30 protein-coding genes, 1 tRNA gene and 2 pseudogenes are annotated in these 47,364 nt (G+C 66.2%); 17 read left to right on the plus strand and 16 right to left on the minus strand.

Annotated features, from left to right (window positions below; genetic code table 11):
- Window positions 1–353, minus strand: a pseudogene (locus tag AVL48_RS39845) (hypothetical protein); the annotation flags it as partial.
- A gap of 420 nt (window positions 354–773) precedes the next feature.
- Complete coding sequence (locus tag AVL48_RS23550; protein ID WP_143105054.1) at window positions 774–1,256, minus strand: hypothetical protein; 483 nt, start codon at window positions 1,254–1,256, stop codon at window positions 774–776.
- A 121-nt stretch (window positions 1,257–1,377) separates the two neighbouring features.
- Here AVL48_RS23550 and AVL48_RS23555 point away from each other — a divergent pair, with 121 nt between their 5' ends.
- Window positions 1,378–2,793, plus strand: coding sequence for a recombinase family protein (locus AVL48_RS23555; protein ID WP_061989640.1), 1,416 nt, complete (start codon window positions 1,378–1,380; stop codon window positions 2,791–2,793).
- Window positions 2,794–3,822: 1,029 nt separating this feature from the next.
- Here AVL48_RS23555 and AVL48_RS23560 read toward each other — a convergent pair.
- The 4 genes from AVL48_RS23560 to AVL48_RS23570 all read right to left on the minus strand — a co-directional run bounded on the left by AVL48_RS23560 (window position 3,823) and on the right by AVL48_RS23570 (window position 17,398).
- Complete coding sequence (locus tag AVL48_RS23560) at window positions 3,823–4,329, minus strand: hypothetical protein (RefSeq protein ID WP_143105055.1); 507 nt, start codon at window positions 4,327–4,329, stop codon at window positions 3,823–3,825.
- Window positions 4,330–4,454: 125 nt separating this feature from the next.
- Window positions 4,455–4,823, minus strand: coding sequence for a hypothetical protein (locus AVL48_RS39130; protein ID WP_143105056.1), 369 nt, complete (start codon window positions 4,821–4,823; stop codon window positions 4,455–4,457).
- Entirely contained in the window at window positions 4,820–10,555 is a 5,736-nt protein-coding gene (locus tag AVL48_RS23565) for an RHS repeat-associated core domain-containing protein (RefSeq protein WP_061989644.1), read from the minus strand. The genes AVL48_RS39130 and AVL48_RS23565 overlap by 4 nt, the downstream gene beginning before the upstream one ends.
- A gap of 141 nt (window positions 10,556–10,696) precedes the next feature.
- Complete coding sequence (locus tag AVL48_RS23570; RefSeq protein WP_169812904.1) at window positions 10,697–17,398, minus strand: LamG domain-containing protein; 6,702 nt, start codon at window positions 17,396–17,398, stop codon at window positions 10,697–10,699.
- Between the two features lie 749 nt (window positions 17,399–18,147).
- Here AVL48_RS23570 and AVL48_RS39135 point away from each other — a divergent pair.
- Window positions 18,148–18,222: transfer RNA gene (locus tag AVL48_RS39135), tRNA-Ala, on the plus strand.
- 240 nt (window positions 18,223–18,462) lie between these two features.
- Window positions 18,463–18,753, plus strand: coding sequence for a hypothetical protein (locus tag AVL48_RS23575; protein WP_143105057.1), 291 nt, complete (start codon window positions 18,463–18,465; stop codon window positions 18,751–18,753).
- Between the two features lie 358 nt (window positions 18,754–19,111).
- Here the strand turns inward: AVL48_RS23575 and AVL48_RS23580 are convergent, their stop codons facing one another.
- The 4 genes from AVL48_RS23580 to AVL48_RS39640 all read right to left on the minus strand — a co-directional run bounded on the left by AVL48_RS23580 (window position 19,112) and on the right by AVL48_RS39640 (window position 22,834).
- Window positions 19,112–21,712, minus strand: coding sequence for a DEAD/DEAH box helicase family protein (locus tag AVL48_RS23580; RefSeq protein ID WP_061989650.1), 2,601 nt, complete (start codon window positions 21,710–21,712; stop codon window positions 19,112–19,114).
- A gap of 59 nt (window positions 21,713–21,771) precedes the next feature.
- Entirely contained in the window at window positions 21,772–21,951 is a 180-nt protein-coding gene (locus tag AVL48_RS23585) for a hypothetical protein (RefSeq protein WP_143105058.1), read from the minus strand.
- 113 nt (window positions 21,952–22,064) lie between these two features.
- Complete coding sequence (locus AVL48_RS23590; RefSeq protein ID WP_061989653.1) at window positions 22,065–22,682, minus strand: hypothetical protein; 618 nt, start codon at window positions 22,680–22,682, stop codon at window positions 22,065–22,067.
- Window positions 22,679–22,834 (minus strand): hypothetical protein, encoded by a 156-nt coding sequence (locus AVL48_RS39640; protein ID WP_244162627.1) that lies wholly within the window; start codon window positions 22,832–22,834, stop codon window positions 22,679–22,681. The genes AVL48_RS23590 and AVL48_RS39640 overlap by 4 nt, the downstream gene beginning before the upstream one ends.
- 172 nt (window positions 22,835–23,006) lie before the next feature.
- Between AVL48_RS39640 and AVL48_RS38525 the strand changes: the two genes are divergently transcribed.
- Both AVL48_RS38525 and AVL48_RS23600 read left to right on the plus strand, forming a co-directional pair.
- The gene (locus tag AVL48_RS38525) at window positions 23,007–24,416 is read left to right on the plus strand and encodes a tyrosine-type recombinase/integrase (RefSeq protein ID WP_208616282.1); all 1,410 of its coding nucleotides are present in this window, start codon (window positions 23,007–23,009) and stop codon (window positions 24,414–24,416) included.
- A complete protein-coding gene (locus AVL48_RS23600) occupies window positions 24,334–26,694 on the plus strand; it encodes a site-specific integrase (RefSeq protein WP_082857752.1) in 2,361 nt (786 codons plus the stop codon). Before AVL48_RS38525 ends, AVL48_RS23600 begins: the two co-directional genes overlap by 83 nt.
- Before the next feature lie 120 nt (window positions 26,695–26,814).
- On the opposite strand, the gene AVL48_RS40225 is transcribed toward AVL48_RS23600, so the two are convergent.
- From AVL48_RS40225 to AVL48_RS23610, 3 genes and pseudogenes are all read right to left on the minus strand, one after another.
- Window positions 26,815–27,528 carry an NAD(P)/FAD-dependent oxidoreductase gene (locus AVL48_RS40225; protein ID WP_244162628.1) on the minus strand — a complete coding sequence of 238 codons (714 nt, stop codon included), beginning with the start codon at window positions 27,526–27,528 and terminating at the stop codon, window positions 26,815–26,817.
- Between the two features lie 74 nt (window positions 27,529–27,602).
- Window positions 27,603–28,217: pseudogene (locus AVL48_RS40230) on the minus strand (NAD(P)/FAD-dependent oxidoreductase); the annotation flags it as partial.
- Complete coding sequence (locus AVL48_RS23610; RefSeq protein WP_061989657.1) at window positions 28,214–28,918, minus strand: hypothetical protein; 705 nt, start codon at window positions 28,916–28,918, stop codon at window positions 28,214–28,216. The pseudogene AVL48_RS40230 and the gene AVL48_RS23610, both read right to left, overlap by 4 nt.
- A 272-nt stretch (window positions 28,919–29,190) precedes the next feature.
- Here AVL48_RS23610 and AVL48_RS23615 point away from each other — a divergent pair, with 272 nt between their 5' ends.
- The 11 genes from AVL48_RS23615 to AVL48_RS23665 all read left to right on the plus strand — a co-directional run bounded on the left by AVL48_RS23615 (window position 29,191) and on the right by AVL48_RS23665 (window position 43,498).
- Window positions 29,191–30,702 (plus strand): flavin-containing monooxygenase, encoded by a 1,512-nt coding sequence (locus tag AVL48_RS23615; protein ID WP_061989659.1) that lies wholly within the window; start codon window positions 29,191–29,193, stop codon window positions 30,700–30,702.
- Window positions 30,695–31,594, plus strand: coding sequence for an alpha/beta fold hydrolase (locus AVL48_RS23620; protein ID WP_061989661.1), 900 nt, complete (start codon window positions 30,695–30,697; stop codon window positions 31,592–31,594). Before AVL48_RS23615 ends, AVL48_RS23620 begins: the two co-directional genes overlap by 8 nt.
- A complete protein-coding gene (locus AVL48_RS23625; RefSeq protein WP_061989663.1) occupies window positions 31,591–32,979 on the plus strand; it encodes a flavin monoamine oxidase family protein in 1,389 nt (462 codons plus the stop codon). The genes AVL48_RS23620 and AVL48_RS23625 overlap by 4 nt, the downstream gene beginning before the upstream one ends.
- A gap of 173 nt (window positions 32,980–33,152) precedes the next feature.
- Window positions 33,153–34,580 carry an APC family permease gene (locus AVL48_RS23630; RefSeq protein ID WP_061989665.1) on the plus strand — a complete coding sequence of 476 codons (1,428 nt, stop codon included), beginning with the start codon at window positions 33,153–33,155 and terminating at the stop codon, window positions 34,578–34,580.
- Window positions 34,581–34,636: 56 nt separating this feature from the next.
- Window positions 34,637–35,296, plus strand: a complete 660-nt coding sequence (locus tag AVL48_RS23635; protein WP_061989667.1) for a hypothetical protein — start codon at window positions 34,637–34,639, stop codon at window positions 35,294–35,296.
- Window positions 35,289–36,653: a glutamine synthetase family protein gene (locus AVL48_RS23640; RefSeq protein ID WP_061989668.1), complete on the plus strand. Its 1,365-nt coding sequence runs from the start codon at window positions 35,289–35,291 to the stop codon at window positions 36,651–36,653. The genes AVL48_RS23635 and AVL48_RS23640 overlap by 8 nt, the downstream gene beginning before the upstream one ends.
- Window positions 36,650–37,417, plus strand: a complete 768-nt coding sequence (locus AVL48_RS23645; RefSeq protein WP_061989670.1) for a gamma-glutamyl-gamma-aminobutyrate hydrolase family protein — start codon at window positions 36,650–36,652, stop codon at window positions 37,415–37,417. The genes AVL48_RS23640 and AVL48_RS23645 overlap by 4 nt, the downstream gene beginning before the upstream one ends.
- The gene (locus AVL48_RS23650; RefSeq protein ID WP_208616284.1) at window positions 37,407–39,851 is read left to right on the plus strand and encodes an AMP-binding protein; all 2,445 of its coding nucleotides are present in this window, start codon (window positions 37,407–37,409) and stop codon (window positions 39,849–39,851) included. The genes AVL48_RS23645 and AVL48_RS23650 overlap by 11 nt, the downstream gene beginning before the upstream one ends.
- A complete protein-coding gene (locus tag AVL48_RS23655) occupies window positions 39,848–40,978 on the plus strand; it encodes a Zn-dependent alcohol dehydrogenase (RefSeq protein ID WP_061989674.1) in 1,131 nt (376 codons plus the stop codon). Before AVL48_RS23650 ends, AVL48_RS23655 begins: the two co-directional genes overlap by 4 nt.
- Window positions 40,975–42,444, plus strand: a complete 1,470-nt coding sequence (locus AVL48_RS23660; RefSeq protein WP_061989676.1) for an aldehyde dehydrogenase family protein — start codon at window positions 40,975–40,977, stop codon at window positions 42,442–42,444. Before AVL48_RS23655 ends, AVL48_RS23660 begins: the two co-directional genes overlap by 4 nt.
- 175 nt (window positions 42,445–42,619) lie before the next feature.
- Entirely contained in the window at window positions 42,620–43,498 is an 879-nt protein-coding gene (locus AVL48_RS23665; RefSeq protein WP_061989678.1) for an NAD(P)-binding domain-containing protein, read from the plus strand.
- Window positions 43,499–43,565: 67 nt separating this feature from the next.
- On the opposite strand, the gene AVL48_RS39140 is transcribed toward AVL48_RS23665, so the two are convergent.
- Together AVL48_RS39140 and AVL48_RS23670 are read right to left on the minus strand one after the other, a co-directional pair.
- On the minus strand, window positions 43,566–43,715 hold the full coding sequence (locus tag AVL48_RS39140) for a hypothetical protein (RefSeq protein ID WP_156515775.1): 150 nt from the start codon (window positions 43,713–43,715) through the stop codon (window positions 43,566–43,568).
- Between the two features lie 76 nt (window positions 43,716–43,791).
- Window positions 43,792–44,967, minus strand: a complete 1,176-nt coding sequence (locus tag AVL48_RS23670) for a helix-turn-helix domain-containing protein (RefSeq protein WP_061989680.1) — start codon at window positions 44,965–44,967, stop codon at window positions 43,792–43,794.
- 497 nt (window positions 44,968–45,464) lie between these two features.
- On the opposite strand from AVL48_RS23670, the gene AVL48_RS23675 reads away from it, so the two are divergent.
- Complete coding sequence (locus AVL48_RS23675; RefSeq protein WP_061989681.1) at window positions 45,465–46,544, plus strand: Shedu anti-phage system protein SduA domain-containing protein; 1,080 nt, start codon at window positions 45,465–45,467, stop codon at window positions 46,542–46,544.
- A 54-nt stretch (window positions 46,545–46,598) separates the two neighbouring features.
- Here the strand turns inward: AVL48_RS23675 and AVL48_RS39145 are convergent, their stop codons facing one another.
- Window positions 46,599–47,021 carry a hypothetical protein gene (locus AVL48_RS39145; protein ID WP_143105059.1) on the minus strand — a complete coding sequence of 141 codons (423 nt, stop codon included), beginning with the start codon at window positions 47,019–47,021 and terminating at the stop codon, window positions 46,599–46,601.
- Between the last annotated feature and the right edge of the window lie 343 nt (window positions 47,022–47,364).

The following is a 47,364-nucleotide window of genomic DNA, read 5'->3' on the forward strand; positions in this document are numbered from 1 at the left end:
CCGTATTCGTCGACCTGATCCTCACCTATCTGCCTTGACGGAGCCAGCAAGTTGGTCGCGACGATCACTGTCCACGAACCTGGCCGCGGCGACACGACCGACAACGTGCTCGTATCGACCGGGATCTGTGTCCCGACAGCCCGAGTCGACTTCATCCCCGCCGGGTAGAAGGCCTCCATTCCGGTGGAGTCGTCACGGCCGGACGAGAGCCATGATCGGACGTACATCTCAGCCCAGCCCTGCGGCTGCACATCACCGAACGACTCCGCAGCATGTGGAAGTTCGGGGACGTACGCGGCTGCATAACCACCATGCCCACGATCACCGCCAACGGGCTCGCGATGATCACGCACCAACCCAACATCCGGCCGAACCTGCGGGTTAGACCACGAAAGACCGAGTCCAGCCGAGCGTCGGGGATCATCCGCGCGATGGGTTTCGCGGGATGCTTCATGGCCGCGCCTCGATGCCCATCACCTGATGCAGGCGTTTGCGGAGTTCTCGATCATCGGACTCGGCGAGCGAGTCCAGCACTTCGCAAGCCGGGAATCCGACCTCATCCAGGAAGCGCTGGAGCTCCTGGGGCTAGGTCGGGGCGGGGTCCGGTCACGGAGGCTCCCTGGGGTCGGCGGGCTGCGGCGCTCAAGGCACGCCCCGATCTACCGACCCTTGATGCACCCGCCCGACGCGTTAGCGCTGTTGCTGCCATTCGCGACCAGCGGTCGCCAGCGTGTCGAGCGCCCGGTTCCTCCGGCGGGTGGCTGTCGGCTGGCTCACCCCGAACATCGCGCCGAGCTGCCGATCCGTCGCCACGCCGTCCCGGCCATCTGGTCGCCGAAGTACCGCGCGGTGAGGATTGCCGCTTCGTGCTTGTCCAGCCACTGTTGCTCGACCGCCCACGACAGCAGCTCCAACAGCTGTTCAGAAGCATCCTTTTCAGTCTGTGGCTCCGCCAAGGGGCAGTAGACCGCGTCATCGTCAATGTTCACGACGTCGGCGGCGGCTTGGCTGGTGGCGACACCGAGAGCTCGAAGAGCTGACCGTTGGGTATCAAAGACCAGGGTGGCGGCGACGTGGTGACGTCGACGAAGGGGGTAACAACGAATCTGCTCCCACAGATGCCCGATGACAGCGGCTTGGATATCGGCGTTCGTTTCGTTCTGACAGACGCCACCTCCGGTCACCCCACGGCGAGCGCCGAAAGTCCCGACCGCGGCCCGGCTCGCGCGAATGACCCTGGCGACGATGCCGGGCACGGCGGCCACCATGGCGTTCAGTACGAGTTCCGCTGCAACGGCTCCGAGCTCAACGCATCCTGCAACGCCGGATCAACCAGTCGGTCGCCGAGTACTAGGTCCTCAACACCCTCGAACAGTCATGGGGCGGCCTCTGCACCCATGTGCGCGAAGGCTGGAACATCGGCAAGCCGGTCATGGCTACAAAGCGAAAGTCTTCAAACACCCGAACCCAGCGAAGGCGGCCAAGGGCTACACGAAGTCACGACTCGAACCTGACGACCTCAAAGGCGAGACAGTCACTCAGATCGCGTTGTGGCGGTACTACGAGCGCCTCGGCTGCGATACGGTCGCCGACCGGCTGAACGCGGACCTGGACAAGTACCCGCCTCCCGAGCCTCCGGGCAAGCGACGTGCACGCGGCGTCTGGGGCAGATCAAGCGGGTACGACATCCTGCGGAACCCCAAGTACACCGGCTACCAGGTCTTCAATCGACGCGCCACGCGATCGCGCCGAGGCAAGCACAACGACCCGATCAAGTGGGTCTGGTCGCCGGCCCCGGTGCACGAGCCACTGATCCCGAAGTGGATGTACGACGCGATCAACGCGGGCTGGAAGACCAAACAGGGGTCACGCGGCGCAGAAGCGCCGAACACACATCCAGCCGCCGCCAGGACCTATCTGTTCCGTGGGCGGCTGTTTCATGGTTGTGGCAGGCGTTTGGTCGGTGTACCGCGGCACGAACGGGCGTACTACCTCTGCAGGCCCAGCAACAACAACCGCGGCCGCTCGGACAGGTTCACCGACCACGAGAACGCTCTCTACCTTCGAGAAGACGCCCTTCTAGACGCGGTCGGCAGATTCTTCGCCGACCGCGTGTTCGGTCCTGACCGTCGCACGGTCCTCGAAGCCGACCTGGCCGGTGCCGACGATCACGTCACAACCGAACGCAAGGGAGAACGAGCGCGGATCCAGCGACAGCTCGCCGAGATCGCCAAGAAGCAATCATCGATCCTGAAGCAAGCGCAGCAAGGGGACCCGGACGACCCCTTTACGGCCGCATTGCGGGGCAGCTACAACGAACTAGCCAAGGACGAGAAACAACTCCAGGCGAAGATCGCCGCCCTGGACGAGGCGGACTCTTCAACACCTCGGGGGATGACAGCCGATGAAGTGCCTCTGATCGACGCGCTTCCCTATCTCGCGACAAATCTCGCAAAGGCGCCAGAACCGTACCTGCGGGCGCTGTTCGAAGCCGTCCAGCTCGCCATCGTGGTTCACGATGACGGCGAACATGCGACAATCACGATCAAGCTCCCGGCAGACAAGCTGCCGGAGATCGCTCAGGTAGCGGAAAGGATCACCGAACCCATGAACCCTCAAGACCTCCCGGCGCAGCGCGCCGGATCGGCTTGTGAGGTTCCTGTTGGTGCCCCCGGACAGGCTCCTCCGGGATGCACAGCGGGCGGCACTCTATCCGCGAAGACCGGGCGACACTTTCAGGATGCACATCGATCGACCAGAAGCCACTGGTCATCAGCGCCATCGTGCCGCTGATCATGCAGCGCCGGAAGCCTCTACCTACCGAAACGTGATGCTCCCACCAACCTGGACACGCCAAGCCAGCCAGCTTGAACCCAGGCGGGCGCCATTAACCGACCGTGGGATCAACCTGAGGATTACTGCCGCTCCGGCAGGCACCACCTCGGCTCCGCCGACGACATTACGTTCGAGTGCTACGCCGCACTGATCCCCATCTACCGCAGGTCGACAACAGCGTCTCGCGGTCGACCTGCGGACTGGCCTCAAGCACGGTTGAGTGATGGACCGGATGGCACCCGTCCTGTCTATATCGACAACGTGGCCACATGACGTTCGCCGGAACGAATGGCCGGTTCGTGTCTCCGCCATGGCCCAACGGCCGCCACGAGGACATCTACAAGTAGCGACGGCCGAAGGCACACCCACCGGAGTGGAGCGCGCCGTCGCAACCACGCCAACTGGGTCGCATGTTCCGCTCCAGCGACGTAGCCCGACCAGGCCGTTCTACACTGGAGTGCTTCAGACGCGGACCCACTGATGAGCTGCAGGTTCCTTCGGATTAAGTGTCCGCTCCGCCACTGTGCCAGACAGTGCCGCGAGGTGTTAGATTTCGACCATTCGTGCAGGTCAACGCGGACATCGTAGCCGAACCGAGTGTCAGCCCGTATCAGGCCGTGCCGGGCTCTACGTCAGCAACGGAGCCCAATCGGAGACGACGTGATCCCCCGACGCTCCACTCTCTCAACACTAAAGTCGACTAACGAGCAGATTCGCCAGCTCGCCTGATACGCGGAGAACCGAGGCATCATTCGCCTGGTGGACTGAACAAACGTTGCCGGCAGCGCTCGGAAGCCGATCCGCGTCGGCTGCGGTGGGTCAGCGCTGCCGTTCACGGCATGTCCGTGTCCTTGCTCCCGTCTTGTGCTGCCTCAGACACGTTGTTCCCATCAGGCCAATGCGTCTCGCAGCCTTGCCTGCAGGCATTTGAGCGCCATGCCGTGCTCGGGTCTGATGAGATCGGATGACTCGCTTACGCTTCAGGCGCTACAGTCTGCCGCCGAGAAGTCGCGCCAGCGAGGCATATCCGGGGATATTGGCAGCCATTGGACTACCGGCAAGCGTCAAGTGAGCGATCCGGACTTCGCCGTGGCTTCGCTTCACGGTCACGACCAGCGTGTCGAGGTCCTCGTTCCGACACCACATCGCCGCTTCCCCGGCGCCCGCCAACGGCTGGGCCTGTCCCTCACTCAGACAGTTCTGCTCGGCAACCGCGAGGGCGCTCCCCGGTGCCACTTCGCCCTTGATAGCGGTCACCATCAAGCTGCCGACGCCAGACCCATCATCTACACGACTGAACTCGCATCCATAGGCAATGCTCCGCTGCCCCTCAAGCGGCTTCTCCTCGACTGACCGGTAAGCAGCCTTCGACTCCAGGATCCTTTGAAGCTCATCGGCGCCAAGGAAGCCGCAGGCCGCAGAGATCAGCTCTGGTGATATCACTGGAGTCCAGGTCGACGACGGGACCGAAGCCAGACCGGCTGGATTCGCCACCACGTTCCCCGACTCACTCGAGCACGCGCCGCACACAGTCAGCACCAATAGCCACGCCTTAAGCACTCGTTTCGAAAACAAAGCTCACCACCAACCGAAGTTGAAAGTATCTGCGATTTAAATCATCAAATAAACTCGCGCAGACTATCCCGCCATCGGCACGCCATTTCATTCGAAATAGGCCCGCATATTTCCGGCGATGAAAGCTGGAACAGAAATTCTTTTAGAATATTTCCATTCTCAGCCTGAAAGCCCAGATCGTCGCGCCCTTCAAGGGTTTCAGCCCATAATTGAACACCTGCAACATCCAGCCCGCCCGAAAGATAGGACTGCAGGACATTCACAGCGTCCTTAGGCTCAAACACGACCAACTCGCTATCACTATCCCAACCAAACGACACCAGCCGATCGACCGCTTGTCGCAGAGGTGCACGAAGTTCGACAACGTCACGCAGCGCTTCTTCTCGCTCGCCATCCCGCAGATCGTTAATCATGGGCCCATCTTATCCTTCACGTGGGCCACCGATCCGTCCGGCAGCACCGTCGTCTTGAGATAGCCGGTCGTCTTACCGTCAAAGCTCACAGTTTTTTCATAAACTGCATAAGAATTTGGAACTCTTCCCGGCACGCGCGTCTGAAATGTAACGGATCCTCCAGGCAGCCCCGTGATGACGGTTTCTTCGGCCGCATTGGGAAGCTTCTTCTGATAGCGAAGCAGGTTAGACGCTTGCCCAGGAGTGAGGTCCTCCACGCCTAGATTGCGCAGTGACTCTCCAGTTGCCGTTCCCGTACCTGGCTTCGATCGACCAGCCAACCCGCGCCCGCCGGCAGTCATGCCAGCACCAACGATTGCCATAGCGGCACCGAGAAGACTATGGATAGTCTCCGCAACCCCTTCCGCACTACTACACTCGTCAAAGTTGTCCACACAATAAGTAGCCGCGATTAATTTTGCACCTTCGACATCATTCTCAGTCTCTGGCGCAAGGAGGTAATTCCTCGCTTTTTCACAAGCGAGCTTGCCGAAGCAAATATTGGTATCAGGGTCCACGTTCGGCGGCATTGGGAAGTTCCAATATTCAAGCGTGCTCATATTGAGCACCTTGTCGAACTCGGCAAACACCTGATCACGCTTTCGTGAGCTCGGCGCGTTTTTTCTTTCCCAGTTCTTCCGATTTGACTTAGCCTGCCCCTTTTTAACACCTTTATCAGCCAACTGTTCCGGCGTGTAGTGGCCGTTGATGTCGTTGCCGACTCGGGGGTCGATGCCGCAGTCGCCGCGCCAACCGACGCAGTAGCCGGGCGAGTCCTCGTGGGCAAGGCCGGAGGGGTCGCTGAAAGCGATCGGGTTGTTGATGGAGTAGCTGTAGCCGTTGATCTGCTGCGGGCTGCTCGGATCCATGATCGGGTCTAGGGAGATGAACCGGCCAAGGTCCGCGTCGTAGCTTCGAGCCCCGAGGGTGGTCAACCCAGCCGAGGCATCGATCGTGCCCCCGACGAAGCCACGTTCACCCGGCATACCGGCGCTCGGGCCGCGCTCGGCTCCGAACGGGGTTTGACGGCGCTGCTTGACCGTGAGGTCGCTGGCGTTGATCGCGACCTGGATGGTGCCCTGGTGGTCTCCTGCGAGCCAGGTCAGGGCACCGCTCTTGCGCATCGCGATGGTCGCGCCACCGTGGGTGTAGTACCTAGTGGTGGTTGCGGTGCCGCTCGTTTTGTCGAGCCGGACCTCCTGCGGCCCCAAATACAGGGTGGTGCCGGTGGGGTCACGGCGGATGAGGCGGCTGCCGTCGGCGTCGTAGAGGAAGGTCGTGTCGGCTGTGCCGTCGGTGACCTTCTCGAGCCTGTTCTCGACGTTCCAGTCCAGTGCTTGCTGTCCGGACGTGCCGGGGCGAGCCTTGGTATTGCCCAGTTCGTCGTAGGTGTACTGGGCCGTCTTGGTACCTGCAGGCCCCTCCGAGGTGACGGCATTTAGCAGGTGGGGCCTCGGTGTGCCGGGCGCGGCGTAGCTGTACTTGCGGGTGACGTCACCTCCGACGAGGTGCTGGGTGTCGCCGATCCGGTTTCCGGACTTGTCGTAGGCGTAGGACTGCCAGTATGGAGCAGGACCACCGAGGGCGTTGGCCGCTCGAGGAGCGCCGCAGTCGGTGTTGGCGGGTGTCCATGCTTCGGTGAGGCGTTGGAGGTAGTCGTAGCCGAAGCATTGCTTGTCCGCGGGTTGCCCGATCGGGGCGTTGGAGATCGCGGTGATGTTGCCTGCGGGGTTGTAGCTGTAGCGGGTGTCGGTCTGCATCGGCTGCGGGACTTCGGCGTCGACGATGGTGCGGTCGAGCCTGCGGGTGTTGGTGTCGTAGTAGTAGGAGAGCCAGGCCCGTTTTCCGTCAGTGGAGGTACTGCTCTCACCGCCGAGCTGGATCCGCTGAGGCTCGCCGTAGCGGGTGTAGTCGGTCGCGGAGACGTAGTCTTGATAGACGGGTCCGTTCCAGCTGCCTTCGGTAGTGAGCGGCTTCCCGAGGTCGTCATAGGTGTAGAGCATGCTTTCGGCCAGCAGGTCTCCGGCCTTCGGGATTCCGGTACCGCCGAGGCTTCCGTCGTCCTTGTACTGAAAGAACGACTGATAGGTGCCGGCCAGCTTCGGGCCCTCGCTCGGCGGGATGATGATGGACGTCGTCGTCGGCTGGTACAGCGGCCCGTAGACGTTGACCTTGTTGACGTAGGCGTTGCCGTCGACCCAGCGCGTGGACGACGCGAGCTGTCCGACGCCCTTGTACGCGGAGTCGTAGGCCCATTCGCTGAGTTTGGTTCCGGTGAGGTTGTCTTTGAAGACACCGGTCTTGCGCCCGAGTTTGTCGTAGCGGAACGCGAGTGTGACATTGCGTGCGTCGGTACTCGAAATCTGCTGGTTCAGCTTGTTGTAGACGTAGGTGGTGGCGCCGCGGTCGGGATCGTCGGTGCGGATCAGGGAGCCGTGGATGTCGTAGGTGTAGGACCAGCGGCTACCACTGGAGTCGGTGAGCGCGGCGAGTTTGTCCGAGTTGGTGTAGTCGTACTTGGTTTCGTCGTAGTTGTCGCCGGTCGGTTGAGCGCCATGGTACTGCCGGAGAGCGCGGGTTCGGCCGCGGGCGTCGGTGATCGTGGTGGTCGCGCTGCCGCCTTCCGGCGGTGTGACGCTGACCGAGTCACCGCCGTAGGTCGTGCTGGTACGCCAGTTTTTGTCGCCGCCTCGGTAAGTGGAGGCGATCGCACGGCCCGCGCCGTCGAACTCCGTGACGGTCAGACCGGGTACTTCGGTGTCGCTGGCCACCCAAAGAGAGGTGTCGACTGGTTGGTCGTTGTAGAACGGCTGTGTCGTCTTGTAGGCGCGCCCCTGCGAGTCGTAGCGCGTGTCGACCAGCAGCCTCCCCCCGCCAGGTGCCGGCGCCTGGACCTGCCGGGTTCGGTAGAGACCGTCGAGGATGGTGGTCGAGGTGACGTAGTTGCTGTTGGGGCCGAACCGCATCGAGGTGATCGAGCTCGGCGCGTTGTTCCGGACTTCGTAGGTGAAGCGCGCGCTGGGTTCGGTGGGATGGTCTGGCCGAGGCCGGTTGGGCTGCCAGACTTCGGCTTTGCGGCCGAGCGCGTCGTAGCTGATCTCCATGACCCGGTTGTTGGGGTCGGTGATCGTCCGCGCAGATCCCCAGGCCGGCTCGTAGACGGTCGTCGTCTTGTGTCCCAGAGCGTTGGCGGTGACAAGCTGGGTTACCGGCCCGCTGGTGACCGGGGTGTAGGTGGAGGTGGCGGTGTTGCCGTCGGCGTCGGTGATTTCGATCGCGCGCCCATGGACATCGCGTTTGGTCTTCGCGACGGGACGGTAAACCGGCGTGAACCCGTTGTACCCGTCGACCTCTTCAGCCAGCGTGACGTCACCCACCGTGGGCGGGACGCCGGGTGCGAGCGTGTCGTAGGACGACCGGACGTCGGAGATGGTGTCCCGCGGATAGACCGGCAGGAACCCGCACACCGTCGAGAGGGTCTCGACCCGCGACGGGAAATTCAGCAGCCACCGGTCGGTGTTCTGGGCGTAGGTCGTGTTCGTGCAGCGCTCGTCCCCGGTGACGTTGAGGTCACCGAGGTCGTTGACCTTGGTCGGCAGGCCGTTGGGGTCGTAGTCCGTGGTGGTTTTGGTGGTTCGCCAGCCACCTGCGGCCAGGGCGGTGAAGGAGCGCTGCGTTCCGGTTCGGACGATGTAGGCCTTGTATACCCCGCGCGTCGCGGTCGGGCCTTGCCAGCTGGGTTCGGTGATCGTTTTGCCGACGACAGCGCCGGCCTCGCCGTTCTTGGTGAGGCTTTCCAGCTCCAGTCCCTGAAGCCAGTCCTCGTCGACGTGGGATCCGCCTTCGCTGTCCGGGAGGCTGACGGGTCGTGTTCCGTTGTTGGGGAGCTTGTCCCCGTGCATGCCGCGGAAGTACCGGGTTTCGCTGTAGCTGGTCGGCCCGCTGGGGTTGTCGGGTTTACCGGTGCGGACGATAACCTTGCCGAAGCCGCGGAACTCGTTCCAGGTCTTGTCCTTTTCAGGCGCGAACTCGGAAGTGGTGTAGTGCCACGCCGCGCCCTCCGGGTACTCGTAGTTGGTGACCTGTTCGGAACTGGTGCTCATCCAATCGGACTGGACGACGGAACCGACGACGTACTTGTGGAAGTAGTCGGTGCGTTCGGCGAAATCCCGTTTGGTCCACGTCACTGGGAAACAGCGTTTGGTGTTGGTTTCCGGCTTGTCCGGCAAAGACGTGGCGGAGCAGTCGGCGGGTGCGTAGTTGACGGTGGTGACGCCACCGGCTTCGGAGACGATGGCGGAGAGCCGGTACCGGTTGAGATAGCCGACACCGTCGTCTTTCACGACCCGGTTCGGGAGTTTCTTGCCTTCGAACGTGACCTTAGGCAGCGTGATGGGCGTGCCGACGTGGCCGGTGTGTGTGATGGATTTGAGCCAGAGAGCGGCTTTGTTGCCGTCGTCGGGGTTCGGGAACTGCTGCTCGAGAGTCCAGCTGTCGACGTCGGTGTAGCCGGTGCCCGCGCGGACCTGGGTGGTGATCTTCGCGAGGCGTTTGGTCGACCAGAACGTGGGGCTGTAGTGGTCCTTGCACGTGGGTCCGTCACACCGGTCGGCCAGGGCGACATCGGGAAAGTTCTCGGGCTTGTCGAGCGTGCACAGGCTACCGGGGACACATCGCTCCTCGGTCACGAAGGTCACTTTCCCGGCAGCGGGAGCCGGGTCACCTTCACGCAGGCCGTACTGGATCTCCTTGAGCGTCCCACCACGGACGTAGGAGACTGCGGTGTCTTTGACGTTCTGCCCGTAGTTGTTGGTCTCGATGTCGTAGCTGTAGAGGATCAGGTTGCCGTGCCGGTCGACGACCTTGTCCAGGTTCCAGCGGTAGGCCTGGACACAGGCCGAGTTGTCGAACTTGTTGTCCACCGCATGGCAAGGTTCGCCGACGTCATCACCGTAGACGGGCACGGTCCAGGTCGACTTCGACGCCGGAGCGGACCCGAAGAAGTACTGAGTGCCGTCAACAGTGGTGATCTTCCAGTACTCGCCGTCACGAGCGCCGTTCGCGGCGCCGGTGAGGTGCTCGATACGGGAGCCGTTGTCGCTCTTCTGCCGCCACACCTTCTTGTCGGTGTCATGGATCAGCATGCCGCCGGACCCGTTGTAGACGGCGGTGGCGTTGTCACTCTTCCAGCAGAGGTCACCGACCTTCGGTGGGGTGGTTCCGCCTTCCTTGTCGTCCTGGCAACTGCCGTAGGTGCGTTCGACGAAACCCGGGTGCAGGTCCCAGCCGTCGCCGACCCACGACGCCTGGTTGTTTGTGGCGCTCGTACGTCCGTCAACCGTCGAGGAGTTATAGGACAACGCCAGGTTGGGCTGCAGATCACCGGGCGCGGGCGGCACACGCAGCGGGTAGGACCAAGTGAAGTCGCCGGTCTGTTTCGACACATCCCATGTCGCCGTTGGCGACAGGGACGTCGCGCTGCTGGTACCTCCTCCGTCAGGTGTGGTGGAACCGGTGGGCTGGTTCCCGGTGAGCGCTTTGAGGCTCGCTTCGTCGAGGTTTCGCCCCTGCATGGTCTGCTTTGTCACCGGAGTCGAGTTGACTGCCGGTGAGTCGACACTCCAGCCATTGGCCGCGTTCGCGACTTGCGAGGTGCTGACGCCGGTCACGACCAGCGAGCAGATCAACGCCACGGTAAGGGCTCTCGACGTGCGGCGTGTAGACGACTTCTGTCGCATCAGTTCTCCAGGCTGGACGCAGTGAGGCTCTGCCAGTGATCCAGGAGCGCCTCAAGTGGCTGTGGTCGATCGGTTCGCTGATTCCCGAGCGGCGGTCTACCCGCCGCCGGTTCCCGTCGACGATGTTGGTTCGCGCCCTGCCGTGACTCCGCTGCTCGGCGCGGCGAAGACGGGCTGGACTTGAGGAAGCGTGGTGATGACGTAGCCGAGCGAACGGTCGTTGCCCATGGCGCCGCAGTTGTCGCTGGTGTTGGTCATCGATTCGACACTGCTGCTGCCGCATCGGTAGAGAACCTGGACATCCGGCCCGTCCGGCCGCTGAGTCCAAAGCTGGCCAAGCGAACCGATGACGGTTTTGCCCTCACAGTTCGTGTCGAGTGACACGAACTGGTCCGCGTCGTTCACGCACGCGGTCAGCGGCTGTGTCCCGGTCTGCGGAAGCAGCGGCAGGTACCCGTGCCGGAACTCGGCGTAGTACCCGGGCCGGGCCGCTTGTGTGGTGCTGAGGTGGTCGTAGGCGGCGTTGTTGTAGTACCGCACGAGTGGCGCGTAGGCGAGGGTGTAGCCGAGGAGTGATTCCTGGGTCGCGCCCCCGCAGTCGGCCTGGCGGCTGTCGAAATGCCCAGTCGACGAGGTGCACCGGTAGACCGGGATCGTGGGGATGTTGGTCGGCTGCTGGGTGTAGACGGAGCCGATCTCACCGATCTTGGTCTTGCCTTCGCAGGCCGCGTCGGTCGAGGTGAAGAAGTCCGTGCCGGATTGGCAGGAGTACAGCACACGAGTGTTGGGCTGGGCGCCGTCGATCAGCATGCCCAGGCTCCCGTCGAACCGGTAACCGGCCGCGGGTGTGACACTCGTGCTCGCCGTTCGCTTGCGTCCTGCCCCGTCGACATAGCTGCCCAGCTGGCCGCCGTCGGGTGCGGGGAAGGTGCCGTAGGTTCGGATGGCCGCTTCATTGGCCATGCCGTAGTGGGCGTAGACCTCGTCGATCATGCCGGGGAAGAACTCGGCGGACTTGCCGTTGGTCTTGCCGCGGCCAATGGCGAAGGACCCGTTCGCCTGCCAGAGGACGACACCGTCCTTCTTGCCCGCGAACTGCCCGTCGACATACAGCCGGAGCTGACGAGCGGCCTGATCGTAGACGCCGGTGAGATGTGTCCACCGGTTCACGACCGCCGGGTCGAACGAGCTGACGTAGGACACCGGTGACGCGTCGACGTCCTGGGCGGTCGTACCGAACGTCCACCGCCCGGCTTCCGGCCGGTACTGGATTGTGAAGCCGCTCATCCGCGCGCCGTCCTGGGATAGCACGGTCGCGACCTGATCGGTACGAGAGAGGTTGGCCCACGCGGACACGGTGAAACTGTCCTCCATAGCCAGACCTCGCTCGGGCGCGGTCGCCTGCCCATCGGTGCCGTTCAGCTTGATCGCGGTACCGCTCACACCCGGCGCGAAGGACGCGCCGCCAGTCGGGACGACGGCGTTGCCGCGCCAGCTGTAATCCTTGCCGGTTCCGTTGTCGAACCGCCAAGCGCCACCGTCTCCACGAGGTAGTTCGTCGTGCACCTTGCGGACTTCCCCGTCACTGAGCGCCTTGGAGAAGACGCGGACGTCGTCGATGCCCCTGGAGAAGAAATTGTTGTTGTTCCCGTTCCAGCGGGCCCGGCCGATCGTGAACGGCCCAGCGGACGGGATCGAGGTGACTCCGACCTGAATCGCGGACTGGACACCGTTCACGTAGAGCTTGAGCTGCCGGAACTGGGCGTCGTAGACCACGGCAAGCTGGGTCCATGCGTTGAGGACCGCGGGTTGGGCCGACAAGAGCGACGCCGCCGGTGGGTCGTTCTGATCGGCACTGGGCACCACGGCACGCCATTTCTTCGTGCCGCCGTCGTACTGGACGAGGAAGGCACTGACTCTGTTGCCGTCCTGACCGAAGACGCTGTAGTAGCCGTTGTCGGTTTTGGTCAAGTGCGCCCACGCCGAGACCGAGAAGCTCTTCGTGGTGTCGATGACCTCCCCGGTCGTTTCCGCGTAGCCGGTCGTCCCGTCCAGCCACACCGCCGGCCCGATCATCCCATCGGTCCAGCCCGCCCCGCCCTTGAGCGTCGCGTTCTTCCCTTGGCCGCTGACATCCTGGGCCGTCTGACCGGCCTTCTCATCGAAACGCCAGTAAGCGGCGTCAGCAGCCGGCAAGGTCGCAGGGCCGCCGTCCGCGGCGGGATACGACTTGTACAGCCCCGCCATCCTGTCCCTGTCAAGCGCTGACGTGTAGAGACGGGCATCGTCTACCTTGCCGGTCCAGAACTGGCTCGGCTTGTCCGCGGTCAGACCTCGTCCGATCTGAGCAGCGCCGGACGCCTGCCAGCGCCCGTTCAGAGTCCCGTCACCGACACGTTGTCCGTTGACATAAAGCCAGATTTTCCTGCTCTGCCGGTCATAAGTACCAGCCAGGTGCACCCAGGAATTGATCTCGGCGGGAAAAGTCGGCACCGCTGCTCTCGCGACGGCGTTGTCCGTGTCGGTCTCCGCCATCTCGAACACCCACTTGCCGCAGGCGTTCGGATTCTCGAATTCGCCACCAAAGCAGGTCGCGTTCATCTCATCGGCGACGTGCCCGAGCCGGAACTTGCTGGTCCGCTCGCCGTCGATGCTCAGAGCCGTGAGCTTGGAGACGATGTCGGATTTACGGTCCATGTAGACCCACGCCGACGCGCTGAAGCTCTCGTCGGTTCGCAGGTCGACACCGGTGGTACCGACAGCGCCGGTTTTTCCGTCGAACTGGACGGCGTTCCCGACCCGGCCGGGCGCGAACTGCGTTCCCGGCTCGAGTGTTCCGGTGCGGGAGCCGGTGGAGTCGGCGACCTTGGTGCCGCTGGATTCGTCGAGCTGCCAGTTGTGGACCAGGGTGAGGTCCTGCCCGGACATGGTGCGGATCTCGTCGGTGAACAAGGTGCGGCTGTAGACCTTGACGTCGTCGACCGCACCACCGAACGCGTCCAACCAGTTGCCCGCCCATCTGCCGCGACCGATGTCGAACTCGGCGGTCGCGTTCCAGCGCGTGGTGAACGTCGCTGTCCCGGACAAGGTGCCGTTCACATACAACTGCATCTCGCCGCTGTTGCTGTCGTAGTTCGCGGCGAGGTGTGTCCAGACTCCTGTTTGGACCGGCTGCGCCGAGCGTGCGCGGACAACCGCGGTCGGCGCGGTGCTGTCGGGGCCGTGCATCGCGAACGCCCACCGGTCGTCGCTCGCGCCGGTGTAGCCGAGGTTGAACGCGGACACGTTTTGCCCGCTCTGGCTCACCACAGCACCCCAACCTGGGGTTTTGTTGGTCATCTTCACCCAGGCGGCGACGGAAAAGCTCATGCTGCTGTCGATCGGCGCCTTCGCGCTGACGTAGTCGTCGATGCCGTCCAGGTTCACCGCGAGATCAGCCTGATCCGGGTAGCTGGTCTGCCCGGCAATCCACTGGGCGCCATTCCGCGCTGTGCCGTGGCTCGGGTTCACCGCGCCTGACGTGTCTTGCGCGTCGCCATCGAGTTTCCAGGAGGCGGCGGAGACGTTGTTCTGGGCGACGATGCCCTGGATCTCCGCGAGGTCGAGCGTGCGGCTGTAGGCGCGCACCTCGTCGATCCCACCGGACCAGTAACCGAGCGGCGTCCCGTACTTCCCTCGTCCGATGGCGAAGGGGCCGGTGGCGTGCCACGGCGTCGCCGGGGCCGGGGTGCTCGCGACCTGCTTCCCGTTGACCATGAGCGTGAGGGTTTTGGCGGTCGCGTTGTACACGCCGGCCAGGTGTGTCCACGGCACGGTCTGCACCGTGTTCGCCCCGGACCTGACCTCCGTCGCCGTTCCACCGATGGCGTCACCCGGGTGCACGCCGAAGACCCAGGAACCGTTGTTCTGCTTGAGGTAGAAACCGCTCACCGTCGTGCCGTCCTGGGAAACGGCGGTCATATCGGCGACCTTGTCCGGTTTCACCCAGGCGGTGATCGCGTAACTCTGATCGGTCCGCACCACCGGCCCCGACGTCGCCGCGAAGCCCTTGACCCCATCGAAAGTGGCCGCACCATTGACCGCGCCCTGGGGAGCGAACCTGGCGCCGGGCTGGAGCACCGCCATCTCACCGCCCGAGGCGGCGTTGCGTGCGGTCGTCCCGTCCGCGTCGTCGAGATTCCAATAGCCGGCGGTGACGTTGTCGCGGGTGACCGCGGACTTGACCTCGGCATCGGTGAGCACCCGGTCATAGGTGCGGATCTCGTCGACCGCACCGGCCAGGTAGTCCTTCCCGACGCCGTTGACGATCGCGCGACCGACCGCGAATTCATGCGTCGCGGGCCACGGGGACTTCCATGCCGTACTGCCTTGGAGGTCACCGTTGACATACAGCCGGATCTGCTGTGCCCCGGAGTCGTAGACACCGGCGAGATGAGTCCACGTGTTCGTCTGCGCCGCGGTGAGCGACGACACCGTCGTCGGCGCCGTAGCCGGGTCGTTACCAGGCCGGAACTCCAACGCCCAGCGATCGGTCGCGGTGCCCGTGTGCCCGAGCTTCACCATCGCCGTCGTCGACGCGTTCTGGCTCAGCAATGTCGACCAGCCCGGCTTCTTCTCCGCGAGATTGACCCAGCCCGAGAAGGAGAAACTGGGGTACGTGCTCGTCGAAATCGGTGCCGTCACGTAGTCGTCGACACCATCCAGCTTGAGACCTGACCCGGTACTGCCCGGCACATAGACGGGCCCGCCGTACAGCGTCGCGTCGCGGAACCCGAGGGTGGCGGTGTCCTTCGTGTTGCCTTCCAACGACCATTGCGCCAACGGGCCGTTACCCGCTCGCACGTAGAAGTGGTGTGTCTGCGTCGGACTGCGATGCCCGGCACGGTCGACACTCTGCACGAACAGATCCCTCGGCCCGTCACCAGGCGGGGTCAGCTTCGCGTAAGCCTTACCGCCGAGCGCGATGGCGTCGATCGGCGTCGTCGGTGGATCCGTCCAGCCGTACAGGTAGTGGTCGACATCCGTGACCTTGGTGGTCGCGTCGCTCGCATCGAACTCGAACACGTCCGGCACGCCGACACCACCGTGCCAAGCATTGTCCGCCTTGTAGAGGGGCGCTGTCACCGTCGGCTTGTTGCCGATACCCGTCTGATCGACGATGAACGGACCAGGCCCATTCCGCCAATCACCGCCATCCGCGGAATCGTGACCCCACACCGTCCACGTGACACGTTGCCCATTCCGCTTCGTCAGATCGACATCAGTACTGTGATAGGCACCCGATGCCTGGTAGATCGCCGGAGCGCGCTGGTCCGGAGCGCCGCCGTAGATGTCCCAGACCGGGCGGAGCTGGTCGTTGGCGTCCGGGTCGGACAACCTGCTCAACAGCCGGATCGATGGGTCTCCGACATACGGCACCCCCTCACACCAGCGACACGGGGCGGGCAGCGGCGGATCGGTCTTCATGTCGTACGGCGGGTTCGGCTTCGTGTTGTAGGTGATCTGCAGGATCGTGCTCGGAACGTCGTACTTGCGCCACGCGCTCGAGTCGGTCTCCGACTTCGCTTGCAGGAAGTAGGTCGAAGAACCGTTCGGGTTGATGTAGAGACCGACCGGGAACCCAACCGGCTTGTTTCCCGAGCAGGAGTTCCAGTTGCTGGGCACCCACACGGTGGAAACATGATCACCACCGGGTGCGTTGTTCCAGGTCGTGCCCCACCAAATGTTGTCCCTCGCGATAAAGAGCTGGTGTTCCTTCGGGTCACAGTTCGGACCGTGTACCACGGCCGTGTTGAAATTGACCGTCTTGATTTCTTTTCCGGCGAGGAATGCCGTGTCGAACTGGAAGTAAGTACGAGCGAGGTCGATACTGCCGCATTCACTCCAGGTACATTTACCGACCTTCGCCCAGGCGTCTCCGTCACCCGTACCGTTGACGTAGGAGTCGTTCGGGTAGCCGCGGAACACCTTCGCCCACATACTCTGTCCTGGCGACCGCATGTCCGGGTCGACCACCACCGGGTACCGCGTGCCCGGACTCGCCAGCATCGCGGCATTCGGCGTCAACGTCATCGAGGAGCGATCGATCGCGACCTCGACCGGTGTGCTCGTGCTCTCGCGCCCTCTGGCGTCCCACATTGTCGCAGCCGGTGCGACGAAAATCTTCTGCCCGGTGTCATCGACGGCCTGAACCCGGCCGGTTCCCTCCGACGTGAGCTGCACACCCTCCGTCTCAAGCGCGAGCTTGATCGACGACAACGCGGGGTTACGCCCCGCATCTGGAGTCTTGACCACGAAACGCTGGTTGTAGCCCTCGGCTTCTGCCTGCATCTCCAAGTCGACGCCAGGTAGTACCTCCCGGTACCTCGCCTTGTTGCCCTCGAGTTCAGGCTTCGGCAACGAGCCCGGCCACCGCAACGCGATGCTCTTACCGTTACGCGAGAATCGCACCAGCGGACCCTTGGCTCCACCCGCGGAAAACGCCACATCGGCTACAGCGGCCTTCGGCCTCACCGTGCCGTCCGGCACGGACGCCAGTGTCGTATCGACAGGAACCCAACCGTCGGCCTTACGGACCCGCACAGGCTGCGGCGACAACTGCGCCGTCAACGTCCCGTCAGGGTTCGCCAGCACCTTCTTCGCCTCAGCGGTCTGATCAGCCACCCCGACCGGCGAGCCCTGCAACCGCGCCGCCGCGAACGCACTAGCGGCATCCGGCGCCTCCGCAACAGGGACCACCGCCGCAGGCAGTGAACTTTTCGGCGGACTCGCCGTCACCACGACGACACCGGCCAACATCAGGAAGATCATGGGTAACGCGCGCAGCCTGAAGCCACGCGCCACTGACGGACGCACCATCGAAAAAGACCCCCTCGGCCCGGTCAGCACGCGTCCCCCGACGCCACGCGACCCACAAAGTCACCATGACTCTTCACGAACACTAACGAGCGAAGGAAGACTCCAACAGAGTGAACGATCATGAAGCGGGTTGCCCGTACCGATGATCCATGTAGGACATCCGCAACGCCTCCCCGCCGGGCATTGTTGGGACTTTTCCGACTTATCGCATACTGCGTTACCGGAACCTCCAGTGCACCATCCGCACTACGGCAAGCGACGCGGCCGAAGAATTTGCCTCGAAAGCCGCCTGATCACAACCAGAGGCGTTCACCTACAGATAGCCACCGGCAAGCCTGCACAAGGCTGTCGAGCGCACCGCCATCACGAGTGCTGGCGCAGTAGCCGAAAGCTGCAAGCGATAGTCACGGCTGTACGTGTCTTCGCGCAGCAGCGACTGATCGCGGACCGTGGCCCATCGGGTCACAGCTGACCGGGTCGCCCCGGCATACACATAGACGGACGGACGGCACTCAACGCGGGCACAAGCAAGACCACTCCGACCAGAGCCGACGGCCACAGCAACCACGTCTTCTCTCACCAATTTTCCTGGAGCAGATCTGGAGCACGACGTCGGTTACAACAGCGCCCAACAACGATGAACCGCGTTGAACGAAGCACAACCGCGTTAGCCGACCAGCGGGTTCTCGATAACCGCAGGTCAGCGCCTTGCTTGATCCTCACTGGCAGTGAGGGGGTCAGGGGTTCGAGTCCCCTTAGCTCCACAGTGACGAAACACCGCCCACCCGGCAAGTTTGCCGAGGTAAGGCGGTTTTTCGTTCGACCTCAATTTGAGAATTGGTGGGACGAACTCAGTTACTGTTCAGTAGCTGGAGCAAGGCTGGAGCAGGCCATCCCACCCACGTCAACTGGGGTCACATCTTCTGCTCCAGCTGTTGTCGGCCGCTGGTTCACCCCGGCAGCGCTCCCGCCCGGACGTCGGCTTGGCCTGCAGGCTGAGCTACGTGGAAGGGTTCGCGCTCGCCGACTCCGGTGTCGTGGCCGCTCACGCCTGGTGCGCTCATCCGGACGGCACCGTCGAGGACCCGACCTGGGGTGACGCGGGTCGCGCCTACCTCGGGATCGCCTTCACACCGGATTACCTGGCTGAATTCGAGGCCCGCCGCGGAGCCGTCACCGTCCTGTTCGACCAACACCGCGACGACATGCGACTTTTGCGCGAAGGCCTGCCAGAGAACGCCTTCGCCGACAGCGGCATCCCACACCACCACACCCCGACCCTGGACGTCGGCTAACAGCCAGATCACCACCACTTCGGCCACGCTATAACCGGGTCGCGGTTGCCGGCCCGCTGTTCGGCGACCACGTCGCCGTATACACCGGCAGACGTGGGGCTGCGCGACGGCCCACTTCCGGTAGGCGAGCGCGGCGCCGGGCTCGCGGTTGCCAGTTCTTCTGGCCCTCCGACCACGGCGAGCCGAGCGAGCACGCCGTCGAGGTCATGCCGACCGTCCAGGTCGGCGACCCGGCTTTCGGCCGCGGACTGTCAAATCCTGCGCCACCTCGGACCGCAGGATCGTCCACAGGGGCGGTACGCCTTCTACATGTGAGCTTTCACCTAGGCTACGACAAGGTCTGAGCAGCCACTTGTCGTCACGTTGACGGGAAGATGGCGGCCACGTCGTCTGCCGTGACGAGCCGGCCACGGGAGGGTGCGAGCAGCTTGCCCAACCAGCTGTCCTCCTGGGGCAGGAGCGCCTCGATCCTCGTGCGAGCCTCACCACGTGCTTCGGCGTTGTTGTCGCCGCACAGCGCGTCGTATTGGCGAAGGCGGTCGGCCAGCATGTCGTAGAGCCGGACGGTCGCACCGTGGTTGACTAACACGATCTTGTCGTGCGCCGCCTCGGCAGCGTCATCCTTGGTGGTGGTGGCCGGGGTCAGCAGGCAGCCGAACACGCGGGTCTTCGCCGATCGCCTGGTCTCGACCTCGATCTGGCCGAGCAATTGGTTCACGTCGCCGCGGATCAGCGGCTTCGGCTCGCCCTTCGGAACGGTCTTCACCTCCCAGACGCGGCGCTCGGCGCGCTTGACGGTGGACCAGGTCCAGCGGCAGTCCGTGGCGCTCTGCTCGGTCTTGGGCGGGCGTTCTCCGCTGGCCCCCACGAGGCGAGCGAGCCTGGTCAGCCCTTCACACTGCTGGTCGTGGCTGCCGGTGAGCAGGGCGCGCCCCTCGGAGAGGACACGGTCGAGTCGGGCGCCAGCTTCACGGCGCCACTCGTCCCAGGCGAGGAAGAACCGGTCAGTGTCGTCGGCGGTCTGTTCGTAGCCTTCGAGGTCGGCGACGGTGCGGGCCAGTCGGCGGAACCAGGTGGTGCGCGGGCCGCCAGCGGTGGCGTCCTCGAGTGCCTTGCGCGCGGCGGCCAGGTCTTGAAGGCGTCCGCGATCGAAGTGGGCGTGGGCTTCCACGTAGCGCCAGAACGCGGCGTGTTCGGTTTCTCCGGCCTTGGCCAGTTGAGCGGCAGCTTCACTGGCTTTCTTGGCTGCTCCCGCGTGGTCGCTGAGCCACAAGTCGGTCGCTGCGGAGACTTCCGCGTTGGCGCTGAAGACGTCGCTGCTTCCGCCGATATTGCGGCCGGGCCGCGCCTTGCGGCGAGGACTCGTCGGTGCGGCGGCCTCCGTGGAGGCCGAAGCCTGTGGGGTTGGCTGCCAGAACGAGGTGCAGGCGCGCAGGGTGCCTTCCCAGCCTTGGTCGTAGATCTCCAGCGCGGTGCGAATGGTGGGCTCGGTGCCCGCAGGAATCGACTTGCGGACGGCCGGGTCGGCGAGCATTTGCGCGAAGCTGGGGTCGAGTCCGAGGTAGAGGGACCGGTCGGTCGCTTCGCGATTGGCGCGGCCCAATGCTTGGGTGACGCGCTGGCCGACGCGGTGCCGCATGAAGCTGGCATCGCCGAGGTAGGCGACGACGAATCGCTCGAACTCGCTGCTGGCCTGCGGGACGGTGGTGATGATGACCAGCTTGCACAGGTCACCCGCGAGGTCGAGCCCGTCGTAGCGGCCGGCGGTGATCAGGTGTCCGTTGGCGACACGACTCCAGGTGTCGACCATCGAGTCATCCCCAGGACGAAGACGATAAACCTGCTGTCCGTAGGCGATGAGGGTCTCTTGGAGGATGTCGGCTTCGGCGTGGCTGGCGCACAGCCAGGCCGCACGGCCACCGGCGGCCTGGGTTTGGGCAAGGGCCCAGCCGAGAACGTGCTGGTCGAAGGGATGCTCGGCACTGGGGTTGAGTACCAGGAGACGCTCGCCCGTCGCACCAGGCGGCAGCGGGGTGGCGGTCGTGAGACGGGTGACCGGCCCGCCTCCGACTCGGCGCTGGAGGTCGTCCATCGAGCCGAGGGTGGCCGACAGGTAGATCCGTTGCTTGGCACGGCTGTACTGGGGGTTCAGCGTGGTCGGCGGATGGTACGGGCGGATTTCGATGCCGGAGGGGCCGATCAGAACGCCGCACTGGGTGAGGTGGTCGCGGACCGTTGGCCAGACGTATCGCATCTCGTCCTTGAGGTCACGGTCCGTGACGAGTGGCGATGCCCCGATAGCGTCGCGCGTTGGGCCCACGATCGCGTCCCAATCACTGAACGACAGCAACTCGGGAGGGGTACCGGGTCGGGCGGTGCCGTCCAGCATCGCGCGCAGGCCGGGGTAGGCGTCGGTGTGGGCCACCACGAGCTCGCAGATCGTCCGATAGAGCTGGCGGGCAGGGCCCAGCTTGTCGGGAATGCGCAAGGTCTGCAGCCCGCTGAGGGGCTGCTCGGCGAGGTGAGCATCGTCAAAGATGAGCAGGTCAGCGGCTCCAACCTTCGGATCGCTGTTGAAGTAGACCCAGTAGTTCATCACGCCGACGGCCTGAGCCTGGTGGTAGTCGTCGAGCTTCGCGCCGCCGTAGTCCTTCGCGGCGAAGCGGACCACGTCCAGTCCCAGATCTTCGGCTTCCTCCTCGACTCGCTCGGCGAGCTGGCGGGTACCGGTCAGATAGGCCACCGACCAACCGCGGCTGAGGGCATGATCGGCGATCAGCAGGGCCAGCAGCGTCTTGCCTTCGCCCGTGGGCATCTCGATGGCCAGATTTGCCGTGTCGAGGTGCTGGTCCGCGTAGGTGGTGAGAACCTGGCGCTGACCTGGCCGAAGCTGGGTGAACCTGGCCGACCCGAAGTCCACCAGGTTCTGCTCGAAGTCGGGCTTGGCCGCGTCTGTCACCGTTCACTCCTCATTCGTAAGGTGTGAATTTTACGGCGCGCGGTGCCGACCTGGCGCTGCTATTTCCGTTCGCGTAGCGCAATGAACGGTACGAACTGGTCGACCAGATAGAGCTTGTCTCGGTGGCCGTCGGCATAGCCGATCTCGTAGTTGACAATCCCGTACCAGTCGCCCTCCACGCTGGGGAAGCGGCCGTGAAGCCGTCCGGGTACCACGCCTGTGAGGGCCAGCCCGGTCACGATGACGTGCCGTGCTCGCGGCCGCCGGCCGCGCATCGTCGGTCATGACCTATATCGTCGCGGCTGCCGTTATGGCACAGCTGGCCTTGGCCGGTTAGGGCGGTACAGCGAGATCACCACCATTTCGTCCATCGCGATTCGCCGGGGACGACTCCTTGTTCGGTCTGGTGTGTGCAGGGATGGGGGCTGGGTGGTCCAATGGCTCCGACGCGTGCCCAGAACGCGACCGTGATCGGGTCGTGTCCAATCGGGAGTGTTGTCCAGTCGTAGTGCGGCGCTCGGGCGGCAGCGGCGGCGACTAGCACTCGGCCGGCGCCGCTGCGCCGGTGCTTTTCCTCGACCTCGACGTGGACGAGGACCGCGCGGCGATCGATGCCACACAAGGAGAAGCGGATCTCGCCGAAGACGGTGTGCCCCAGGCGTAGTTGGATGGCGCCGATCCCGGCCGCCGTGGCCGGTCGCAGCAGCACGAGCCGCAGCCCGTACTCGTCGGCCTGGTCTTCGGTGACGTGCCGTGCGGGCGCGGGGTCGATCATCGTCCAAGTATTTTCTCGGCCGGGGAGGGCGTAGCAGGCTTCGCAGAGCCATTCCGGTGCTCGGTAGTCCTGGGACCAGCCCTGCCGGACTCCGGCGATCGCGAGGTCGTGGCCCCACGGGCATCGTGCCGGTGTCCCGGTGCCGGGGCGGATCGGGATCTCCAGGTTGCGCCAGTGCCGGTTCGCACCGGTCACCGGAAGTCCCGGGACGGGCCGGTGGTCATGGACAGGTCGAGGCGTTCGAGTTTGTCCGCGACGAGGGTGACCACGCCCTCAGCGGCCTGGACCTGACCGCGGATCAGCAACGCGGCGCTGGATCGGGTGATGACTTTGTGCCGAGCCCACACCGTTGACCGGACTAAGAACCGACACGCCGATAGGCCGCCGTGCGATCTTTGGCTCGGCGCTGAGACTGCGCGGAGCCGAGGTTTGGAGACCCGTATGGGCGCTGTTGGTATGAGTGATCTGGCGTTGGTTCAGCTACCTCGTTGGGGACGGGTGGTTGCGTGGTCACCAGCGGTGCCGTGGCTGCTCGTCGACCCCGCGAACAGCCCCGTGAAGCCGGTGGAGACGTTCCTGGCAGACTTCGCCGCGCGGGGAAACGCGGCAAGCAGTGTGCGCAGCTACGCGTTCGACCTGTTGCGGTGGTGGCGATGGCTGCTCGTGGTCGACGTGCGGTGGGACTGCGTGACGTCTGCGGAGTCACGTGGGTTTGTCCTCTGGCTGACCGCGACGGTCAAACCGCGGCGCAACGCTCGGACTGGGTCTGCGGCGACGGCGGGGCAGGTCAACCCGATCACCCGGAAGGCGTCCCTTAACGATCAGTATCAGGCGCGGACCATCCGGCACAGCAACGCCGTGATCCGGAGCTTCTACGAGTTCTGGTTGGACGAAGGTTCACGGCCGTTGATCAATCCCATGCCGCTGGATGCTCGGCGTGGCCGTCGAGCGCCGGTATCTCTTGGCGAGCGACCGATGAACGGAGCGCGGATCCGCTACAACCCTCGGCTGCCGAAGCGGCTACCGCGGGCCATGCCGGATCCACAGTGGGCTGCCGTGTTCGCGGCGCTACGGTCGAATCGGGATCGCGCGATCGTGGCGATGGCGGTCAGCTGCGGGGCACGGCCTAGTGAACTGCTGGGCGTACGGGGTGTGGATCTGGACTGGGGCGAGCAGCTGGTCCGTGTCATCCGGAAAGGAAGCCGAGCCGAGCAGTGGCTTCCAGTCAGCGCCGAGGCGTTCGTCTGGCTGCGGCTCTACATCGCCGAACTCGGTGACTTCTCGCCGAGCGATCCGGTGTGGCAGACGCTGCGCCGTCGGGATCGCGGCGATGGCCTTCGGCGGCAGCCTCTGAACTACGAGGCCTACCGCGCGGTGTTTCGTCGGCTGAACGCCGCGCTGGGGACGAATTGGACCCCGCACGACCTGCGCCACACTGCGGGGATTCGCATGTCGCGTGATATCCGGCTGTCGATGCGTGACGTTCAAACGATCCTCGGGCACGCGCATCTGACCACGACCGCGGACATCTACCTGATCGAAAACCACAACGTGGTCCTTCGCCGCGTTGCCGAACATCTCTCCACCAGGGACAGCGGCCACAGGCCCCGGCAGATGCTGCGGCCCCGTACGACGCTTCAGACCTGGCGATTCTCTTTGGTGGTGCCGAATGACGGATGTGGCCGAGCTGCGCAAGCGGGACAGGATGATCGACCTCGCGCATCTGCTGGAGCGACCACGATCGGGTTCCGGCAGTCATCTCAGCGCCGAGGACGTGCTTCTGGTGCCCGAGCGGTCACCGGTGTGGCGCCCCGGCTTGAAAGAGAACTCGGCGACTCTCCACGAGATGCGACGCCTACTGGCGTGGCTGGAGAGCTTCCCCGGCGACAGCTGGCAGGAGCGGTGGGTCAACGCCGGGGCGGACCATGACCTCGGCTGGCTGTCCACCGTTCCGGACCATCGCCCGTTCACAAGAGCGGTCCGTGGTCCGCTCATCCGCGCGGTCGGACATCTCTTCCTGGGAAGGGTCGTGCTGCCCAGCTACGACGCTCTGCTCGCGTACCACGCGCACAAGCTGTACGAGAACACCCGGCGAATCTACGAGCCCGAAGTATTCGCGGCACTCGACAACGCAGCGGTCCAGCGCGGCGTCGCGGACAAGCACCGGCTCCAGGCGCAGAAAGCCCTGAGCAAGATCGTCCTCCACACCGGACGGTCACCGAGCGCACTCACGGGCGATGACGTCCTGGAAATGTACGCATGGGCACTGGCGTTCCCGCGAGCGAACGGCAAGCCGACGCAGGGCCTGCACCTGAGCTGGGAACTGCTGTCCACGATCGACGGCACCCCGCCCAACAGCACCCTGGCGCACACACTGCTGCACCCGCAGCGAACGACCACCGAACTCGTCGACAACTACCATGTGCAGAACCGCGAGATCAGGGACGTGCTGATCCGCTACCTCGAGGAGCGCCGCCTGGCCTTGGACTACAACTCCTTCCGAGGCGAGGTCGCCATCCTCGTCGGCCAGTTCTGGTGCGACCTCGAAAAACATCACCCAGGCCTGGACACCCTGCACTTGCCCGACGCCGTCGCGTCTGCCTGGCGAGACCGGATCAGGATCATCGTGAACCCGGACGGCACCACGCGTGCGCGAACCGACCTTCTGGCCATTCTCAGCCGTGTCCGTGGTTTCTACCTCGACCTGCAGCGGTGGGCACTCGAGGATGCGAACTGGGCACGATGGGCAGTCCCGAGCCCGGTCCGCAAGAGCGACTGCCGCGGATTCGCCAAGGCGCAGCGCGCGGCCCGGACCCGCATGCACCAACGTATCCGTGACCGGATGCCTCACCTGCAGATCCTGATCGACACCGCCCACCGCGCCATGACCGACACCGCGGAACTGCTGTCCACCGCACAGCAGCACCCGCCGGGCACGGAGTTCACAGTATCGGGGCGGCTCTACCAGCGCTTCGAACCCAGCAGCCCGCAGAGAAAGTGGGCACAGAACGTCCACGTCCGCGATCTCGCCACCGGCGAGAAGATCAACATAACCCACCGGGAGGACGAACGCTTCTGGGCATGGGCGGCGATCGAAACCCAGCGCCACACCGGAATCAGGATCGAAGAACTACTCGAACTCACCCAGCTGGCGATCGTGTCCTACCAGCTCCCCGACACCGGCGAGCTCGTCCCGCTCCTGCAGATCGTCCCGTCGAAGAACAACGAGGAACGGCTCCTGCTGGTCAGCCCGGAACTCGCCAGCGTGCTGGCCACCATCGTCACGCGCCTGCGCAACAGTCACAACGGAACCGTCCCGCTCATCGCACGCTTCGACACCAACCAGCGCGACACCAGCCCGCCACTTCCCCACCTGTTCCAGAGACAACGTGGCTGGCGCCGCGCCGTGGCCAGCGACGCCAGCATCCGGCGCCTGATCAACGAGGTTCTCGCGCTGACCGGGCTACGCGACGGCCTCGGCAGCCCACTCGCCTACACACCGCACGACTTCCGCCGCATCTTCGCCACCGAAGCCGTCACCAGCGGCCTGCCCGTCCATATCGCGCCACGTCTGCTCGGGCACGCCTCGCTGGACACCACCCAGGCCTACGTTGCCGTCTTCCAGGACGACTTGGTCCGTACCTACCGGGCATTCCTCGCCCAGCGTCGCGCGATCCGGCCGGCCGACGAGTACCGCGAACCGACCGATGAGGAATGGACTGAGTTCCAGCAGCACTTCCACGCGCGCAAGCTGGAACTGGGCACCTGCGGCCGCCCCTACGGGTCCGCCTGCCAGCACGAGCACGCGTGCATCCGATGCCCCGTGCTGCGCGTCGATCCCCGCCAGCGTGTCCGGCTGGTCGAGATCGCAAACAACCTTCGAGACCGGATCCGCAAAGCCGAGCTCAACGGATGGCGAGGAGAGATCGACGGCCTCACCGTAAGCCTCAAAGCGGCCCACGGGAAGCTGGCTGCGCTCGACCGCCACACCGCGAACTCCAACCGCACTGGTCCCAGTGAGCATCGGCATGCCCGTCATCAGAATCGCCCCGTGAGTGTCCCGAATCGGTATGCAGATCCAGTATTGAGACGGCGGGCCCCATCAAGAGTCTCCCCCTGTGCAATCGGTCGCACGTTTTTCATAGTTCTTGATGTACCGGGTCACCTACGCCGCATTCTGGATTCCACTGTGGACGGACAGTACTGAACTGATTGTGGGCGTGACAACGTTGGGAAGAAAGAAACACCAACCCGTCCTCGTTCAGGTGCCACTCTACTGCGGATCGTAGCCGGTTGTGCGGCGCGGTGGCAGCCTTGTGCTGGTGGTCTATGCGCCGTGGGGCCGCCTCAATCGCCATGATGGAGAAGAGCGCCGCGCGGGACAGCGTCGAATCCCTTGCGCGCGTTTCGTTTGCTGCCGTTGATCATGTCGTTGAACCTGTCGATGGCCCACGCCGCGCGCACTCCGAGGCGTCCCATGATCAGCGGGACCCGCACGGCCGAACTTCGGTTCGTCGATCCAGATGGTGTGCAGGTCGTCCGGGGTGATGCCGGTGGCGATCCGGTCCGCGATGAGGGACCCGATGTAGGTGGCCTGGGCGAGCCCGTGGCCGTTGCACGCGAGGGAGTAGTCGACGTCACCGCCGATCGTGCCGGCGACCGGCAGCCAGGACGAGGTGATCTCGATCCAGCCGCCCCACGCGCGGGCGATCTCGACGTCCGCCAGCGGCGGGAAGCGCCGCGCGAACGCGCGCGCGAGGTCGGCGACCACCGCCGGGTCGGGACGGCGTTCGGGAAGCGGGTAGCTTGTGGCGCGCTCGATTCGCCGGACGCCGAACACCATGGTGTTGTGGGACGTGAGGCGGTAGTTCTCCATGATGTTGTGCTGGGTGATGAGGCCGGACCGGCTGGTCCAGCCGAGTGCGGCGAGACACGCTGGGGCGATCGGCTCGGTCTCCACCTCGGTGCCCCACATTGGTGACGACAGGCGTTTCGGCGTGATGTCCCACTCGCCCGCGTAGGCGTTCGTGGCCAGTACCACCTTCTCGCCCGAACCATGCCGCCGGGCGTCTCGAGGGTGACACCGCCGTTGCCGCGGGCGATATCGACGACTTTCGACTGCTCGAGGAGCCGCACCGTCGAGGTGAGCACCGCGCTGCGCAGGCCACGCAGGAACTTCCCGGGGTTCATGATTCCGCCGTGGATCTCGCGCATGCCGCCGAGGAAGCCGTGCGGGATGCCCAGTTCGTGGGCCGTGCCCTCCTCGACGTGGGCCCCGGCTCGGCGGAGGGTTTTCGCGATACGACGGGTTCGCCCCAGCTGGCCGCGCGAGACGGCCGCGAAAACGTTGCCGGTGGCCTCGTAGTCGCAGTCGATGCCGAGGGTCTCGATCAGGCCCTCGACGTGGGCGGCGGCGTTCTCGGTGAGGCGGAGGATCGCCGGCATGCGCTTGCGGTAGAGCAGGTTCATTAGCTGGATGTCGCCGCCGGGCGCGCTCGCCAGTTGGCCGGCGTTGCGGGAGCCCGCGCCGTGCCCGCAGAACTCCGCTTCCAGCAGGACTGTGTCGACGCCGTGCTCCGCGAGGCGAAGTGCGGTCGCCATGCCCGCGAGACCGCCGCCGATGACCGCGACAGAGCAGATGAGGTTCTCCGTCAGCGGCGGTCGGATGTCGGTGGGCGGGTCGACCCATCCGGTGAACGTGGTGTAGGTCGTGTTCGCGGTGGCGCTCATGCGGTTTCAATTCGGGGGGTGGGGGCGGTGGTGATCGGGTTGAGGCGTGCGTCGACCCGTTTGTTGTGGGCAACGAAGGCCGCATACGCCCGGTAGATGACGAGCATCGCCAGGCCCCAGGTGAACAGGGCGAAGATGTAGAACCGGGTGTGGTCGGCGTCGTCGCCGGGGATTCGCCAGAAGTCGTAGATCGACGCGACGGCCACGTTCAGCGCGGTGGCTCCTGCTACCCACGCGGCGTGAGCACGCTCGCCGACCTTTGCGAGGCGCCACGCGAAAAAGCACAGGAAGCCGCAGGTCGCGAGAGCGGTGATCAGGAAGAACACCTTACCCGGCGTGCCGATCTCCTCGGCGAACTCGGAGAGAAGGAACCCGAGAATCGCGGCCAGGGCGAAGGCACCCACTTCGACGCGGGTCGTGGGCTTGTACCGATGGGTGAGGACCAGTAATCCGAGGACCAGGATCAGGGTGAATCCGATCGAGCGCGAGAACGCGTCCAGAAAGAAGGCGATGTGGTGTGCCGGGGAGTCGGGGCCGGCTTTGGTGACCCCATAGATCAGGAAATTGATCCCTGACACGCCCATGATGATCCATTCTAGGCCGATCAAATAATTGTGATGGTCTCGGATGAACTTCACACCACAGATGAGTCCGACGGCGATCATCCAGATGTCCGCCGCGGCGAAGAGTACGTCGCGCATGGCAGCGCCTCCTTGAGTGTGACCGTGATCTCGTGCGGCTCCTACAGTGGCGTTCTCGTAAGGACGGCCGCTACGCCGAGGTGCAACCAAGTGCGGCGACAGATGCAACACACTGCACCATGACGTGCTGTGAGCTGCGGTTTCAGCAACCAAGTGGTGCACTGTGCACCACGCCTTCGCGCAGGACGGGGCACCGCGGCGTAGAGCCCGGGCCGCCGTGGCGGGCACCGTGGAATCACACACCGACGTGATCACCACCGAAAGGCCCCACGATGAGCGCATCGCAGCACCGGCCCGAGGAATTCGACATCGTCATCATCGGTGCTGGCATTTCCGGCATCGGCGCCGCGCGGTACATCGTCGAGGCTTTTCCCGATAAACGCGTCGTCGTGCTCGAAGGGCGCGACGACATCGGTGGCACCTGGGACCTGTTCAAGTACCCCGGCATTCGATCCGATTCCGACCTGCACACCTTCGGCTACGAGTTCAAGCCCTGGAAGGATCGCGCCGCAATCGCGGAAGCTCCCAAGATCCTGGACTACCTGCGCGAGACGATCGAAGAGAACGATCTGGGCGGGCTCGTCCGCCTCGGGCACAACGTGCGGCGCGCGGAATGGTCGAGCGCCGACGCGCGCTGGACGATCGACGTGCGCACCGCCGACGGCCACAAGCGTGTCACCGCCAACTGGATCTTCGCGGGCACCGGGTACTACAGCTACGACGAGGGTTACACCCCGTATTTCGAGGGCCGTGAAGACTTCGCCGGCGACATCATCCACCCGCAGCACTGGCCCGAGGGCTACGACTACGCGGACAAGAAGGTCGTCGTGATCGGAAGCGGCGCCACCGCCGTGACACTGATCCCGTCACTGCTGACCGGCGAGGGCGCCGCCGCCCACGTGACCATGCTCCAGCGCACCCCCACCTACGTGCTGCCCTGGCCGAAGGTCGATTTCCTCGCGCTCCTGCTCACTCGGCTCTTCGGTGAACGCCGCGGCTACGTGATGACCCGGTTCAACAACATCTGGATCGATCGCGGCGTGGTCAAGTCGCTACGCACGTTCCCCCGCCTCGGCCGCGCGCTCATCCGGCGTATCAACAAGAAGTCGCTGCCCAAGGGCTTCGACGTGGACACCCACTTCAACCCGCCCTACGACCCGTGGGATCAGCGCCTGTGCCTTTCCCCCGACGGGGACTTCTTCGCCGTACTGCGCGAGGGCAGCGCCTCGATCGTCACCGACCGGATCACGCGTTTCACCGAGTCGGGAATCCAGCTCGAGTCGGGCGAGCACCTCGACGCCGACGTGATCGTCACCGCGACGGGCCTCAACGTGCGCCTGCTCGGCGGCATCGACCTGGTTGTCGACGGAGAGCCGGTGAACCTCGCCGACAGCGTCGTCTACCGCGGCACCCTGCTCTCGGGGATCCCCAACCTCGCCATCGCGATCGGCTACACGACCTCGTCGTGGACGCTGAAGATCGGCATCCTGTGCCGCTATTTCTGCAAATTGGTCGGGCACATGGACGCCTTCGGCTACGACAGTGTCGTCGTCGAAGCCGATCCCGCGATGGAGACGCGTCCGGTCATGGACCTCAGTTCGGGCTACGCGCAGCGGGCCCGCGAGACCACTCCGAAGCAGGGCACGGGTATGTGGCAGATGTTGATGTCGTACCCGCAGGACGCCAAGCTGCTCCGTGGTCCCTTGCTGGACGACGCGCTGCGGTTCGGCTCCACCACCGACGAAACCGCGCCTGCGGCAGCGCCGGAGTCGATCCGTGCGTGAGGACACCGAGGACCGGTTCGTCACCCTGCCGGGTGGCACGCGTGTCTGCTACCGAATCGACGGAGAGTCCGGGGGCCCGCCGGTTTTGCTCATCGCCGGCCTCGCCGAGGACCTGACGATGTGGTCCGGGCGGTTCGTCTCCGCGCTCCTCGCAGCCGGCTTTCAGGTGATCCGGATGGACAACCGGGATTGCGGCCGCTCCACCTACGCGGCCACTCCACCACCGAGCACGCTACGGCAACTGCTCGCCCGGCCCCGCCGGGACGCGTACACGCTGGCCGACATGGCGGCCGATGCCGCCCAGCTCATCGAACATCTCGGTCTGGGGCCGGCGCACCTCGTCGGGCGGTCGATGGGCGGGATGATCGCGCAGACCGTCGCGGCGCGATACCCCGAACTCACTACGTCGCTGACCTCTTTGTACTCCACCACAGGCGATCCGAAAGTCGGCCGGCCGGCCGCGTCGACCATGGCACTGCTCGCCGCCCCGCCGCCGCGGAACCGGGAACAGGCCGTGCGTGCGCACCTTCGCATGACGGCGCATCTCGCCGGCGCCAAGTTCCCGATCGACGAGGTCGAAGAAACACGTCACGCCGTGCAGACGTGGAACCGCACGGCAGGCGACGGCGCGGCGGGGACCGCCCGGCAGATCCAGGCCATCCATGCCTCCGGGGACCGGACGACGGAGATCGCCCGCATCACGGCCCCGACCCTGGTGATCAACGGCGACCGCGACCTCGCCGTCGCGCCATCCGGCGGTCACGCCACCGCCACCACGATTCCGGATGCACGGCACGTGGTGATTCCCGGCATGGGGCACCACCTGCCCGACGCGCTCGCTCTCCTCGTCGCCGACCACGTCGTCGGACACCTCGAAAGGACATCAGCATGACCGAGCCAAGCACCACGGACGTCGTCGTCATCGGCGCCGGGGTCTCCGGGTTGACCGCGGCGCGGCGGCTGACACAGGCCGGGCGGTCGGTCGTGGTGATCGAGGCCGGTGACCGTGTCGGCGGCCGCGCGATGAACCTCGACGTCGCCGACGGTGTGATCACCGAAGGCGGCGGCCAGTGGGTCGGGCCAGGCCAGGACCGGATCCTCTCGCTGCTGGACGAGCTGGGACTGACAACCTTCAAGACCCACATCGCCGGCGAGTCGATCTACCACCGGCGCGGCCGCTCGAAGCGATATGAAGGCCTCATCCCACCGCTGAGCCCGCTCGCTCTCGCCGACTTCGCCCAGCTGCAGCTGCGGCTGGAGCGGATGGCGAAAACCGTACCGCTCGACGCCCCGTGGACCGCGCGCCGCGCCAGCTCCTGGGACGCCACGACCTTCGGGCGCTGGCTCGACGCGAACGCGATGACCGCAGAGGCCAATGCGATGTTCACGGTCGGCTTCTCCGTGACCAACGCCGAGGACCCGCACTCCACGTCGCTGCTGGTGCAGCTGGCGCGGATCCGGGGCGCCGGCGGAATCGACCACACCCTCAACATCACCGGCGGGGCACAGGAATCGCGGGTGGTCGGTGGCACGGTCCGGATCGCGGAGCGTCTGGCCGAGGACCTCGGGGACGCCGTGGTGCTGAACTCGCCCGTCAGCGAGATCGCGCAAGACGCCGACGGAGTCTCGGTGCGGTCGGCGCGGGCCGACGTCCGCGCGGACCGGGTGATCGTCGCGATGTCGCCCGCCGACGCCGACCGCATCCGTGTCCCCTCCGGTCTGCCCACCCGCCGCACGATGCTGCAGCGTCGCTGGAGCGGCGGCGCGGAGAGCAAACTCTTCGCCGTCTACGACCGCCCGTTCTGGCGTGAGCAGGGCCTGAGTGGCCAGGCGGTCACGGACCTGCCGGTCACTCGGTACGTCGTCGACAATTCCCCGCCGGACGGCAGCGTCGGGATCTTGCTGTCCTTCCTCGGCACCGCCGGCGCCGGAAGCGGCCAGCACTGGCCCGACACGATCCTCGACGACCCCGCCGCGAGGCGCTCCGCCTTCCTCGGTGATCTGACCGTGCTGTTCGGAGCCCAAGCGGCGAACCCGGCCGCCTACTTCGAGAAGGACTGGACGCACGAACCATGGATCAGCGGTTGCGTCGGCTCCCGCGCCCCTGGATCGCTGACCCAGTACACGGACGCGGATCGCCGGCCGGTCGGGCGGATCCACTGGGCCGGCACGGAAACCGCGACGGTCAATCAGGGCTACTTCGACGGCGCGGTCCGTGCAGCGGAGCGCGCCGTCGAAGAGGTGATGGACGTCGGTCTCGTCAGCGTTCCGCGATGAATCCGTAGGAGATCGACGCGCCGCCGCCCGCGGGGCGGTACCAGCTCGCTCCCGCCCGAGCACATCGGCACGAGCGCGATCCGTGCCAGTCGCCGGTCCGCGGATACGCGGGCGTCCTCGGCGATTTCCCGGATCCCGGTCGCGCGTACTCCTGATCGAAGGGAGCAGTTCTCATGAGCCAGCAGCGCAAAGAACGAAAACAGGAGGTCACCGCCGGCCTCGACCGGACACTGGGCGTCCCGCAGATCGTCTTCATGGTCGTGGCGATGGCCGCGCCACTGACGGTGTTCGCCGGTCTCATCCCGTTGATGCTCGGTTCGGGGAACGGCATCGGAACGCCGATCGACTTCGTGATCGTCGGAGTCGTGCTCGTGCTGTTCACCGTCGGGTACTCGGCGATGACCCCTGAGGTACGCAACGCCGGCGCCTTCTATTCCTACATTCAACGCGGCTTCGGCACCGGCATCGGGCTGGGCGCCGCAACGCTCGCCCTGGTCACGTACTCGCTCCTCATTGTCTCCGTCTCGGCCTACCTCGGGGCCGCCGCGCGCAACGTGATCGAGACCTTCTTCGGCGTCTCGGTGCCCTGGTGGTGCCTCGCGGCCGCCGGGCTCGGGGCCATCGGTTACCTGGGATACCGCAACGTCGAGGTCAGCGCGCGAGTGCTCGGCGCGCTGCTCGTCGCGGAGGTCGGGATCGTCGCCGTCGTCGATCTCGCGATCGTGCTGCGCGGCGGCGACCACGGCCTGTCGGCACATCCGCTGACTTGGGACGCGTTCACCAGCGGCGCCACGGGTACCGGGATCATGTTCGCCGTCTTCGGCTTCGTCGGTTTCGAGGCCACTGCCGTTTTCAGATCCGAGGCCAAGGATCCCGACCGTACGATACCGAAGGCCACCTACATCGCGGTCGTCCTGATCGCGGTGATCTACGCGTTCTCGTCCTGGGCCATGATCAATGGCCTCGGCGTCGCGCGCGCCGTCGAGGCCGCCGCGCACGACCCCGAAGGACTCGCACCCGGTCTCGCCACCCGCTATCTGTCTCGCGCCGCCCACGATGTCATGCAGGTTCTTCTCGTCACGAGTTTCTTTGCCTGTGTGCTCACAGCGCACAACGTGGTGGCCCGCTACCTCTTCACCCTCGGCCGCCAGGGCGCGCTGCCGGTCTCGCTCGGCGTGGTGCACCCCGCGCACCGGTCGCCGCACGTGGCCTCGCTGCTGACCTCCGGCGTGATCGGCGCGTTGCTCGCGGCCACGGCGATCGCCGGCCTCGAGCCCGTCGTCGAAATCTACGCCTGGTTCGGCGGCGCCGGGACTCTCGGGCTGATCGTGCTGCTGGCTCTGACCTCCGCGGCGGTCGTCGTGCACTTCCGCAGGGCCGGCACGGCGACCGTGTGGACGGGCACTGTCGCTCCCGCACTCGCGCTCGGCGCGCTCGGGACGATCCTCGTGCTCGTCATCGGCAACTTCGAGCTCCTGATCGGGTCACGCACCGGGGCGAACGTCTTCCTCGCGGTCGTCGCCGCGGCGTTCGCCGGCGGCCTCGGCTGGGCGGCGCTGCTGTCCCGCCGCCGGCCCGACATCTACGCCGCCCTCGAATGACCGCCGCGCCCACGGCCCCACCAGCACCACACCTGTCTTCGGAGAAAGGAACGACCATGGCGAAAACCCCGACGCTCTCCCCGGACTCACTGGCCCAGCGTGCGCCGGTCCGGATCGAGATCGACGACGATGCCACTCCCCTTGTCCGACTGCTCGGCCGGACCCTGCGCGACGCGGTCCGGATCGGCCACGTTCCCGACGTTCTCGATCGCGGCACCGGGACGGTTGTCGTCCGCTCGCACAACACCCCGCAGGTCGCCACCGTCATCCTGCGCGACGGCGCGGTAACCGTGACCGGTGGCGTCTCCGCGCCGGCCGACGCGACGCTGGTCGTCGACCTCGAAGCCCGCTTCGCGCCCACGCAGGACCCGGACGGTGACGCGGAACTGGCCGACGGGACGCTCCGCGCTCTTCGCCCTCCGTTGCCCTCGTGGCGCGAAGCCGCCAAACGCTTCTGGGAGATGACCCGCGGCATCCGCGGCATCCCCGACGTCCTCGTCGCGGTCGCGCAGGGACCGGACGGCCCCCAGGAGGCCCGGTTCGGCTCGGGCCCGACGACCTACCGCATGGTCGGCACGCCCGACACCCTCGCAGGGGTGTTCACCGGCGCCGACTACCTCCTCACCTCCCTGGACGCAGACCTACGGGTCCAGGGAACGCTCTCGCAAGTGTCGGTCATGACGGCCGCCTCGTGGAAGGTTCGCTTCGATGTCTGAGCCCGCCCGGCCGGAACCCACCAGGTCCGTACCCACGAAGGCGGTCCGTCTGGAGGCCACCGGCCACGACGGCAGCTTCCTGGGAAAGACCGTCACGCCGGCGAAGTTCGCGTCCGGCAAAAAGTCGGGCTTCGCCTTCGCCGACATCCTGTTCGCGATCGACCTGGGTGACGCCTTCGTGTTCGGCGACGCCTTCCCGGACTGGCGCGGCAACCTCTACGACATCTCGATGATCCCCGACATGGACACGCTGGTGCAGTGGAAGCCCGGGCTGGACGCCGTCATCGGTGACTACTGGCTCCAGGACGGGAGGCCGGTGCCGATCTGCCCGCGCAACATGGTGCGCGGGCTCGTCGAGCGCCTGAAAGCGCTCGGCTACACCGCCACGGTCGCGGTGGAAATCGAAACCACGCTGTTCGAGGAATCCGTCCAGCAGGCGCGGGCCCGCGGCTACCGCGATCTCACACCGCTCGGCGGGGACACCGGCGCCACGTACCACCTGGCGCGGTCGAAGGACTGGGTCGATTACATGGACGCCGTCACCGACCGGCTCGACGAGCTCGGCATCACCTGGGAGGCGTGGACCGACGAGGCGGCCGCAGGCCAGACCGAGTTGAACCTCGCCCCCACCGATCCGGTGTCGCTCGGCGACTCCTGGGTGCGCACCAAGCAGGTGATGCGGGAAGTCGCGTTCGAGCAAGAGCGGACGGTGACGTTCATGGCCAAGCCGACCGCCGGGTTCGGGCAGGGCGCGCACATCAACCTCTCGCTGCACCGCGACGGCGAGAATCAGTTCTTCGCACCCGACGGACCGTCCGCGGTGATGCTGCAGGCCGTCGGTGGGCTGCTGGCCACGATGGCGGGAAACACCCTGCTGGCGCTGCCGCAGATCACCTCATACCGGCGCCTGGTCGACATCAGCGGCCCGCCGACCACCATCTCCTGGGGCGTCAACAACAAGACCGCGGCGGTGCGGGCCATCGTCGGGCATCCCCGGTACTCACGGCTCGAATACCGGCTTCCGGGCTCGGACGTCAACCCGTACTACGCCCTGGCCGGGATGCTGGCCGGGGTTGTCGCCGGCATCGAACGGAGGATGCAGGCCCCGCCGCAAGTCGACGACATGGCATGGTGCCTGCCCGACGACACCGGGATCGAGCGGATCCCGGACTCGATCACCAAAGCCATCGCGGCGCTGGACGGCGACGAGATACTCCGCGAATACCTGGGCGACGAGTTCGTCGACTTCTGGGTGGCGTCGCGCCGGTGGGAATGGATGGAGTTCCACACCAAGGGTGGCGACCCCTACGCCGAACTCTCCGCCTGGGAGTCCCGTCGCTACTTCGAGTTCCCGTGAGCCGCAAACCACTGGTCGGGATCACCGGCCGTCGGGTCCAGCTGGGTCTGATCACCGGAACGGACGACCGCTACGCCACGGCGTGCACCGACACGTTCATGACCGCCTTCGCCACCCGCGTCGCGAAGGCGGGCGGCGTGCCCGTGCACCTGCCCTACGGCGCCGCCCCCCTGGACGCCTGCGAGTGGATGTCCGGGGTGGTCATCACCGGGGGGCAGGACGTGCACCCGGCCCGGTGGGGCGGCGACACCTCCGTGGTCCGCGACGTCGACCCACGGCTCGATCCCCACGCGCACGACACCGAACGCGACGACTACGAGTTCACCCTGACCCGCGCCGCCCTCGACCGCGGCCTCCCCCTGTTGGGAGTGTGCCGCGGGATGCAGCTGCTCAACGTCGCACTGGGCGGCACGCTCATCGCGGACCTGCCACCCGGCCCCGTGCCCCACCTCTCGCTGCTGGCCGCGCCCACCGACGGCGACCCCGAGCACCGCGTGAGGTTCGAACCCGGCTCCACGGCCGCGCGGGTCTTCGGCGACAGCGCCGTCACCAACTCGTGGCACCACCAGGCCGTCGACCGATGCGGCACGGGACTCGTCGTCACGGGCCGCACATCCGACGGGGTAGCGGAGGCCATGGAGGTGCCCGGCGCGCCGATCCTCGGCGTGCAGTGGCACCCCGAGTGGATGGAACGCGACGACCCGGCCATGGCCTGGATCGTCGACGAAGCGAGAAAACGGCAGGAGATCGAGTATGTCCACTGACACGACAACCGTGACAGCGACCAGGGACGGCACACCGCGGCGCCCCGCAGTGCCCCACGACCAGATGGGGGCGACACCCCGGGTGCGCACGGTCACCGGCCTCCTGGCAGACGGCGTCGTCCATAGCCCCGGCGCCGAGCTGCTGCGCTTCGGCGACGATTCGTGGACCTACGAGCAGGCCGACGCATCGTCGTCGCGGCTGGCGCACCGCCTGATCGAGGGCGACGGCGTGGCGCCGGGCGACCGCGTCGCGATCATGCTGCCGAACGTCGCCTGGTGGCCGCTCACCTGGTTCGCGGTACTCAAGACCGGTGCCGTCGTCGTGCCTGTCAACTCGGCCTACCGTGCGGCCGATCTGGCGTTCGTGCTGCGCGACTCCGGCGCGAAGGTGATCGTCACCGACGCCGAACACCTCCCGCTGGTGCGTGACGTGATCTCCCGCGACGACGCTCTCACGGGCATCCGCATCCTCGACGTCGCCGACGCCGCCGACACGGATTTCCCGGCCACCGCCCCCGACATCGCCATCACCCCGAACACGCTGGCCAACCTGCAGTACACCTCGGGCACCACCGGATTCCCGAAGGCGTGCATGCTGACCCACGACTACTGGACCCGCATCGCCTGGGGCTGCGCCGCGGCCGCCGGCCTCGGCGACGACGACGTGCTCCTCACAGCGCAGCCCTTCTCGTACATGGACCCGCAGTGGAACACGGTGCTCGCCCTGACCGCGGGCGCGCCGCTGGTGGTGCTGCCGCGGTTCTCCGCGTCGGGGTTCATGGCCGACGTGCGGCGCCATCGCGTGACCTTCTGCTATGTCCTCGGATCGATGCCCACGCTGCTGTTCAAGCAGCCGCCCGGCGCCGACGACCGCGACAACCACCTGCGCGCGGTGTTCTGCTCCGCGATCCCCGCAGCGCTGCACGCCCGGCTCGAGGACCGCTGGGGCGCACCATGGCGAGAGCTCTACGGGATGACCGAAAGCGGGATCGACCTGATCAGCCCGCTCGACGATGCCGCGGCCGTCGGGAGCGGCGGCATCGGACGGCCCGTGCCGACCAAACAGGTCAGGATCGTGGACGCCGACGGCGCCGAGATCCCCGCAGGCACCCCGGGCGAGCTGACGGTGTCCGGCGCGCCGATGATGCTCGGCTACTGGAACCGGCCCGAGGAGACCGCACGGACGCTCCGGAACGGATGGCTGCACACCGGCGACCTCGCCGTCGCCGACGACCGGGGCGAGATCCGCCTGGTGGGCCGCATCAAGGACATGGTGCGGCGCGGCGGCGAGAACGTGGCCAGCGCCGAGGTGGAGGCAGCGCTCGAAACCGATGACCGCGTCGTCGGGGCCGCGGTCGTCGCCGAGCCCGACGAGATGCTCGGAGAGGAGGTCAAGGCCTTCGTCCAGCTCGCGGCGGGCGGCACCGGCGACCGGGCGATGGCCGAGGCCATCATCGCCCGGGTCGCGGAGCGTCTCGCGCGGTTCAAAGTGCCGCGATACGTCGAATTCGTCGCGGACTTCCCCCGAACCCCGTCGGAACGGGTGTCGAAGCCCGCGCTCAAGGCCCGGGCGGCCGAAGTCCCCGGCACCACCTTCGACTTGCGCGATCGGACCCCGGCACGCCGCTGCGCATCTCCGGACACGGCGCAGTCGGACGCGGCAGGCGAACATGTGCTCGTCGACATGATCCGCGATACGGCCGTGATCACGCTGCGGCGCCCGGCGAAGCTCAACGCCCTGACCGTCGAGATGCGCCTGCGCCTCGCCGCACTCATCCGCGACTACGGCACCGGCGAGCGGGCCCGGGGAATCGTCATCACGGGCACAGGCCGCGCGTTCAGCGCGGGCGAGGACCTCGGCGTGCCGCCGACCACCTTCGCCGAGATGCGCGAGACCTTCAAGACCTTCCACGACGTCACCCGCGCCGTGATCGAGACCAAGGTCCCCGTGATCGCGGCGATCAACGGGATAGCGGTCGGCGGCGCCTCGGAGATCACGCTGTGCTGCGACGCCCGCCTCGGCACTCCGCAGACCGAGTTCTTCCAACCGGAGAACGCCCGCGGCCTCACGATCTCCAACGCGTCGAGCGTGCTCCTCCCACGGATCGTGCGCACTCACGCGATGCGGATAGTGCTGGGCTCCGAGCGCATCGGCGCCGAGGAAGCGCTGCGGCTCGGTCTGATCGACCAGATCGTCGAGCCCGACAGCCTGCTGGAACGCGCGATCGACCTCGTCCGCGCCTGGACGCCGGAGGGTGGCAATACCGCCCTGCACCTGGCGCTGTTGCGGCCCTCATCCGAAGAGATCGAACGCGCCTTCGCGTTGGAGGACACCGCGGCCGACGCGTCGTGGAACAGCGGCGCGTTCACCGCAGGGATCAAAGGCTTCTGGAACGCCAAGAAACCCGCCGCCGCGACCGGAGAGAACGAATGATCACCACCCGCGCGGCCATGCTCACGAAGGTGGGCGGGCCCCTGCATCTGACCGACATCCACGTCGATGACCCCGAACCCCACGAGGTGCGGATCGCCGTCACGCACGTCGGGCTGTGCCACAGCGACCTGCACTACATCACCGGCACCGTCGCCACCGACCTGCCGGTGGTAGTCGGTCACGAAGTGGCAGGCATCGTCGAATCCGTCGGCTCGGCCGTCACGAACCTGCGCCCGGGCGACCCGGTCACCGGCGCGCTCACACCGTCGTGCGGCGAGTGCGCGAACTGCAACGCGGCCCGTTCGACCCAGTGCCGGCGGCTCGACGAGATCCGGCGCCGCCCGCGGCCCGCCTACACCTTGCCCGACGGGACGGCGGTCGCCCGGCTCGGCGACCTGGGCGCGTTCTCCGAGCACATGCTGCTGCGCGCGAACGCCGCCGTGAAGCTGCCCGACGGCGTGTCCACCCGGGTCGGCTGCCTGCTGTCGTGCTGCGTCGTCACCGGCGTCGGCGCGGTGTTCCGCGGAGCGCGGGTGCGGCCCGGCTCCACCGTGGCCGTGATCGGCTGCGGCGGCGTCGGATCGGCGATCATCCAGGGCGCACGGCTTGCGGGCGCGTCCGCGATCGTCGCGATCGACCTCGACGAGCAGCGGCTGCGCGCCGCCCGCTCCTACGGCGCGACCCACACCGTGAACGGCAGCATCGGCGACGTGGGCACAGCGGTACGCGCCGCACTGGGCGACGGCGTCGACTACTCCTTCGAGGCCGTCGGATCCGCCCGCACCGCGGCAGCCGCCCTCGCCGTGGTGCGTCCCACCGGCACCGCTTGCCTCGTCGGCATCGCCCCCGGAGGCACCGAACTGACCCTGCCCGCGTCCGACTTCTTCTTCAGCGAAAAACGCCTGATCGGCTCGTACATGGGTTCGGGGCAGGCGCGGGAGGACATCGCCCAGTTCGCCCGGCTCTACCAGCACGGCCGGCTGCTGCTCGACGAAATGGTCACCGAGGTCATCGGCTTCGACCAGATCAACGAGGGCTTCGAAGCGATGAAGTCCGGCGAGGTGACCCGCATCGTCGTCGCCATGCCGACCTGTTCCGACAACCCCACCGCGGGAGAAACCTCATGAACACCACGACGCAGACAACGTCACTCGCGCAGCCGGTGAGCTACATCGCCGGCGAGTGGGTGCGCTGCCAGACACTCGACACCTGGAACGTCGACCCGAACACGGGTGAACCGGTCCACCGCATGGTGACCACATCGCCCACCGACCTGGAGCGCGCGCTGCAGCACGCCCAGCACACCTACGATGCCCTGGACTGGGCCGGCGACGACTTCCGGCTTGAACGGGCCGAGGCGCTCGAACGGGTCGCGACGAACGTCGAGAAGCGGCTCGAGGAGATCGCCCGCACCGACGCGATCACCAGCGGCACAGCGATCACCGCCACCCGCAAGCTCGCCGCGTTCCTCCCCGCCCGGATCCGAGGAGCCGCCGCCGAGGCCCGTGGGATCCCCCGGGTCACCACGCTCGCCGCCGGAGGGCGCGACGTCCGGCTGCACCAGGTGCCCTGGGGGCCAGCCGCGATCCTCACCCCGTGGAACGGCCCCAGTTTCATCCCGGCGGCGAAGATGGCCAGCGCGGTGGCATCGGGGTGTCCGGTGCTGCTCAAACCGTCCGAGCACGCCCCCGCCAGCGCGCAGGTGATCGTCGAATGCTTCGTCGACGCCGGCCTGCCCGCGGGCGCACTGCAGCTCGTACACGGCACAGGCAGCGTCGGCGCCGCGCTCACGGGCGACCGGCGGGTGAAGGTGGTGTCCTTCACCGGCGGCCCTGGCGCCGGGCGGGCCATCGCCCGCGCCGCGGCCGAGGACTTCAAGGTCCTCCAGCTCGAACTCGGCGGCAACAACCCGGTGCTCGTGCTCGATGACGCCGACCTCGACGTCACCGCTGACGGCATCCTCACCGGCATGACGAACCTGAACGGCCAGTGGTGCGAAGGGCCGGGCAAGGTCCTGGCACCACACCGGCTGGTGCAGCCGTTGCGGGAGGCCCTCGGGGCGCGCATCGCGAGGCTACGGATCGGGCACTCGCTCGGCGAGGAATCCGACATCGGCCCCATCTCCAACGAACCACACCACCGGAACCTGATTCAGCGGATCGCGGATCTGCGCGGGCTCGGTGCCGAGATCGACCAGCCCGGGGAGCTGCCCGACCTGGCCGGTTTCTTCCTGTCTCCCACGATCGCCACGGGGTCTGACCCGGACCGGACGACCGCCGAACTGTTCGGGCCGGTCATCTCCTTGCACGGCGTGGACTCCGACGAAGACGCGTTGCGCGCCGCCAATGCGCACCCGTCGGGGCTGGACGCCTACGTGTTCGGCACCGACACCGACCGCGCGATCACCATCGGTGCCCGGATCATCTCCGGCGAGGTGCGGGTCAACGGCGCGAAGCTCGCCGATCTCGGCGACGACTCCGCCCAGAGTTTCTGGGGCCCGTCCGGTATCGGCGGGCACGGTCCCGCGGAATCGGTGCGAGTGTTCTGCGGGGATCGGGTCGTCGGGGTCGACTCACCGGACCTGCCGATCTGAGCAAGAGAACGGAGGAGGCCCGGGACAACGTGCTGTTGAGGCATCCGCAGCGCGACTCGGTCACCTCAGAGGCGAACCACCGGCCATCGCCTAGCTCGATGACGACCTGTCGCCAAGTCATCGACTGGCCGTGCAGGCGATGACCACGGGCACATCATCGAAGAAATGAGGAAAGATGGAGAAGACCACCTCACATGACCTCACCGTTCTCGGCTGCGGCCTGATGGGATCGGCGCTCGCGCGGGCGCTGGCCAGCGGTGGCAAGGCCGTCGCCGTCTGGAACCGCACTCACCACCGGGCAGCCGCACTGGCCGACGACGCGATCACTCCCATGCGGCAGATCGACGACGCCGTCCACGCCGCGCCGCTTGTCCTGGTGTGCCTGGCCACATACGACGTCGCCCTGGCGACCCTCGATCCCGTGTCGAGCTTGACTGGCACCACCCTCGTCAATGTCGGCAGCGGCTCCCCCGCAGAAGTCGAATCCTTTGCCGTCTGGGCCGGTGGGCGCGGTGCTGAGTACTTGGACGGGTCGATCCTCGGATATCCCGAAGAGATCGGCACCGAGGGTGCGGCGATCCTCTATTCCGGATCCGAAACGACTTGGGCCGAGCACGGCGAGAGCCTGACCCTGCTGACTCCCGTGTCCGTCTGGGTGTCCCAGGACGTCAAGATCGCCAGTGTCCTGAACGTAGGACTCGTCGGCATGTTCCTGATCCCGGCTGTCAGCGCCTATGTGGAGGCATCGACCTTCATGCTCGGGCAAGGAGTTGATCAGGGCCTCCTGGAGGCCCTGACGCCGGCCGCGTTCACATCCATCCAGAGTGAGACGGCAAGGGTCGCAACCGCCATCGCCGGCGGCGATTTCACAACAGACCAAGCAACCATCGCCACCTACGCCCAAGGCTTGGCCGAGGCCATCGACACCATGAAGGAAACCGGGCTGACCCCCCGGGTGTTCTTCGGCGCAATCGAGAATCTAAACGCAGCTGTCGACGCTGGACTAGGTGATCTCGGCTTCGCAGCCCAGACAAAAATCATTGCCACAGGGTGAGCGGTAGCCGCCCGCCCCAGCGAACCCCGGCGCCGCGTCTCCCACTGATCCGGACCGGCAGCGTCCGTCAGGCAGCGCTCACATGACCTGTGCCAAGCTTGCCATCAAGGACCCGCCGGTGACTTCCCTTGCTCGACAGGACGACACCGTTCGGCGAGCCCGGCTTGCGCTCGACGAGGTCGGCGCCCGCGCCGATGTAGTCGCTCGCCAGGGACACGGCGACCAAGGTGAATCAAACGGGCCAGTGGGCCGGACAGAGCTAGTGTCGGCGGAGCCACTGCCGGCACCGCACGTCAGTCCCGCAACTGCACGAGCATGAGTGCGGCGACCACGCTCGCGGCGTTGTCGGCGAGCGGCACGGGCAGCAGTTGATCGGCGCGAGCCAGCCGTCGCTCGATGGTGTTGCGGTGCGTGACCATCCGCTCCGCGGCGGCAGAGCCGTTGAACCGTTCCCGGACGTAGGTCAGCACCGTTTGCCGCAGCACCGGGTCGGCGGTCGCGAGATCACCCAAGGTGTCGGTGACGAACTGATCGGCCTGCGCCATGTCGGCGGTGAGCACCGACACCAACGCGACGTCCTCGTACCGCACGATAGGGCGCGATGGGCTCAGACGTGCCAGTAGCCGCTGCGCGGCGGCGGCATCCAGGTGGCTACGGCGAAAGCCGTCAAGATCCCGCCCGCAACGCCCGAACGCCACATGGATTCCCGGATGGCCGGCCAGGGCTGCCTCCGCTGTCTCGGCCGAAGGAACGATGTCCGACCGGACCCACACCCACAGCGCGGTGGCGCTCGCGTTCAGGGTGAGCCGGCACGAGGCGCCGCATGTCTTCATCACCGTCTCGGCGGCCGCGTCGAGGCCTGAGGCCTCGGCGGCGGAGTCGCTCCAGAGAACCGCGGCGACATGACTGCCCGTTAGCGCATACCCCAGACGCGACTCGGCCAGCGCCCGGCCGATCGGCGCGCCTTCGAGCAACAGCTGGACGGTGGCGTGCCGCTCAGCGCTGGCGCCCCGCGCGAGGTTCTCCCGTTCCTGCTCGACATACTCGTCGAGCGCCGCGATCGAGTCGTCGATGAAGGTCACCATCGACCGCTCCGATGTCTTCATCAAGTCGCGGAGCTCGTCAACGACGGCAGTCGCCGCGAAACAAGCATCGACCCACAACTCCCACGCCACGTGCTGGGCACCCCGCCACGAACCGAGGTCGTGCGTGTCCAGGCCGCGTCGCACCAGATCGCGTGCGAACTGCTGGACTCCCGGGTCGACGCACGGCCCGACTCGCGCCCCGGGGTCCTGCAGGATGGCCGACAGCCAATGCCTGAAATAGACCTTGCTCATGTGCCGGTCGGCCGCCGCGAACTGCGGGTCCTCCAGCAACGCGCGGTACTCGGCCTCCCGGTGGGCAGCGGCTACCACCTCATCGACGGCCGAACTCGTCATAGCCAGAAGGCGCTCTGCGACGTCCCGCATCAGCTCAGCGGTACGTCGGCTCGGTCGCGGCCATCCTGAGTCCACCGCCGCACTGTAGCGCCAACTCCCAGTGCGGCGGCGGTGGCGCGCATCGTCGGGTGATCCGGGAGGTGATTGAAGGCAGCCAGGCGTTTCCATGGACGCGTGCCGGTCAAGACCGGGCGCAGTTCAGGTGGGATCGCCGTGGTCGGGTAGAGGGTACTGCGGTGCCCTTGTTGGTCCGGCCGGCGCCCGCACGTCGCAGCAACTGCGGCTGATCCGGCACCGAATACACCTGAGGCGCCCCGACGACCCGGAACCGCCTCAGGCAGGGTTGCCTGTTCTCCTGGCCAACCCGTCGAAGCCACACAGCCGAGGCCTTCCTGTCTTCGCCGCCGATCCGGCCAGCGGCAGCCATGACGGCGGGTAGCGCCCACCCGACGCTGAAACACTTACGACGGCATCGCCGACTCCCGTGCACGACCTTCCCGTGGTCATGAAGCGCGCAGGAGATGCCGATGGACAGCAGCGGTGATGGCTTCACCATCTGGGTAGCCGGCGAGAACAAGGGGCCGGGACAGCTCGGGGCGACCGGGGCGGTCCTGAAACAGGGGCCACAAGTATGTAAAACCGTCACCCTGTCCACCTTCGGTGAAGGAGCCACTCAGGAAGTTCGCCGGCGTGAGCTCTGCTTCCGGACTTTTCCCCGTCATCCCACACAGCCCGGGTACGACTTCGCGAACCCGCTGCGCAGATGGAGTTGCGAGAACGACGAGATCACACGGCTTGCCACTTTTCTCGAAGCCGAGGTGTCCGAGAAGGGCCGCTTCCGCTTGGTTGACACGACATCGCCAACCGCGACGCTGCTTGCGATGCTCGAATGTGGCGAGATCGACACAGCTCAACTCGTTGCCGCCTTGCAGCGGACCGGCGACCTGGATCAGCTCGCTGGGGCTGTCGCGGCCACCAACGCCGGTGTCTCCGCAGTCCACGAAGCGACCCTGGCCCGCCGACGCCAGCTTGTCTCCGATCTACAGGAACTCGTCCGCCAGCCCACGACGACCGAGACTGATCTCCAACGCAAGATCGGCGACGCATACTGGCTGTTCGGCGGCCGCTACGTCGGCGTGGCAGCCAAACGAAATCTGGCCCCGCTCGACCAGCACGACATCCCTCTTCTCAGCGCGGACGGCGCCCTGCACATCGTCGAACTCAAAGGTCCGGCAATTCCAAAGCTCGTCCATCCCTGGCGCAAGCACCATATTGTCGGGACCAACGTTCACCAGGCAACCAGTCAAGCGATGAACTACCTGAGAGGCCTCGACGAAACGGGCGCCACACTCACCACGACCTACCTCTACGAACAGGGAATCAGCTACGACCTGCGACGCGTTTTCGCCACCGTCGTAATAGGACACCCAGACCACGTCGAAGGCATCGACGAACGCGCCGTCAATCAGACCATCCGTTCATACAACGCCCACTTGTCCCGAGTAGAGGTCATCACCTATAAGGATCTCTTCGACGCAGCCGAACGCGCTCTGACCTTCGAGGAAGCCGAGCACAACAACAAGACCGTGAACAGACCAGCTGCCTAGCCACCTCCGCACTGAGGTCAGCCGACATAGTAGTTCGGTACCGGATCGCCTACCTCACCACCATTTCGTCCATCGAGCTCCGGCTGGCACCACTCTCGCTTCGATCTGGTGCGAGCATGGGTGCGGACTCGCTGGGCCGAGCGCCCCAATCCGAGCGCAGAAAGCGACCGCGATCGGGTCACGCCCGATCGGAAGCGTCGTCCAGCCGTACCCAACTCCCCGCGCCGCTGCGGCAGCAACCAACACACGTCCAGCACCGCGCCGCCGATGCTTCTCCTCGACCTCGACATGGACGAAGATCGCGCGCCGGTCGACCGGACACAGCGACAGGCGCGCCTCGCCGAAGACCGTGCGACCCAGACGAAGCTGAATGACGCCGATCCCCGCAAAAACCGGTGGCGGCACGACGACCAATCGCATGCCGTACTCGTCCACGGCGGTTTCCATGACCTGCCGCTCGACAGCGGTGTCGATCACCGCCCAGACACCACCGGCACCGGTCAACGCGTGGCAGGCCTCGCAGAGCCATTCCGGTGCCCGATAGTCCTGTGACCAACCTTGCCGCGCTCCGCCGACCGCCAGATCATGACCCCAGGGGCATTGTTTTGGTGTCCCGGCCCCTGGCCGGATCGGTATCTCTAGCGTTCGCCATTCCCGGTTCGCGCCGGTCACCGGAAGTCCCGCGACTTCGACGCCAGGCCTTGCAGGTCCAACGGCCGCACCTGGTCCGCGACCACCGTGCACGTTCCCTCGGTCACCTGCGCGATTCCGCGGATCAGCAACGCGTTGGTCGCCAGCAATACCTTCCTACTCCGGTGAA

The organism is Amycolatopsis regifaucium (assembly GCF_001613935.1).
GTDB classification, from domain to species: domain Bacteria; phylum Actinomycetota; class Actinomycetes; order Mycobacteriales; family Pseudonocardiaceae; genus Amycolatopsis; species Amycolatopsis regifaucium.

Coding starts and splice junctions, on each gene's coding strand:
- AVL48_RS23675 (WP_061989681.1), top strand. CDS start 45,465: ATGGACAGCAGCGGTGATGGCTTCACCATCTGGGTAGCCGGCGAGAAC.
- AVL48_RS23635 (WP_061989667.1), top strand. CDS start 34,637: ATGGCGAAAACCCCGACGCTCTCCCCGGACTCACTGGCCCAGCGTGCG.
- AVL48_RS23640 (WP_061989668.1), top strand. CDS start 35,289: ATGTCTGAGCCCGCCCGGCCGGAACCCACCAGGTCCGTACCCACGAAG.
- AVL48_RS23650 (WP_208616284.1), top strand. CDS start 37,407: ATGTCCACTGACACGACAACCGTGACAGCGACCAGGGACGGCACACCG.
- AVL48_RS23665 (WP_061989678.1), top strand. CDS start 42,620: ATGGAGAAGACCACCTCACATGACCTCACCGTTCTCGGCTGCGGCCTG.
- AVL48_RS23570 (WP_169812904.1), bottom strand. CDS start 17,398: ATGTTGGCCGGTGTCGTCGTGGTGACGGCGAGTCCGCCGAAAAGTTCA.
- AVL48_RS23610 (WP_061989657.1), bottom strand. CDS start 28,918: ATGCGCGACGTACTCTTCGCCGCGGCGGACATCTGGATGATCGCCGTC.
- AVL48_RS23670 (WP_061989680.1), bottom strand. CDS start 44,967: ATGCGGGACGTCGCAGAGCGCCTTCTGGCTATGACGAGTTCGGCCGTC.
- AVL48_RS23655 (WP_061989674.1), top strand. CDS start 39,848: ATGATCACCACCCGCGCGGCCATGCTCACGAAGGTGGGCGGGCCCCTG.
- AVL48_RS23625 (WP_061989663.1), top strand. CDS start 31,591: ATGACCGAGCCAAGCACCACGGACGTCGTCGTCATCGGCGCCGGGGTC.
- AVL48_RS23615 (WP_061989659.1), top strand. CDS start 29,191: ATGAGCGCATCGCAGCACCGGCCCGAGGAATTCGACATCGTCATCATC.
- AVL48_RS23660 (WP_061989676.1), top strand. CDS start 40,975: ATGAACACCACGACGCAGACAACGTCACTCGCGCAGCCGGTGAGCTAC.
- AVL48_RS39130 (WP_143105056.1), bottom strand. CDS start 4,823: ATGATTAACGATCTGCGGGATGGCGAGCGAGAAGAAGCGCTGCGTGAC.
- AVL48_RS23600 (WP_082857752.1), top strand. CDS start 24,334: ATGCGACGCCTACTGGCGTGGCTGGAGAGCTTCCCCGGCGACAGCTGG.
- AVL48_RS23630 (WP_061989665.1), top strand. CDS start 33,153: ATGAGCCAGCAGCGCAAAGAACGAAAACAGGAGGTCACCGCCGGCCTC.
- AVL48_RS23555 (WP_061989640.1), top strand. CDS start 1,378: ATGGGGCGGCCTCTGCACCCATGTGCGCGAAGGCTGGAACATCGGCAA.